The sequence below is a fragment of the Rhodoblastus acidophilus genome (genome assembly GCF_025961575.1).
Classification (GTDB): Bacteria; Pseudomonadota; Alphaproteobacteria; order Rhizobiales; family Beijerinckiaceae; genus Rhodoblastus; species Rhodoblastus acidophilus_C.
The window spans coordinates 1-53,197 of record NZ_JAOQNX010000033.1 but is presented as its reverse complement, the minus strand read 5'-3'; the positions used below and the strand labels follow the sequence as shown (position 1 = coordinate 53,197).

General features: G+C 64.3%; 56 protein-coding genes, 2 tRNA genes, 1 pseudogene and 1 riboswitch. Of the genes and pseudogenes, 41 read left to right on the top strand and 18 right to left on the bottom strand.

The window, feature by feature from the left end:
• Positions 1-251: 251 nt before the first annotated feature.
• Positions 252-491: a hypothetical protein gene (locus tag M2320_RS19525; RefSeq protein WP_264598717.1), complete on the top strand. Its 240-nt coding sequence runs from the start codon at positions 252-254 to the stop codon at positions 489-491.
• A gap of 134 nt (positions 492-625) precedes the next feature.
• Here M2320_RS19525 and M2320_RS19520 read toward each other — a convergent pair whose 3' ends face one another.
• On the bottom strand, positions 626-886 hold the full coding sequence (locus M2320_RS19520) for a GlsB/YeaQ/YmgE family stress response membrane protein (RefSeq protein WP_264598716.1): 261 nt from the start codon (positions 884-886) through the stop codon (positions 626-628).
• Positions 887-1,071: 185 nt separating this feature from the next.
• A complete protein-coding gene (locus tag M2320_RS19515) occupies positions 1,072-1,347 on the bottom strand; it encodes a cytochrome C (protein WP_264598715.1) in 276 nt (91 codons plus the stop codon).
• 295 nt (positions 1,348-1,642) lie between these two features.
• Between M2320_RS19515 and M2320_RS19510 the strand changes: the two genes are divergently transcribed.
• On the top strand, positions 1,643-2,647 hold the full coding sequence (locus tag M2320_RS19510; protein ID WP_264598714.1) for a sensor domain-containing diguanylate cyclase: 1,005 nt from the start codon (positions 1,643-1,645) through the stop codon (positions 2,645-2,647).
• Between the two features lie 116 nt (positions 2,648-2,763).
• Here M2320_RS19510 and M2320_RS19505 read toward each other — a convergent pair whose 3' ends face one another.
• The 3 genes from M2320_RS19505 to M2320_RS19495 form a co-directional block, all read right to left on the bottom strand.
• On the bottom strand, positions 2,764-3,216 hold the full coding sequence (locus tag M2320_RS19505; RefSeq protein ID WP_264598713.1) for a hypothetical protein: 453 nt from the start codon (positions 3,214-3,216) through the stop codon (positions 2,764-2,766).
• A gap of 136 nt (positions 3,217-3,352) precedes the next feature.
• Entirely contained in the window at positions 3,353-3,607 is a 255-nt protein-coding gene (locus tag M2320_RS19500; RefSeq protein ID WP_264598712.1) for a hypothetical protein, read from the bottom strand.
• 167 nt (positions 3,608-3,774) lie between these two features.
• Positions 3,775-4,230: a nuclear transport factor 2 family protein gene (locus M2320_RS19495; protein WP_264598711.1), complete on the bottom strand. Its 456-nt coding sequence runs from the start codon at positions 4,228-4,230 to the stop codon at positions 3,775-3,777.
• Positions 4,231-4,602: 372 nt separating this feature from the next.
• On the opposite strand from M2320_RS19495, the gene M2320_RS19490 reads away from it, so the two are divergent.
• From M2320_RS19490 to M2320_RS19480, 3 genes are all read left to right on the top strand, one after another.
• The gene (locus M2320_RS19490; protein WP_264598710.1) at positions 4,603-5,082 is read left to right on the top strand and encodes a MucR family transcriptional regulator; all 480 of its coding nucleotides are present in this window, start codon (positions 4,603-4,605) and stop codon (positions 5,080-5,082) included.
• Between the two features lie 95 nt (positions 5,083-5,177).
• A complete protein-coding gene (locus tag M2320_RS19485) occupies positions 5,178-5,441 on the top strand; it encodes a hypothetical protein (protein ID WP_264598709.1) in 264 nt (87 codons plus the stop codon).
• A gap of 102 nt (positions 5,442-5,543) precedes the next feature.
• Entirely contained in the window at positions 5,544-5,885 is a 342-nt protein-coding gene (locus M2320_RS19480) for a hypothetical protein (protein WP_264598708.1), read from the top strand.
• A gap of 106 nt (positions 5,886-5,991) precedes the next feature.
• On the opposite strand, the gene M2320_RS19475 is transcribed toward M2320_RS19480, so the two are convergent.
• Positions 5,992-6,639, bottom strand: a complete 648-nt coding sequence (locus tag M2320_RS19475; RefSeq protein WP_264598707.1) for a hypothetical protein — start codon at positions 6,637-6,639, stop codon at positions 5,992-5,994.
• 655 nt (positions 6,640-7,294) lie between these two features.
• Positions 7,295-7,384: transfer RNA gene (locus tag M2320_RS19470), tRNA-Leu, on the bottom strand.
• A gap of 262 nt (positions 7,385-7,646) precedes the next feature.
• Here M2320_RS19470 and M2320_RS19465 point away from each other — a divergent pair.
• Positions 7,647-8,393 (top strand): phosphorylase, encoded by a 747-nt coding sequence (locus tag M2320_RS19465; RefSeq protein ID WP_264598706.1) that lies wholly within the window; start codon positions 7,647-7,649, stop codon positions 8,391-8,393.
• A gap of 42 nt (positions 8,394-8,435) precedes the next feature.
• Here the strand turns inward: M2320_RS19465 and hpnH are convergent, their stop codons facing one another.
• Positions 8,436-9,611, bottom strand: coding sequence for an adenosyl-hopene transferase HpnH (gene hpnH / locus M2320_RS19460; RefSeq protein WP_264598705.1), 1,176 nt, complete (start codon positions 9,609-9,611; stop codon positions 8,436-8,438).
• Positions 9,612-9,855: 244 nt separating this feature from the next.
• Between hpnH and M2320_RS19455 the strand changes: the two genes are divergently transcribed.
• Positions 9,856-12,456 (top strand): MMPL family transporter, encoded by a 2,601-nt coding sequence (locus M2320_RS19455; protein ID WP_264598704.1) that lies wholly within the window; start codon positions 9,856-9,858, stop codon positions 12,454-12,456.
• 1 nt (position 12,457) lies between these two features.
• Here the strand turns inward: M2320_RS19455 and M2320_RS19450 are convergent, their stop codons facing one another.
• A complete protein-coding gene (locus tag M2320_RS19450; RefSeq protein ID WP_264598703.1) occupies positions 12,458-13,057 on the bottom strand; it encodes a Uma2 family endonuclease in 600 nt (199 codons plus the stop codon).
• 68 nt (positions 13,058-13,125) lie between these two features.
• Between M2320_RS19450 and mog the strand changes: the two genes are divergently transcribed.
• From mog to M2320_RS19425, 5 genes are all read left to right on the top strand, one after another.
• Positions 13,126-13,656, top strand: coding sequence for a molybdopterin adenylyltransferase (gene mog, locus M2320_RS19445; protein WP_264598702.1), 531 nt, complete (start codon positions 13,126-13,128; stop codon positions 13,654-13,656).
• A 190-nt stretch (positions 13,657-13,846) separates the two neighbouring features.
• Positions 13,847-16,366, top strand: a complete 2,520-nt coding sequence (locus M2320_RS19440) for a circularly permuted type 2 ATP-grasp protein (RefSeq protein WP_264598701.1) — start codon at positions 13,847-13,849, stop codon at positions 16,364-16,366.
• Positions 16,363-17,259 (top strand): transglutaminase family protein, encoded by an 897-nt coding sequence (locus M2320_RS19435; protein ID WP_184428667.1) that lies wholly within the window; start codon positions 16,363-16,365, stop codon positions 17,257-17,259. The genes M2320_RS19440 and M2320_RS19435 overlap by 4 nt, the downstream gene beginning before the upstream one ends.
• Before the next feature lie 120 nt (positions 17,260-17,379).
• Complete coding sequence (locus tag M2320_RS19430) at positions 17,380-18,297, top strand: NAD(P)/FAD-dependent oxidoreductase (protein WP_264598700.1); 918 nt, start codon at positions 17,380-17,382, stop codon at positions 18,295-18,297.
• A 218-nt stretch (positions 18,298-18,515) separates the two neighbouring features.
• Positions 18,516-21,032, top strand: coding sequence for an EAL domain-containing protein (locus M2320_RS19425; RefSeq protein ID WP_264598699.1), 2,517 nt, complete (start codon positions 18,516-18,518; stop codon positions 21,030-21,032).
• 3 nt (positions 21,033-21,035) lie between these two features.
• On the opposite strand, the gene M2320_RS19420 is transcribed toward M2320_RS19425, so the two are convergent.
• Positions 21,036-23,159, bottom strand: a complete 2,124-nt coding sequence (locus M2320_RS19420) for a 4Fe-4S binding protein (RefSeq protein WP_264598698.1) — start codon at positions 23,157-23,159, stop codon at positions 21,036-21,038.
• Between the two features lie 201 nt (positions 23,160-23,360).
• Here M2320_RS19420 and M2320_RS19415 point away from each other — a divergent pair, with 201 nt between their 5' ends.
• Both M2320_RS19415 and M2320_RS19410 read left to right on the top strand, forming a co-directional pair.
• Complete coding sequence (locus tag M2320_RS19415) at positions 23,361-24,566, top strand: FIST N-terminal domain-containing protein (RefSeq protein ID WP_184428671.1); 1,206 nt, start codon at positions 23,361-23,363, stop codon at positions 24,564-24,566.
• A gap of 2 nt (positions 24,567-24,568) precedes the next feature.
• A complete protein-coding gene (locus M2320_RS19410; RefSeq protein ID WP_319801454.1) occupies positions 24,569-25,897 on the top strand; it encodes a hybrid sensor histidine kinase/response regulator in 1,329 nt (442 codons plus the stop codon).
• Between the two features lie 104 nt (positions 25,898-26,001).
• Here the strand turns inward: M2320_RS19410 and M2320_RS19405 are convergent, their stop codons facing one another.
• The gene (locus M2320_RS19405; RefSeq protein ID WP_264598697.1) at positions 26,002-26,283 is read right to left on the bottom strand and encodes a hypothetical protein; all 282 of its coding nucleotides are present in this window, start codon (positions 26,281-26,283) and stop codon (positions 26,002-26,004) included.
• Between the two features lie 212 nt (positions 26,284-26,495).
• On the opposite strand from M2320_RS19405, the gene M2320_RS19400 reads away from it, so the two are divergent.
• The 5 genes from M2320_RS19400 (at position 26,496) to M2320_RS19380 (ending at position 30,118) form a co-directional block, all read left to right on the top strand.
• Positions 26,496-27,371 (top strand): manganese catalase family protein, encoded by an 876-nt coding sequence (locus M2320_RS19400; RefSeq protein ID WP_184428674.1) that lies wholly within the window; start codon positions 26,496-26,498, stop codon positions 27,369-27,371.
• 18 nt (positions 27,372-27,389) lie between these two features.
• Complete coding sequence (locus tag M2320_RS19395; protein WP_184428675.1) at positions 27,390-27,881, top strand: ferritin-like domain-containing protein; 492 nt, start codon at positions 27,390-27,392, stop codon at positions 27,879-27,881.
• Positions 27,882-27,938: 57 nt separating this feature from the next.
• Positions 27,939-29,171 (top strand): flavin monoamine oxidase family protein, encoded by a 1,233-nt coding sequence (locus M2320_RS19390; protein WP_264598696.1) that lies wholly within the window; start codon positions 27,939-27,941, stop codon positions 29,169-29,171.
• A gap of 63 nt (positions 29,172-29,234) precedes the next feature.
• Positions 29,235-29,456: a DUF3072 domain-containing protein gene (locus tag M2320_RS19385; RefSeq protein WP_264598695.1), complete on the top strand. Its 222-nt coding sequence runs from the start codon at positions 29,235-29,237 to the stop codon at positions 29,454-29,456.
• Positions 29,457-29,638: 182 nt separating this feature from the next.
• Positions 29,639-30,118 (top strand): c-type cytochrome, encoded by a 480-nt coding sequence (locus M2320_RS19380; RefSeq protein ID WP_264598694.1) that lies wholly within the window; start codon positions 29,639-29,641, stop codon positions 30,116-30,118.
• A gap of 7 nt (positions 30,119-30,125) precedes the next feature.
• Here M2320_RS19380 and M2320_RS19375 read toward each other — a convergent pair whose 3' ends face one another.
• Positions 30,126-31,430: a glycosyltransferase gene (locus tag M2320_RS19375; protein ID WP_264598693.1), complete on the bottom strand. Its 1,305-nt coding sequence runs from the start codon at positions 31,428-31,430 to the stop codon at positions 30,126-30,128.
• A 133-nt stretch (positions 31,431-31,563) separates the two neighbouring features.
• Between M2320_RS19375 and M2320_RS19370 the strand changes: the two genes are divergently transcribed.
• A complete protein-coding gene (locus M2320_RS19370; protein ID WP_184428680.1) occupies positions 31,564-31,962 on the top strand; it encodes a dihydroneopterin aldolase in 399 nt (132 codons plus the stop codon).
• Complete coding sequence (locus tag M2320_RS19365) at positions 31,959-32,714, top strand: SDR family NAD(P)-dependent oxidoreductase (protein WP_264598692.1); 756 nt, start codon at positions 31,959-31,961, stop codon at positions 32,712-32,714. Before M2320_RS19370 ends, M2320_RS19365 begins: the two co-directional genes overlap by 4 nt.
• Positions 32,715-32,850: 136 nt before the next feature.
• Here the strand turns inward: M2320_RS19365 and M2320_RS19360 are convergent, their stop codons facing one another.
• Positions 32,851-33,747, bottom strand: coding sequence for a LysR family transcriptional regulator (locus tag M2320_RS19360; RefSeq protein WP_184428682.1), 897 nt, complete (start codon positions 33,745-33,747; stop codon positions 32,851-32,853).
• Positions 33,748-33,778: 31 nt separating this feature from the next.
• The gene (locus tag M2320_RS19355) at positions 33,779-34,741 is read right to left on the bottom strand and encodes an L-threonylcarbamoyladenylate synthase (protein ID WP_264598691.1); all 963 of its coding nucleotides are present in this window, start codon (positions 34,739-34,741) and stop codon (positions 33,779-33,781) included.
• A 107-nt stretch (positions 34,742-34,848) separates the two neighbouring features.
• On the opposite strand from M2320_RS19355, the gene M2320_RS19350 reads away from it, so the two are divergent.
• The 7 genes from M2320_RS19350 (at position 34,849) to M2320_RS19320 (ending at position 40,117) form a co-directional block, all read left to right on the top strand.
• Positions 34,849-35,589: an enoyl-CoA hydratase gene (locus M2320_RS19350; protein WP_264598690.1), complete on the top strand. Its 741-nt coding sequence runs from the start codon at positions 34,849-34,851 to the stop codon at positions 35,587-35,589.
• Positions 35,590-35,598: 9 nt separating this feature from the next.
• Positions 35,599-36,468: an SDR family oxidoreductase gene (locus M2320_RS19345; RefSeq protein WP_264598689.1), complete on the top strand. Its 870-nt coding sequence runs from the start codon at positions 35,599-35,601 to the stop codon at positions 36,466-36,468.
• A 359-nt stretch (positions 36,469-36,827) separates the two neighbouring features.
• Positions 36,828-37,793 (top strand): homoserine kinase, encoded by a 966-nt coding sequence (gene thrB / locus M2320_RS19340; protein ID WP_264598688.1) that lies wholly within the window; start codon positions 36,828-36,830, stop codon positions 37,791-37,793.
• Positions 37,790-38,257 (top strand): ribonuclease HI, encoded by a 468-nt coding sequence (gene rnhA, locus M2320_RS19335; RefSeq protein ID WP_184428687.1) that lies wholly within the window; start codon positions 37,790-37,792, stop codon positions 38,255-38,257. The genes thrB and rnhA overlap by 4 nt, the downstream gene beginning before the upstream one ends.
• Positions 38,258-38,317: 60 nt before the next feature.
• On the top strand, positions 38,318-38,767 hold the full coding sequence (locus M2320_RS19330; protein ID WP_264598687.1) for a hypothetical protein: 450 nt from the start codon (positions 38,318-38,320) through the stop codon (positions 38,765-38,767).
• Between the two features lie 2 nt (positions 38,768-38,769).
• Positions 38,770-39,699: a 4-hydroxybenzoate octaprenyltransferase gene (gene ubiA / locus M2320_RS19325; protein ID WP_264598686.1), complete on the top strand. Its 930-nt coding sequence runs from the start codon at positions 38,770-38,772 to the stop codon at positions 39,697-39,699.
• Between the two features lie 178 nt (positions 39,700-39,877).
• A complete protein-coding gene (locus tag M2320_RS19320) occupies positions 39,878-40,117 on the top strand; it encodes a hypothetical protein (RefSeq protein WP_264598685.1) in 240 nt (79 codons plus the stop codon).
• Positions 40,118-40,140: 23 nt separating this feature from the next.
• Here the strand turns inward: M2320_RS19320 and M2320_RS19315 are convergent, their stop codons facing one another.
• The gene (locus M2320_RS19315) at positions 40,141-40,656 is read right to left on the bottom strand and encodes a DUF6101 family protein (protein WP_184428691.1); all 516 of its coding nucleotides are present in this window, start codon (positions 40,654-40,656) and stop codon (positions 40,141-40,143) included.
• Between the two features lie 226 nt (positions 40,657-40,882).
• Here M2320_RS19315 and M2320_RS19310 point away from each other — a divergent pair, with 226 nt between their 5' ends.
• The 5 genes from M2320_RS19310 (at position 40,883) to M2320_RS19290 (ending at position 44,984) form a co-directional block, all read left to right on the top strand.
• A complete protein-coding gene (locus tag M2320_RS19310; protein WP_264598684.1) occupies positions 40,883-41,695 on the top strand; it encodes a 3'(2'),5'-bisphosphate nucleotidase CysQ in 813 nt (270 codons plus the stop codon).
• A 24-nt stretch (positions 41,696-41,719) separates the two neighbouring features.
• Positions 41,720-41,956 (top strand): DUF4170 domain-containing protein, encoded by a 237-nt coding sequence (locus tag M2320_RS19305; protein ID WP_184428693.1) that lies wholly within the window; start codon positions 41,720-41,722, stop codon positions 41,954-41,956.
• Between the two features lie 172 nt (positions 41,957-42,128).
• Complete coding sequence (locus tag M2320_RS19300) at positions 42,129-43,415, top strand: 3-deoxy-D-manno-octulosonic acid transferase (protein ID WP_264598683.1); 1,287 nt, start codon at positions 42,129-42,131, stop codon at positions 43,413-43,415.
• A 98-nt stretch (positions 43,416-43,513) separates the two neighbouring features.
• Positions 43,514-44,578, top strand: coding sequence for a tetraacyldisaccharide 4'-kinase (lpxK, locus tag M2320_RS19295; protein WP_184428695.1), 1,065 nt, complete (start codon positions 43,514-43,516; stop codon positions 44,576-44,578).
• A 94-nt stretch (positions 44,579-44,672) separates the two neighbouring features.
• Positions 44,673-44,984, top strand: a complete 312-nt coding sequence (locus M2320_RS19290; protein ID WP_264598682.1) for a TraR/DksA family transcriptional regulator — start codon at positions 44,673-44,675, stop codon at positions 44,982-44,984.
• Positions 44,985-45,000: 16 nt separating this feature from the next.
• On the opposite strand, the gene M2320_RS19285 is transcribed toward M2320_RS19290, so the two are convergent.
• Together M2320_RS19285 and M2320_RS19280 are read right to left on the bottom strand one after the other, a co-directional pair.
• Positions 45,001-45,387: a hypothetical protein gene (locus M2320_RS19285; RefSeq protein ID WP_264598681.1), complete on the bottom strand. Its 387-nt coding sequence runs from the start codon at positions 45,385-45,387 to the stop codon at positions 45,001-45,003.
• An 80-nt stretch (positions 45,388-45,467) separates the two neighbouring features.
• Positions 45,468-45,923 (bottom strand): DUF3775 domain-containing protein, encoded by a 456-nt coding sequence (locus tag M2320_RS19280; protein ID WP_264598680.1) that lies wholly within the window; start codon positions 45,921-45,923, stop codon positions 45,468-45,470.
• 164 nt (positions 45,924-46,087) lie between these two features.
• Positions 46,088-46,191: riboswitch (TPP riboswitch) on the top strand.
• A 36-nt stretch (positions 46,192-46,227) separates the two neighbouring features.
• Between M2320_RS19280 and thiC the strand changes: the two genes are divergently transcribed.
• From thiC to M2320_RS19265, 3 genes and pseudogenes are all read left to right on the top strand, one after another.
• Positions 46,228-48,054, top strand: a complete 1,827-nt coding sequence (thiC, locus tag M2320_RS19275; protein ID WP_264598679.1) for a phosphomethylpyrimidine synthase ThiC — start codon at positions 46,228-46,230, stop codon at positions 48,052-48,054.
• A 99-nt stretch (positions 48,055-48,153) separates the two neighbouring features.
• Positions 48,154-48,480 (top strand): annotated as a pseudogene (locus M2320_RS19270) (GNAT family N-acetyltransferase); the annotation flags it as partial.
• Positions 48,481-48,570: 90 nt separating this feature from the next.
• Positions 48,571-48,993, top strand: a complete 423-nt coding sequence (locus M2320_RS19265; RefSeq protein ID WP_264598718.1) for an acyl-CoA thioesterase — start codon at positions 48,571-48,573, stop codon at positions 48,991-48,993.
• Between the two features lie 7 nt (positions 48,994-49,000).
• Here the strand turns inward: M2320_RS19265 and M2320_RS19260 are convergent, their stop codons facing one another.
• Positions 49,001-49,183, bottom strand: a complete 183-nt coding sequence (locus tag M2320_RS19260; protein ID WP_184428701.1) for a hypothetical protein — start codon at positions 49,181-49,183, stop codon at positions 49,001-49,003.
• A gap of 144 nt (positions 49,184-49,327) precedes the next feature.
• Here M2320_RS19260 and M2320_RS19255 point away from each other — a divergent pair.
• From M2320_RS19255 to M2320_RS19235, 5 genes are all read left to right on the top strand, one after another.
• Positions 49,328-49,403, top strand: a tRNA-Ile gene (locus tag M2320_RS19255).
• A gap of 400 nt (positions 49,404-49,803) precedes the next feature.
• Positions 49,804-50,337: a hypothetical protein gene (locus tag M2320_RS19250; protein WP_264598678.1), complete on the top strand. Its 534-nt coding sequence runs from the start codon at positions 49,804-49,806 to the stop codon at positions 50,335-50,337.
• Positions 50,338-50,342: 5 nt separating this feature from the next.
• Complete coding sequence (locus M2320_RS19245; RefSeq protein ID WP_264598677.1) at positions 50,343-50,645, top strand: hypothetical protein; 303 nt, start codon at positions 50,343-50,345, stop codon at positions 50,643-50,645.
• 14 nt (positions 50,646-50,659) lie between these two features.
• A complete protein-coding gene (locus M2320_RS19240; RefSeq protein ID WP_264598676.1) occupies positions 50,660-50,959 on the top strand; it encodes a hypothetical protein in 300 nt (99 codons plus the stop codon).
• Between the two features lie 61 nt (positions 50,960-51,020).
• A complete protein-coding gene (locus M2320_RS19235) occupies positions 51,021-53,015 on the top strand; it encodes a hypothetical protein (protein WP_264598675.1) in 1,995 nt (664 codons plus the stop codon).
• Positions 53,016-53,197: the final 182 nt, after the last annotated feature.

Here is a 53,197-nt window from a genome sequence, read left to right as displayed (position 1 = left end):
TTGGTCATGATCTCTCCTGATGCGCGGCGATCATCGCCGCTGTCAGGCACAAAAGCCACTTATCGTCCTGTCCAGATTCTCCGGGCCAGCTCTGAAATACGTCTTTTTTCGCATCAATCGTTTCAGCTATGCATACGGCGGGGCGCAAAATTCGCTTCCCCTTGATTGGTTTAGGTCGAACTGACGGTCGTTGGCTCGGAACAAGAAAACTGGGTCAGCCAAGCCATCAGATCACTGGTGACGGGGTCCCTATGCCTACCGAAGAATATCATCGCGAAGGATTACGGCTGCTCCACCGGCAGTTGCTATCATTGACTTCTGTAGAGCGGGAACTGCTCGACCGTATCGTTTCGGGGGAAACGCATGAGGCCATATGTGCAGAACTTCACGTCTCGTCCCGGTTGATCGTCAACGAAACGGTTCGGTTCATGGAATCCTTCGGCGCGGTCGATCTTGATGATCTCGCCAGCAAGGTTTCGCTCGCTCAGTGAATGAAGGCTGGGCGCACTGCGCCCGCTTCAGGAGTCTTATCAGAAGGCAAACAGGATCACGCCCAAACTCGACCCGCGCACGCGCACGACACCCGCCGGCATTCTGCTTTAGCATTCCGGGGGCGCGGACGTGTTCACGCCGCGCGGCCCCGTAGTGCGCGGACCACCCAAATCAGCAAACATGCGCCGACGAACCCAGCGATCAGGTAGCCGATCCAACCGCCTACCGCTATGCCAAAAAAGCCGAAAATGGCGCCGCCAATGGCCGCTCCGATGATGCCGAGCACGATATTCATCAGCACGCCCATATCACTCTTCATGAATTGCTCGGCCAGCCAGCCTGCAATCCCGCCGACGACGATGGCCGCGATCCAACCAACCTGTGGGTCTCCCATGGCACGTCTCCTTAGAAGGTGCGCGCAACTCCGCACCGAAATCAATTTGGCCGACCAACAAGGCAGTTAATCGTCATGGGGCGCGCTCCGTTCCGGAGGTCGCGAAACGTCTCAAGATTTTCTAGCGACGGACGCCCGAACTTCAACGTTGGATTTCATGCAAGCTGAGAATGTATGCGATGATGTCATCCCGTGAGCGTGAACATCGGCATCCCTGCATGCGGCGTCGTGAGAGCCACCAGTAGCGCGGTGCGCGTCATCCCGGGGGATGCAGCAAGGTCAGAAAATGTTGGCGCCTTCGGGTTTGGGGACCGATCCTGCCCGACGACCGTTGCATGACATTCCGAACAGACACGTTGCGCCAAATCGAGACCTGCCTTTGGGTCGCCGGGACCTTGGGCGTTGGCTTCGGCGGCGACGAGCGTCAGGGCAATTGCAGAACAAGAAATGAGCTTCGTCACGGCTTTGCTCCCATATTTCAAAAGTTATTGGATCGTCTCCGAGGTTTAACTCCGCTGGCTTCCGAACCGCGCGTGCCGATGCGTGTGAAAATGATCCAGCATTCGCCCGCGCCGGATTGTTGCGGGGCTGAGCCGCTGCGTCTTTTTCGGCTTTGACCAAGCGTTTGCAATCTTCGCGACCGTCGCCCGACTGCATCCGGTGGCCGCCAACCGCCAGCCGCCGCAATGGGTGTAAGGACACATTCATCTATTCTGCTTAGGGTTGCGCAACCCTCTCTGTCGCAACCCAAGATTTATGAACAAAATCTCAGAGGCATTGCTCGCCACGCTGGATCAGCATGTTGCGCCGACGTTCGTGCTCAACAAAGAGGGCAAGGTCATCCTCTGGAATCGAGCTTGCATGGTCTTCACCGGCGTTCCAGCGGCGAGCGTCGTGGGCACCAAGGATCATTGGAAGGCGTTTTACCCGGCCAAGCGGCCTTGCCTCGCCGATCTTGTTTTAAACGACACGGTTGAATGGGCACCGGAGTATTTTGTCGCCTACTCAGACTCGCCGGTCGCCAAGGGCGCGCTCACCGTCGAGAGTTGGTGCGACCTGCCGAACGGACGGCGGGTTTACATGGCTGGCGACGCCGGGCCGATTTACGACCCCGACGGCGAACTTATCGGTGTGATGGAGTCCATCCGAGATTTAACGGCTATGAAGGCGGCGGAGGCCCAGCTTCGCAATCTTGCAGGTCTCGACGGTTTGACCGGTCTGCCCAATCGGCGGACGTTCAACGACACGCTTGCAAGAGAATGGGGACGCGCGTCGCGAGCCGGCGAACCGCTTTCGCTTCTGATGATCGATATTGATCATTTCAAGCAATATAATGATGAATTCGGCCACGCTGGCGGCGATGAGTGCCTTGCAGCGGTCGCGAAAATCATCGCGGGGTCAGTTCGCCGCGATGCCGATTTAGCCGCCCGATACGGAGGCGAGGAATTCGCCGTCGTGCTCCCGTCAACGGACATCGACGGCGCGATGACCGTGGCCGAGAGTTTGCGCCGAAACATCGAGGAGCGCGAAATTCGCCATCCCGGCAACAGCGCAAGCCCATTTGTTACCGCGTCGATCGGCGCGGCATCCGTTGTTCATCCGCAGAACGACTGCGCGGACGGAATTATCGTTGACGCCGATCAGGGCCTATACAAAGCGAAACGGCTTGGCCGGAACCGAGTTTGCGCTTTCGAGCAGCGGGAGGCTGACGCGCGCCACCGCGATCACGAAACCCCGCTGCGTCTTCGCGATTGCGCATAACGACGTGCGCTTCGCGCTCGCCGCCACCATAAGGCGGCGTGACAACTCCCGCATGGAGCATTGTCTCAAATGCGTTGGCGTTCTGTCATCATTGCTGGGGCAAACGGTTGGTGTCGTCATGCCTCGAACCTGACGACGATGTCCTCAAGCGGAATGCCGTGAACTCGCGTCGTCCATGTTTGCCCCGCGCTGACCGGCATGGCGAGGGTCAACGTTCCGGTGGACACGATTTCGTTCGCGCTAAGCGGCGGATTCTCGGGATCGTTAGCCAGCAGTTCGACAAGATGGCGAAGAGCCAAGAGCGGACTGTCGAGCACAAGCGCGCCTCCGCCAATCTGGCTCAGGCTGTCATCGCAGTAGAGTTCGACGCCAAAGCTGGCGAGTTCGCGCCGCCAAGCTTCTTTCCTTGGCGCGAAAGCGTGGCGTTTGCCAACGAGCAACGCGCCATGGAGCGCGTTAGCCGCAATGGTGTCCGGCGCCTTGAATTTCCATCCGGGAAAAATGGATTGCACAATTTCGTGGCCGAGCGCGATCCAATCTATGCAATCGAGCAGCGCAGCCTCGTCCATGTCGCGCGATGGCGCCGTCCCAAGACCAAACATGATTTCCGGTTCGATGCGCGGCTCAGCGAAGTTCGTCGGCGAATGAACCGGCGCAGTCGCGAGTTCGTAAGTCGTCCGGTCGGTGCAATATCCCCATATTGGCTCAAGCGCCGTGCGCCGCCCACATCTGGCGGTTCGTAAAGCCGATTTTCCGGCCAGTGACGATTTCCCCCCGCGCCTCGAACGCGCGGCGGAGACGACGAAGGACGCGGTATGCTTCCGTAACGCTCAATCCCCCGGACGCAAGCGAGAAGGCTGGAATTTGACGATGGCTTTCCAGCGACGAAACCACGTTCGTCGCGATGGCATCGAGATCGCGCTCATTGGTCAGCGGCAGCATGAACGGAAGACCGATCATTATCCCAGCAGGACTCCATGCCGGTTGCGATTGAGGAAAATCTCGGATGCGGCCTTGGGGATGTTTGCCGCTCCCGGCTGAAGTTAGCAGCGATCGAAAGCACACATCCGACGCAGCGGTGAAGTTCTTCACCGCTGCGCGGTGGTCCTTTTTACAAAGGCGAGGGATCAGTGATGAAGCCGCGCCGTCTGCTCAGATGCGGCCACGGTGACTGAGTGAATATCGCCTCCGAAATACGCCTGAACGACCGCGTGGGTGTCGGTAAAGTCTCGGAATTCCACGACCTTCCCGTTCTCGATTTTGAATATGTGCGCCCACTCGTGCTCGACCAAACCTCCTGACGGCTTCATTCGAGCGGTCGTATGACCAAGAACGGTCACAGAATCGGAACCGCTGAAAAATTCTTGCGGCATGAAGGACTCAAATTCCACATGGTCCCCGAGTTCTTTAAAGAACCCTTTTGCCGCTTCAACACCATTGCGTTCGCCACCCCACGGGATGAGGGCCGGGTCCGCATTGGAAATCCATTTAATGTTGGGGTCAGACGCCGCGAAGATCGTCTCAAGATCGCCGCGCTTGAACGCATCGTATAGCGATTTCACGAGTTCAACATTGTTCATCATGATCGCCTCCCTTTGACGGCTCTCCGCATTATTGCGGAAAAGCTCGCAAGCAAAGCCTCGGTTATTCGCTCGTTGAAGAAACTGAACGGACCTCTCGTGGCTTTTTTTGCTTATCTTCATTACGCTATTATCGTTTTTGACATTTCTCAAGCTTAGGCAGCGCGCTGACAAACATCAATTTATTTTGACGATCTCAGCGGCGCGTAGACCGATATCGTTTAGCTCGGTCGCCGATTGGTGCGAGCCGAAATCAAGCCGGGCGTTGCAAACTTCCATGCATTTACAGCAATATTTCTGCCACGTAGATTGACACACATGAGACACGCGCGTTACTTGAAATTAACGTCATCAGCAAGATTCGGAGAAACGCATATGGCTGAGAACGACAACGCGTCGCTTGTGGCTCAGATATTGTCATCGTATCTGTCAAATAACACCGTCGCCCCGGCTGATCTCCCCGAAGTCATTAAGACCGTCAAGACCGCCTTCGGCATATCGAGCGGCGTTGCCGAGGCCGCTTCTGAAGAGCCGAAGAAAATGGAGCCGGCTGTTTCCTTAAAAAAGTCCATCAGCCCCGAAGCCCTGACGTGTCTTTGCTGCGGCAAGCCATTCAAGTCTCTTAAACGTCACCTCCAATCCGAGCACAATATGTCGCCAGATGAATATCGCGCGGCTTTTGGACTGAAGCCCGATTATCCGATCGTGGCTCCGAATTACAGCTTGCAACGGTCCTCTTTGGCCAAGAGCGCGGGACTCGGTCGAAAGGCGGGCGAACCGGCGCCCGTCGAGAAACCTGCCGAGAAGAAGAAGCCTGCTGCGAAAAAGACCGCGCCGAAAGCTGCGGCTGAATAACGTCGGTATAGGATGCGGGGCTTCTTTAATGTGGCCCCGCATGGCGTTTCAGCCGACGTGTGTCGAGATGACGAATCTGGGATATTGCGCCCACGATGACCGAAGCTCTGCCGATCCAGCCGCCAACGATCGCTCACATGGAAAGCCTTGGCGTGGCTGCGTTCTTTCTCATCTGCGGCGACTGCAAACGAGAAAAGCGGCTCACATTTGAGGACGTCGCTCTGGCGCGCGACACGCCGTTTCCTGAAATCCCGCGCGCTCGGCGGTTCGTTTGTTCGACTTGCGGCGGGCGAAAAATCAGCGCGTTTCCTGATTGGACCGATTATAAGTTCCGGGGCATGAGGCGTCGCGACACGTAGGCGGGCGTCGTGGCCGGGTCGGACGGCGCAGCGATTTGAGAGCGCGCAGGTGCTTGAAAGGGCGACCTCATTGCTCCATCGATGTCGAGCACTGGAGCAAAAATGGGCAAGGCTGAACTTTTCACCGAAATAACGAATCGGAATGCCCTGCGGCGTGAAGCAGGGCTACCGCTGCTGAACATCCGAGACGAGATCGAGAGTCAGCAAAACGCTTTCGACTGGAAGACGTTCATCGAAATCCGAGACCAACACAGGGCGGTTCGCGACGAGATCACGGCCCGCGTAAGACTTGCCCTTGCCGCCGAGAAGGGCTTCGATTGCCTGTCGCACGGCGGACGGTTGTTGCTCGGTGCCAAGGTTGAAGCTGAATTTCTTGGCTATTTGAGGGGGCTTGGCGTGAAAATCCCCAAGTCGAGCGGAACCCGTTACGGCTCAAGATCGTGAACGCGCGAACTGCGAACTCTGCCGCGTGTCGGCTCGGGGTCGAAAAAGCTCAAGTTCTTGCGACCGCCCGCGCCGAAATGTGTTGAGTCAACCGCTCCGGGCGGGTTTAGACACCACCAAATACAAACTTGAACTCGATAGCGGCTTGGTCCGGTTTGATCAAAAAGACCTGATCCACGGCAAGAGAACTTTTCTCCAAGCCCACGACACGTGTGAAGTCGGTCCAGTCTTTGATGGCTTTTTCTTTCAACCACTCCCTCGCAGTAGCAGCTTTTTCGATCGGCAAAGGCACCTTATTGTAATTTTTACTTCCGAATTGCGTCGTGCTATTCATTAACGCCTTATAAACAGCAAACAGTTCGTCAGTTGACTTCATCCAAACAGCTTGCGTTTCGAGGTCTACCACCACAAAACCACCACCGGAGCCGCCAATTAGGGGCTCGGAGCAAGCTTTCGACCACTCGGCACTCCACGTTCCGGAAAGACCAAGTTGACGGGCGCACTCGGCGACAAACCCAATCGCGTGAATCAAGGCGTCATGCCGCTGGCCAAGTCCAGCATGATGAAGCCAAAGCTGGCCGTTGTGTTCTTCAACGATGATGCCGAGGCCGCCTTGCCATCGGCCCTGCATCTCTCGGTAAATCCCTAACGCCTCTTCAATGCGCTTTTTCCCCGGATCAAAGAGGGACGAAATCTGCAAGTAACGTTCTGCCATTTTCTGAAAATTCCATCTTTGAAATGCGTTTTTGGCCACGATAAGGCGTCGCCACATCGCGTCTCGATGCACATAATGCCATGGCTGACGCGCGTCAATATGTAATAGCTCCGTCAAGCAAAATATAATTGTGATCGTGGGAAATATCGCTGCGATCACATCTTGTCGTTCTCTGGGCTTGGCTCTAGATGGGGCTATCCCAATGAACGAGACAACATCCGCTTGCGCTCGCATTGCAGAGAAACCTCACCGCATCCTGCAATCGGCGCGGCGGGCTTCGGCGAATCAAATTTGACGATCACAGCGCGAAGTTCTGTATCGCAGTTCGACGCCCGAGGTCCGAACACCGCCTGTTCATCAGCCTAGACGTTTCGTTGCCCGCCCGAGACAGCAAGGTCGGCGACGTGCCGGCCCGAGCACGTAAACGAGCGTGCGGACGGATGAGCGGTGACTGGGCGCCGTAGGCGCGAGTTCTTCATCGGAGATCGGCGGCCCGGAGGATGGGTGCCGAGCGATATTAATTTTTGGTTCGGCGATTCGGCTAACGACGACGCCGGAGACAAGACGGGAACAGGGTTGCGCAAGACGAGAGACGTAACGTCTCTGACTAGCCACATTTTGCCGCCGTTTTTGCCACACGGTGGCAGAGAATCATCCCATATATGCCACGACGCAAAGCACCAATGCCCGCACAAGCGGGCGATAGGCGTTAAACTATGACTCAGAACATAGCAGAAATGAGAGATTTTAAGTCTCTTGCGTCTACCGATTTCGCCACGCCCGCGCCGCTTCGCTTATAAGTTGCCGGACAAAGCCCCGCCAAGCGGAATTTTCGGCGACGCCCTCCATGACCGCCAGGCATGACCGCCGGGAGCGCGCCTGTTTTCACGACGCATAGGACAAAGGCGTCCTGCCAAAGGCTTGTGCAGGGCGCCCCGCGAGCGGGCGCCGGGACTGCGACCCCTTGTCCATTTTCGGGCCAAAACCCGACTAAGGCTTGACCGCACTACACTCTTTTGTGAAAGCTTCGGGGAACGGAGAGTTTCGTGTCCCCACGCATCGCCCTCGTCGTCGGCCTCAAGCAGGAAGCTCGAGCCGCAGCCACCCCTCTCACCGTCGTCGGCGGCGGGTGCGCCAAACGCGTGTACAAACTTCTGGAGGACGTCGGACCGGTCGACGCCGTCATGAGTTTCGGCATCGCCGGCGGCATCGCCCCCGGTCAAAAGCCTGGCGACGTCATCCTGGCGGACAAAGTGATCGCCGGCGAGGTTTTTCCCGCCGATTCCCGCTGGCTCAGCGCGCTGTCGCGCCAAATCCCCGACACGCGCGTCGGCGCCCTGATCGGCGTGGATGAAATGATCGGTAGTCGCGACCATAAGGCGCGGCTGCACCAGAAAACCGGCGGTCTCGCGGTCGACATGGAATCCCACGGCGCCGCGCGTTTCGCGCGAGAGCGCGGCATTCCCTTCGTTGCGCTGCGCGCCGTCTCCGATCCGCACCACCGGGCTTTGCCCAGCGCCGCCCTGGTCGGCATGAATCCCGACGGCTCCACCAATGTGCCGGCGGTGCTGCGCGCTTTGGCGAAGCGTCCCGGCGAGCTGCCCGGCCTGATCCAGACGGCGCGCGAGGCCGGCGCCGCCATGCGGGCGCTGGTCCGCTGCCGCCGCGTGCTCGGCGAATTCTTCGGATTCGATTATGGCGCTCAGCCGCTGGTCGCCCTGAGCGGCCTTAACGACGCGCGCCTGCCGCTGTTCGCCGAAGGCGATTTCGGCATTCCCGCCGCCGTCGAATAGTTTGGCGGCCGGGCGATCCGCCCGGCCTTACCCGATCAAGCTTTACTCCGCCGCTTCCGCCGCCTGCTTGGCCTCTTCCGCCTGCTGCTTGGCGCGTTTTTCCGCTTCCACCACGGCGTTCAGCTGCTCCTCCACCTGGGCGGCGAAGATGAATTGCGCCGGCCGCTGCTTGTCCAGCGGGATTTCGGGCTTCATCGGCCCCTCGGTGGCGACGCCGAACAGAGCCGTGCGGATCGCGTCCCAGGGATGGGTGATGGCGTGCTTGACGGCGCTCGGCTCGAAGCCGCAATGCACCATGCAATCCGCGCATTTCTCGTAATTGCCGACGCCATAGGCGTCCCAATCCGTGGTTTCCATCAGCTCTTTAAACGTGCTGGCGTAGCCCTCGTTGAGCAGATAGCAGGGGCGCTGCCAGCCGAACACGGTGCGCGCCGGATTGCCCCAGGGCGTGCATTCGAAGGTCTGGTTGCCCGCCAGGAAATCCAGGAACACCGACGACTGGAAGAAATCCCATTTCTTGCCGCCGTTCCCCCGCCTGAAAATGGCGCGGAACAGCTCCTTGGTCTTGGCGCGGTTCAAAAAATGCTGCTGGTTGGGGGCGCGCTCATAGGCGTAGCCCGGCGCGACCGTGGCGCCGCCGTTGACGCCCAAGCCCTTGAGCGTATCAAGGAAATTGGCGACGCGCTCGGGATCGGCGTCGTTGAACAGGGTGCAGTTGATGCTGACCTTAAAACCGCGGGCCCGCGCGGCGGCGATGGCTTTTACGGCGCGATCGTACACCCCGTCCTGGCACACCGACTTGTCATGCATCTCGCGGTCGCCGTCGAGATGAACCGACCAGTTGAACGCCGAGCTCGGCTCGAATTCGCCGAGGCGCTTTTCCAGCAGCAGCGCATTGGTGCAGACCGTGACGAATTTCTTGCGATCGAGCGCGCCCCGCACGATCCGCGGCAAATCCTTGTGCAGCAGCGGCTCGCCGCCGGCGATCACGACGACCGGCGCGCCGCATTCGTCGATCGCCTCCATGCAGTCTTCGTAGGGCAGGCGCTGGTTGAGAATCTTGTCGGGATAGTCGATCTTGCCGCAGCCGGAGCAGGCGAGATTGCAGCGGAACAACGGCTCCAGCATCAGCACCAGCGGATAGCGCTTGCGCCCCAGAAGATGCTGCTTAACGATATAGGCGCCAATGCGCGCGCCCTCGAGCACCGGTATACCCATAACGGTTCGTCTCTCCGGTTTCTCCTGTGACGATGCCAAATCGACACGGGTTGCTTGCCATGCGCGGCGCTTTTGAGACAGCGCCGCCTGAAGAAAGTTCAGGCCAAGCCATAGGCTCACCCCAGTTTTGCCGCAAGCAAAAACCGGCCCAATCGGGGGACAAAGGCGGGAAAACGCCGCGACATGGTTTTCTTTCCTAAAGAAATATCGCAGGTTAGGCGGGAATGACTCGAAACGCCCGTTCATGAACTCGCCTTCTTCCGCCCCCCAGCCCCCGGCTGAAGCCATCCGTCTCGTCGCGCGGCTGGTCGCCTTCTGCGCCCGGCGCAAGTGGATCACCCTGCTGGTTTCGCTGGCGCTCGCTGTTGCGGCGAGCTGGTATGCGGCTGGGCATTTCGCCATGTCCACCGATCTCAACACGCTGATCTCGCCGGATTTGCCCTGGCGCAAACGCGAGATGGCGCTGAGCAAGGCGTTTCCGCAGCGGCAGGACACTCTGCTCGCCGTGCTCGACGCGCCGAGCCCCGAACACGCCAATGCGGCGGCGCGCGGGCTGCAGGCCGCGCTGCAGGCGCAACCCGCGCATTTCTCCGACGTGCGCTCGCTGGAAACTTCCGAGTTTTTCGCCCGCCAGGGGCTGCTCTATCTGTCGACGACGGATGTCTCGGCGCGCATGGCGCAATTGATCGACGCCCAGCCGTTCCTGGGCGCTCTGGCGCGCGACCCCAGCCTGCGCGGCCTCGCCGGCGCGCTGGCGCTGATGGCGCAGCCGCCGGCTGAAACGGCGCAATCCACGGCGGAGCTGGCCAAGCCGCTCGCCTCGGTCGCCGAGGCTTTGCAGGCGTCGCGGGCCGGCAAGGCCAGCGAATTCTCCTGGTCGGCGCTGTTTTCGGGCGCGCCGCCCAGCATCCAGGACAAAAGGCGGTTCCTGCAGGTCAGCCCGAAACTCGACTATTCCGAACTGGAGCCGGGCGCCGCCGCCAGCGACGCCTTGCGCGCCACCGCGCGGAATTTGGAGCTGACGCCCGAGCATGGCTATCGCCTGCGGCTGACCGGCGATGTCGCCATGCAGGACGAGGAATTCGGCACGCTGGCCGAGGGCGCCGCACTCAACAACGGGCTGATGGTCGCCGCCGTGCTGCTGATCCTGTGGCGCGCTTTGCGCTGGGGGCGGCTGATTTTCGCCGTCATGGCCAATATGGTCGTCGGCCTGGCGCTGACCGCCGCCGCAGGCCTCGCCATGGTCGGGGTGCTCAACCCCATTTCGGTCGCCTTCGCCGTGCTGTTCGTCGGCATTGGCGTCGATTTCGGCATTCAGTTCGCCGTGCGCTACCGCGAGGAGCGCTTCCAGCATCTTGGCCTGGACAAGGCCATCGACAAGGCGGGCGCCGGCGCGAGCCTGCCGCTGTCGCTGGCCGCCGCCGCCACCGCCGCGGGCTTCTTCTCCTTCATGCCCACCGCCTATCGCGGCGTCTCCGAACTCGGCCTGATCGCCGGGGTCGGCATGATCCTGGCCTTCTGTTCCTCGGTGACGCTGTTGCCCGCCTTGCTGGCGATTTTAAAACCGCCAGCGGAAACGGCGCCCGTGGGCTACGCCTTTCTCGCCCCGATCGACCGCTTTCAGACCGGCCATCGCAAGCTGATCATTTCGGTGGCGGTCGGCCTCGCGCTTCTGGGCGCGCCGCTGTTGGCCCAGGTGCGCTTCGACAGCAACCCGCTGAACCTGCGCAGCGCCAAGGTCGAATCCGTCTCGACCCTGCTGGAACTAGCCGGCGACCCGCGCAACGCGCCCAATTCCATCGAGATCCTGACGCCCAATCTCGCGGAGGCCGAGGCGCTGGCGCAAAAGCTGCGCGCCCTGCCGGAAGTGGACACGGTGTCGACGCTGTCGAGCTTCGTCCCCGAGGACCAGCAGACCAAACTCGCGGCTATTTCGGATGCGCGCGACCTGCTGGCGTCGAGCCTGTCGATCAAACCCATTCCGGCGCCCGGCGATTCCGAGGATGTCGAGGCCTTGCGGCAGGCGGCGCAAAAACTGGCGCTGGCGCCCGGCCTGGAGACGATGGCGCGGGCGCTGGGCGATCTCGCGGCTTCGCCGCCGGAGGCGCGCGACCGGGCGCGCCGCGACGTGATCACGCCCATGCTGGCCCTGCTCGCCGATTTGAAGACATCGCTGAACGCGACGGCCATTGCCGTCGAGGATTTGCCCGACGAGTTTTCGCGCGACTGGATCGCCCGGGACGGGCGGGCCCGCGTCGAAGCCTGGGCGCGCGGCGACCGCAACGATTTCGACAATCTGCGCAAATTTTCGGCGGCGGTGCGCGCCATCGCGCCGGACTCGGCGGGCGCGGCGGTGTCGATCCTGGAGTCCGGCGACACCGTGATCAAAGCTTTCGCGCAGGCGGGGGCGCTGGCGCTGGTTTCGATCACGCTGCTGCTGTGGCTGGCGCTGCGGCGCTTCGGCGATGTGGCGCTGACGCTGGCGCCGCTGCTGCTCGCCGGCGTCTATACGATGGAAATCTGCGTCCTGATCGATTTGAAGCTGAACTTCGCCAATATCATCGCCCTGCCCTTGCTGCTGGGGCTCGGCGTCGCCTTCAAGATTTACTATGTGATGGCCTGGCGCGCCGGGGCGGCGGAATTGCTGCAAACCAGCCTGACCCGGGCGATTTTCTTCTCGGCCATGACCACGGCGACCGCCTTCGGCAGTCTGTATCTGTCGAACCATCCGGGCACGTCGAGCATGGGCGAGCTGTTGGCGCTGTCGCTGGCGACGACGCTGTGCGCCGCGGTGTTTTTTCAGCCGGCGCTGATGGGGCCGCCGCGGAAGCCGGCGGGCGGATAGGTCAAGAGGCCGCGTCGTCCGCGACGAGACGCGGCGCCGAGGGGAATTTGACCCCGTCGAAAATCGCCGCCATGGGCAGGCTGATCTGCAAAGCGGGGAGGTCGATGACGGCGTCCATGCCGCGCACGCGCTCTTCACGCCATTGCGCCGCATTTTCTCGCCGCCAGACCAGCGTGAGCGGCTCGTTGGGCTCGACCAGAACGATCGTCTCCACGCTCGCCAGCGCCTTGTATTCGTCGAGTTTTTTGAACGTGTCGAAATCGCGTGTGCTGGGCGAGAGCACTTCGACGATGAGTTTCGGCAGCGCGGCCGTGGTTGCCTCGGGATCGCGCGCGCCGCAATCGACGCCGACATCGGGCCGACGGATCTGTCCGGGCCGCGTTTCGACCGCGCCGTCGCCGGTAAAGGGCCGGCAGGGACCGCCCCTCAGGCGCGTGCGCAGTTCGGCGACCAGGTTCACGACGATGTCGTCATGAACATTCTTGGCGCCGGCCATCATCCTGAGCGGAAATCCGTCGACCAGCTCGTAGCGGTCGGCCTGCTTCTCCTGCCAGGCGAAAAATTCCTGGACGGTCCATTTGCGGTGGAGGGGCTCGGCCATCACTTGTTTCCTCGGTCCGGCGGCAGGATACTCTTCCGAAACTGACGAGTCACGAACCAGGACACAGCATGCCGCCTGCCAAAATCGGCGTTCTCACCATTTCCGACCGCGCCAGCGCCGGGGTTTACGAGGATATTTCCGGACCGGCCATCCGCGACTGGATTTCGCGCGCCTTGAGCGTGCCCTTTGAACTCGACATGCGCGTCATTCCCGACGGTTTCGAAAGCGTGCGCGACGCCCTGATCGACATGGCCGACAATGCCGGCTGCTGCCTTGTGCTGACGACCGGCGGCACCGGGCCGGCGCCGCGCGACCTCACGCCGGAAGCCACGCTCGCCGCCTGCCAGCGCGAATTGCCGGGGTTCGGCGAGCTGATGCGGGCCAAAAGCCTGGAGCAGACGCCGACCGCCATCCTGTCGCGGCAGACCGCCGCCCATCGCGGGGCCTGTCTGGTCATAAACCTGCCGGGCAGCCCGCGCTCCATCGATCTGTGCCTGTCCGCCGTGTTCCCGGCTGTGCCCTATTGCGTGGAGCTGATCGGCGGGGCGTGGCTCGACACCCATCCGGAAGTGGTCAAAACCGTGCGACCGAAGAAGTAGGGCGCGCGGCGATGGCGTAACGAATTGCGCGCCGGCGTCTCGCCTCCCGCGTCAAGCGGAGCGCGCAATGCGATCCAGTCCCCCTCCCGGCTGTTGCTGCATTGCATCACTTGCTGAAATCTGGGGTTCAAAAGGGTTTTTTTCCTTCACAACTTGCGTCAGACTGCGCGCCGTTTCTTCCGGGGTGGGAATGGCAGGCCAAGCGACCGAAAAATCCTCCAGCGCCAAAGCGCGGCGGCTGGTGGAGATGACCGCGGCCTATCGGCCGTTCGAAGGGTCGCCCGATGAGTTCATCGGCGCGGACGACCGTCCGCGCGGCCATTGGCTCGAATTCTTCGACAAAATGGCCGGGCTCGGCGCCGCCGACATCGCTCGCCGATTCGAAACCATCGAGCGCAGCATCCGCGAACAGGGCGTGTCCTACCGCGCCTATGGCGAAACCACGGAGCGCATCTGGCCGCTGAGCCATATGCCGCTCCTGATTTCGGAAAAGGACTGGGCCGTCATCGAGGCCGGCGTCACCCAGCGGGCGGAAATTTTCGACGCCCTGCTCGCCGACCTCTATGGCAAGGGCGATCTGGTCCGAAACGGGTTTTTGCCCGCCGCCGCCGTCACCGGCAGCTCCGACTTTTTGCATCCCATGGTCGGGGTGAAGCCGCGCGGCGGGCGCTGGCTCAACCTTTACGCCGCCGATCTCGGGCGCGGCCCCGATGGGCAATGGTGGGTGCTTTCGGATCGCGTCCAGGCCCCGTCCGGCCTCGGCTATGCGCTGGAAAACCGTCTCAACCTGACCCGGGCCTTCCAGGCGATCTATCGCGACATGAACGTGCGGCGGCTCGCGCCGTTCTTCCAGGCGTTTCGCGGCGGTCTGGCGGCGCTCGCCTCGCGCTCGGACCCGCGCATCTGCCTCTACACGCCCGGCCCCTATTCCGAGACCTATTACGAACAGGCCTATCTCGCGCGCTATCTGGGCTTCGTGCTGGTGGAGGGCGCCGATCTCGTCGCCCGCGACGGGCTCGCCCATGTCCGCACCATCGCCGGCCTCAAGCGCGCCGATGTGATCTGGCGGCGCATCGACGCCGATTTCGCCGATCCGCTCGAACTGAAAAGCGGCTCGCATCTCGGCGTGCCCGGCTTGGTCGAGACCATTCGCCAGGGCAATGTCGCCGTGGCCAATGCGCTGGGCTCGGGCGTTGCGGAAACCCCGGCTTTGCTCGGCTTCATCCCCGCGCTGGCCGGCCGGCTGCTCGGCGAAAAACTGCTGCTGCCCAATATCGCCACCTGGTGGTGCGGGCAGGCGCGCGAGCGCGAGCATGTGCTGTCGCGCCTGCAGGACATGGCGATCGCCCCCGCCTTCGGCGCGGAGCCGACGCGCTCCTTCCTCGGCGGCTCCGTGGTCGGCGGCGAACTCACCCCCGGGCAGCGCGAGCGGCTGGCGGAGGCGATCCGCGCGCGCGGCGCCGATTATGTCGGCCAGGAGGTGGCGAGCCTGTCGACCACGCCGACCTGGGTCGGCTCGAAACTGGAGCCGCGCCCCTTCGTGCTGCGCGTGTTCGCCGCGCTCGATTCCGATGGCAAGTACCATGTCATGCCTGGCGGCTTCTGCCGCATTTCCGACCGGCTCGACTCCCGCGCCGTCGCCATGGGCGCGGGCGTGCAGACCACCGATGTCTGGATCGTCGCCAACAAGCCGGTGGAGCAGACCACTCTGCTGCCGCAGACGGAAAATGTCTCGATCCGCCGCATCATGGGCAATCTGCCCAGCCGCGCCGCCGACAATCTGTTCTGGCTCGGCCGCTATCTCGAACGCGCCGAGGCGACGCTGCGACTGATCCGCTGCCTGGGCAAGCGCGTCATCGAGAACGAGGATTTGACCGCCGAAGGCGCCGCCACCGTGGCGCGGCTGCGCAAATTGCTCACCGATTGGGGCTCGGTTCCGGCCAAGCCGAAGATCGCGCTGACGCCGCAAGGGTTCTTGAACACGTCGATGTTCAATGTCGACGAATTCGGCTCGGCGGTGTCGCTGGCGCAGAATGCGCAGCGCACGGCGGCGGTGATCCGCGAGCGCCTGTCCGCCGACACCTGGCGGATCATCGTCGAACTGCTGCAGGGCCTGCAGAATTGCCGGCCGCCGCTCGACGAGGCCGAGCTGCTGGAGGAAGTGGATATCGCGCTCCAGGCCATCGCCAGCATTTCCGGGCTGGCGCAGGAGAACATGAACCGCGTCGCCGGCTGGCGCTTTCTGGAAATGGGCCGCCGGCTGGAGCGCGCCGTCAACACCTGCCGCTTCATCCGCATTTTCGGCATGGAACAGGCGCGCAGCGCCGATTTCGACGTGCTCCTCGACCTCATCGATTCCCAGATCACCTATCGCTCGCGCTATCTGATCGGCGTCGCCCCCTATCCGGTGCGCGACATTTCCCTGCTCGACCCCTTCAATCCCCGCTCCGTGGCCTTCCAGGTCGAGCGCCTCGCCGAGCACATCGCCACTTTGCCGCTGCTGCGCCAGGACGGCATGATGGAGGAGCCGAACCGCATCGCCGTCCATGTCGACGCGGACCTGCGCACCACCAAGGCGGCGGAAGTGACCAGCGAATTCGTGCTGTCGGTGGAGCGGCGGCTGATGGCGCTCGCCGACGCCATTGGCGCGCGCTATTTCCTGCAGGGCGCGAATGCGGCGCAGGCCGAGAAACAGGTGGGACTCGCGTGATCTACGACATCCGCCACATCACCACCTACGCCTATCAATCGCCGGTGGCCTTTTCGCTGTGCGCGCTGCGGCTGCGCCCGACCAGCCGCGCCGGGCAAAAGGTTTTGTCGGTGGCGGTGGAGCTCGATCCGCCCGCCGCACAGCGCACGTCAAGGTCCTGCTTCTTCGGCAATTCCTTCGAGATCGTCCGCATCGACGACGAGCATCGCGCTCTCAAAGTGTCGGCGACGGCGCGGATCGCCGTGGCGCGGCCGGAGCCGCCCGCGGTCACCCCGCCCTGGGAGGAGGTGCGCCAGCAGGCGTTCGGCGTCCATGATCTGGGGTCGCAATCGCCCGCCCATTTCATCTATGCCAGCCGCACCGTGTCGCTCGACGAGCCCGTGGTCGCCTATGCGCGCGACAGTTTTCCCCCCGGGTGCGAAATCCTGGCCGGCGCCCGCGACCTGATGCGGCGCATCTGGGAGGATTTTGATTACGACCCCAAGGCGACCCTGGTTTCGACCCCGCTCGGCGAAGCTTTTATGAAGAAAAAAGGGGTGTGCCAGGATTTCGCCCATATCATGATCGCCGGCCTGCGCGGCCTCGGTCTGCCCGCGCGCTATGTCAGCGGCTACTTGCGCACCGTGCCGCCGCCGGGAAAAGAACGGCTGGAGGGCGCCGACGCCACCCATGCCTGGGTTTCTGTCTGGTGCGGGCCGTTCGACGGCTGGGTCGGCCTCGACCCCACCAACAATATTCTGGTTGGCGACGACCATATCATCCTGGCGGAAGGCCGGGATTACGCGGATGTGGCGCCGATCGAGGGCGTGATCCTGTCAACCGGCGGGCAGGACGTGTCCGTGGCGGTGGACGTGATCCCGGTGGCGACGGAAAGCGCGCCGCCGACGTTCTAGCTTCAAACATGAGCCCTCATCCCGAGGAGCGCCTGCAGGGCGCGCCTCGAAGGACGAGGGCGGTCCCCGGTTCTTGGCGCCCGCAGGCCGTCGCGCGCGTTGTGCGTCCGGGAGGACGCCATGCTCGACTGTCTGGTGATCGGCGGCGGCCCGGCAGGACTGACGGCCGGGCTGTATCTCGCGCGTTTTCAGCGAAAATTTCTCGTGGTCGACGCGGGCGCGCCGCGCGCCGCGGCGATTCCGAAAACCCACAATATGCCGGCCTTTCCCGATGGCGTGACCGGGCCGGACCTGCTCCGCCTGCAGCGCGAGGCGCTGTTGCGCTATGGACCCAAGAGCCTTGTGCGGGGCCAAGTCGAGGCGCTGACGCGCTGCGAGGACGGTTTTGCTGCGAAGATCGCCGGCGCGGATCAATTCGAGACCCGGGCGAAACGGGTGCTGCTCGCCACCGGCGCACAGGATGTGGAGCTTGGCCTGCCCGACCAGAAGGATGCGGTGCGGCGCGGCCTGGTGCGCTACTGCCCGATCTGCGACGGTTTTGAAGCCAAGGACAAGAAAATCGGCGTGATCGGTTTTGGCGCGCGGGGCTTGAACGAGGCGCTGTTCATCGCCCGGACCTATGGCGCGGATGTGTCCTTGCTCACGCTGGGACGCCCGCTCGACCTCACCCAGGGCGAGCAGGAGCGCTGCCACCGGTGGGGCGTCAAAATCTTCCGCGCGCCGGTGCGTTCGCTGCGGGTCGAGGGCGACCGCGTCGCGGCGATCAACTTCGGCGCCTTCGGCGAGGTCGTCTTCGACGCGCTCTATTCGGCCCTGGGCCTGGAGCCGCGGGCCGAACTGGCGAAAACGCTCGGCGCCGCCCATGACCACTGCGGCGCGGTGAAGGTGGACGCGCGCCAGCAGACCAGCGTGCGCGGTCTCTATGCGGCGGGCGGCGTGGTCGAGGGTCTCGACCAGGTCGTGGTCGCCATGGGCCAGGCCGCCACCGCCGCAACCCACATCCACAACCATTGCGAGGAGGGGATCGACGAAGTTTGAGCGCCAGATGCGCATTCGGCGGAGTCCGCGCATGCTCCAGTTCTTTGGTTTTGGCGCATTTTCTTCGCGCGAACCGGCATCCGCTCCACGCGACAACGCTCTCGGGGAAACAACCCCATGTATTCCATCCGCAATTCTACAATCAGGGATTGTTAAACTGTTTCTGATGAATTCGAGCGCGCGGAACGCGTCATGCGCCCGGAGTCTCGTTGGGTGAAATGACTTCTGTCGATCTCTTCAAATACTGCAGCGCCGCCCGCCGCGCGCAGCCGCCCCGCCCCCCCGGCGCAGGCAAGGCGCGCGCGGCCAGTCCCGGCCTGGTGCGGCGGATGGCCCTGCCCGCGCTGGTGATCGCGATCCTGGCGCTGGTGGCGACGGCGAGCCTGCACACCCTGTCGATCCTGCGCGTCTTCATCGCCTGCGAGAGCGTCTGGTCGAAATCGCAAAAAAACGCCTTCAACGAGCTCAACCAATATCTGCATCTCGGCGACGAGGAGAATTTCCAGAGGTTTCGTGCGGCCGTTGCGGAGAATTTCGAACACAATCACGGACGCCAGGCGCTGGAACAGCCCGAGCCGGATCGCGCCGCCGCCGCCGCGCATTTCCTGAAGGTCGGCGTTCATCCCGACGACATCGCCGGGTTGATGTTCATCTACATCAACTTTCACGATTACAGCCACTTTCGCGAAGCCACGGCGATCTGGCGCGAGTCCGACGCCATGCTGGCGGAGCTGGTCGCGCTCGGCGAGACCATCCGCGCCCGCATTGCGCGCGGCGACCGGCCGGCGAGCGACAAGGCGTTGCGCGCCTATCTCCGCGACTTCGACGCCACCTTCCAGGCCAAGGCGCTGCGCTTCTCGCAGGCGCTGAGCGAGGGGACGCGCGAGGTGACGCGGCAGCTGACCATCGCCAATATCGCCCTGGCCTTCGCGCTGACGGCGCTGGTGGTCTGGCGCATGCGCGCCCTGTTCCGGCGCAGCGGCCGGTTCGAGGACGCCCTGCGCGACGAGAAGGAGCAGGCGCAGGTCACGCTGCAGGCGATCGCCGATGGCGTGATCCGCGTCGACGCCGACGCTTGCATCGAATATGTCAATCCCGCCGCCGAGCGTCTGCTGGGCCTGCGGGCCGCCGACGTCCTGGGCCGGACCATCGCGTCGGTGGTCACCATCGTCGATCAGCTCACCAACGAGACCTGCGAGCGCTCCCTCGAGGCCCTGCTCAGGGGGGAGCCGCAGGACGATTCCACCCGCGAACTCGCGCTGGTGACGGCGGCGGGGACCACACCGATTTCGGTTCACGGCGAACCCCTGATCACCGGCGGCGGCGTTTTCGGCGCGGTGCTCGTGCTGCGCGATATGCGGCGCGAGCGCGACCTGATCGCCCGCCTCAAATGGCAGGCGAGCCACGACGAACTGACCGGGCTCGCCAACCGGCGGGAGCTCGACCGCAGGCTCCGCCAGACGGCGGCGGATGGCGGCGACGGCGAGGATGCGCTCGCCCTGCTCGATCTCGACCAGTTCAAGCTGGTCAACGACACCTGCGGCCACGCCGCCGGCGACCAGCTGCTGCGCGAGGTCGCGACGCTGCTGAAACTGGAGCTGGGCGAGGCCGGCCTGCCCGTGCGCCTCGGCGGCGACGAATTCGCCGCCCATCTCACCGGCTGCGACGTCGTGCGCGCCATGGCGATCGCGGAGAAATTGCGCGAGGCGATCCAGGACTTCACCTTCGTCTGGGAGGGACGCCCGTTCAAGATCACCGCCAGCATCGGCCTCGTCGCCCATATCGGCGCGACCTCCAATGCGGCCGAGGTTTTTCGCGCCGCCGACGTGGCCTGCTACATGGCCAAGGACAAGGGCCGCAACCGCGTGGAGCTGCACGAGGCCAGCGGCGCCGAAATTCTGCGCCGGGTCAGCGAAATGGGCTGGGTGCACAAGATCCGCGACGCCCTCGACAAGGGACGGCTGCGTCTCTACGCCCAGCCGATCGCCGCGCTGCAAGCCGATGCGGCGGACGGACATTGCGAATTGCTGGTGCGCATGCGCGACGAGCAGGGCAAGCTGGTGCCGCCCGGCAGCTTCATTCCGGCCGCCGAACGCTATGGCCTGATGCCGGCGATCGATCGCTGGGTGGTCAACGCCGCCTTCAGCAATCTCGCCGAAATCGCTTCGCCCGGCGCGCCGATCCGCTGCGCCATCAATCTGTCGGGGCAGAGTCTCGACGATCCCACCTTCATCGACTTCGTCGGGTCCCAGTTCCTGGCCTATCCGATATCCCCCTCGGCGATCACCTTCGAGATCACCGAAACCACCGCCATCGCCAGTCTCGAGGAGGCGACCCGCTTCATCGAAACGGTTCGGGCGATCGGCTGCAAGTTTTCGCTCGACGATTTCGGCGCGGGCATGAGCTCGTTCGGCTATTTGAAGCGCCTGCCCGTCGATTATCTCAAGATCGACGGCGGTTTCGTGAAGGATATTTTGGTCGATCCCATCGACCACGCCATGGTCGACATGATCGCGCGCATGGCCAAGAAACTCGGCAAGAAGACCATCGCCGAATTTGCCGAGAGCGACGCGATCATCGGCGCGCTGCGCGACCTGGGCATCGATTACGCGCAGGGCTATGCGGTCGGCGCGCCCAAGCCGGTCTGCAAGCGGCTCGGGCGAGACCATCTGATCTGCCGCGCGACCAGCTGTGCGGCGCTCAACGGCGACAAGGCGTTCGCTCGTTGCGCGTAAAGCTCATTGCGCGGGCTCCAGTTGTTTTCGCCTGGCGTCGCGCGCCTTTTTCGCCGCCAGCACCTCCGGCACGCATTGCTTGGGATCGTCATGGATGACGACGCAATCCATGCACTGGAAACATTCGGAATAGACCACCTCGCCGCCGCGTTCGATGGCGCCATAGCGGCATTTGACCCGGCACATCTGGCAGGGCGAGCCGCATTCCTTGCGGCGCGGAATCCAGTTCCAGCGCCTGACAAAACTCAGCGCGGAAAAGCTGGCGCCCAGCGGGCACAGGTAGCGGCAGAAGAATTTGTAATGGAACATGCCGAGGAGCAGCAGCGCGACGGCATAGAGCACGAAGGGCGCGGAGCGCATGAAGATCAGCGTGATCGAGGTTTTGAAGGGCTCGATTTCCGCGACCTTTTCCGCTTGCGAGGAGAAGAAGACGGCGGTGACCAGAATGACGGCCAGCACCAGGAATTTCGGCAGACGCGCCAGCCGTTCATAGCGCTGCGGCAATGAAAACTGCCGCAGTTTTGTCACGCGCGCGATTTCGCCGAAAAACTCCTGCAAGGCGCCGAACGGACACAACCAGCCGCAAAAGGTTCCGCGCCCCCAGATGAACAGGCCGACCAGACCGAACAAGGTCACCATCAGCGTCGGCGGGTCCCACAGGAAGAACTGGAACGTCCCCTCCCCCCGGATCGCCTTGATCAGGCCGAACAGCCAAACGATGGAGAGCTGCGCCTGGGCGATCCAGCCAATGAAAATCAAGGTGAAAGCCAGGAACGACAGCCGGAAGATTTTGAACGCGCGCGGCGAACGGACCAGCAGTTTTTGCCGCGCCAGCGCGAAGGCCAAAACCACGAGGCCGCCGGCCAGAATGGAAATGTCGCGCGCCCGGCTGGCCCAGATCGAGCCGAGGCCCAGGCCCTTGTCCTCCGGCGGCAGGTCGAACAGGTTTTGCGGCAGGCTATAAGCCAGGTTGAAATCCCGCGAAAACTTTTCGGGATAGACGATGCCTTTTTCGCGGATGACCCGGATCGAAAATTGCGAGGGCGTCGCCGGATCAAACGCCGCTTCCGGCGCGATGCGCATCACTGCGGCGTCTGCGTTTGAAAATTGCGGAAGGTCGAGCCGGTCGCGCCAGACGAAATCGCGCCAGGCGACGGGCGCGCCGCCCTGGGCGAGCCCGATCAGGTCGGGGGTGGCGCCGGGCACGAAATTCTCCGGCATAAAAGTCCAGCGGCCCGCCGAAATCACCATCATGGCCGGGGCGCCGTCGAGCTGGTCCATCAGCTTGCGCCAATTGGCCTCGCCGAGCAGATTGCGTCCGATGATGGGGACGTCCACCTCGGCGATGTAAAGGTCGGCAAAGGCCTCGTCAGGCGCTTTCAACGCCTCTTCGTCGAGCCTTTCGCCCTCGGTTCCCTGAAAGGCGGCCTCGACCTGGGCATTGCTGAGGCTGAGGCGCCGGATATAGCCGCGCGCCAGCAATTGCTCAAACGTCAGCGGCGCGAAAATCTCGTCCTTGATCCGGGCGACGCGGTTGGGATCGCGTCCTTTGGAAAAGCCGAGCTTTTCGCGCGCCACCTGCAAGGCCGAATTGACGATGGTCTCGTTGATGATGCGCACGGAGGCCGTGGCCTTGGACACGCCGTCGATTTCCGCCGCCACGCCGTCACGGTTCCTCGCGGCGACCCGCCCGGGCGGGACGATCTTGATCGACTGATTGAGGGACAGGCCCTCGTATTGCTTGACGAAATCGTTCAGCGGCTCCGGTCCGAGCCCATCGACGAACACCGGCTCGTGCTGCGACAGGACACGTACGCTGAGCAGAGCGCCATTGGGCCGCAGGGCGATGGCGAGGTTCACCGGCGTCCCGGAAAAGCCCGGGATCGGCTGGAAATCCTCGGATTCGAACAAATAGGCGACGAGCACGTCGTCGTTGTAGCTCTGCTTGTAGATCGGCCAGACCGGCAGGACGGGATCGCGATCCTGGACAATGAAGGGTTTGGGAAACAGGGCTTCGACGCCGGCGCGGTCGAGGGTTCCCGCCAAGGCCGCGCTTGCCCAGCCCAGCAGAAGCAGCACGACAAAGCCCAGATGCGCGGACAGCCAGCGCCCGCGCCTTTTCCTCATTGGCATTCCCACCCTCGCCCGCGCATTTTGCGCTGTTGTTTGCCCGCCCCGCGACCACGAAGTTCAGGCCGGCGAAGGTTGTGCGAGGCGGAAAACATCGCCTATAGTACTTTCTCACAATTGCGCGCGGACCCGCCCGCAACGGCGGAAAAAAGGGTCCGAAGACGCAAAAAATCCGCCTTCGGGCGGGGGGAGCGTCGGTTGGGAGTGAGGGAAGTGGTGGATCGCGCCGAAGGCGTGGTGATCGCCTCGAGCAGCGCGGTCGGCGCCGAACAGGCGGCCCGCGAGATCGCCGCGCAGATCGTCGCGCAATTGCGGCCCGGGGAGACGCCGCCCGAGGCGCTCGCCGGCCTGGTCTGCTTCGTCTGCGCGCGTTACGACGCCGCTGAATTCGCCGCCGCGATCGATCGCGCGCTGCCCGGCGTCGAAATCTACGGCTGCACCACCGCGGGCGAACTCGCGCCCGAGGGCTGGACCTCCAACACCATTGTGGCGCTGGGCTTTTTGCGCCGCGATTTTACGCTCGCCGCCCAGCTGGTCGAGGACCTGTCGCATTTCTCCGTCGAGGCCGGCCGCGCCGCCTTCACCGAGACGCGCGACGCCCTGATCGCCAGCGACCCGCGCATCGAGCCGGAAAACTGTTTTGGCCTGCTGCTGATCGACGGCCTGTGCCGGCGCGAGGAAGCGGTGATTTCGGCGCTTTATTCCGCGCTCGACGACATTCCCGTGGTCGGCGGCTCCGCCGGCGACTCCTTGAGTTTTGATAAGACCTTCATGATCGCCGGCGGGAAGGTGCACAGCGACGCGGCGCTGTTGCTGCTGTTCCACACCGACCTGCCGTTCGCGCCGTTCAAATGCGATTATTTCGAGCCGACGCAGAACAAGATGGTGGTGACGGACGCCGACACCGAGGCCCGGATCGTGCGCGAACTCAACGCCGAGCCGGCCGCAACCGAATATGCCCGGGCCGTCGGGGTGATGGAGAGCAAGCTCGAACCCTCCTCCTTCGCCTCGCATCCGGTGCTGGTGGGCGTGGGCGGCCAGTATTACGCCCGCTCCATCCAAAAGGTGAATCCGGACGGCTCCTTGTCGTTCTTCTGCGCCATCGACGAGGGGCTGGTGCTGACGGTCGCCCGGCCGCGCGACCCCTATGAGAGCACGCTGGCGACGTTTGAGAGCATGGAGGAGCAGATCGGCCCGGTGTCGCTCTATATCGGGTTCGACTGTGTGCTGCGCCGGCTCGACGCCGAGCGCCGCCAGATTTCGCGCCGCCTCTCCGAACTCTACCGCGCCAGAAAAGTGATTGGCTTCAACACCTATGGAGAACAGTTCCGCTCCATGCACGTCAATCAGACTTTTACGGGAATCGCCCTCGGCCATCGGGGCCGGGAGGACGTGGCGGAATGAACATGAACCTGCACGGTCGCGAAAGTGTCGAGGAGCTGCAAAGGCGCATCGCCAAGCTGGAGAAGATCAACAGCGCCCTGATGTCGCGGGTCGAGCGCTCCGTCGACAGCCAGTTCAACGCTTTCTCCCTGTTTGAAACCGCCATTTCGCTCGACCATCAGGTGCGCCGCCGCACCGCGGAACTATCGCAGGCGATGCGCTCCCTGGAAAAGGCCAAGCGTCAGGCCGAAGCCGCCTCCTCGCTGAAAACCACTTTTGTTACCTCGGTCGGCCACGATCTGTTGCAGCCGTTGAACGCGGCGCGGCTCGCCTTGTCGGCGCTGGGCGAACTCCCGGCCGCGCCCGAAGCCAGCGTGCTGGTCGAGCAGGTCGACCGCAGCCTTGTCGCTCTGGAAGATTTGATCCGCACCCTGCTCGATCTGTCGAAACTCGACGCCGGCGTGATGAAGCCCGAGCTGCGCGATTTCGAGCTGAACGAGGTGCTGGAGCCCCTTGCGCGCGATTTCGCCTATTTCGCGCAGAAGCGCGGGCTGAAGCTGAAAATATTCCCCTCCAAACTCTATGTGCGCTCCGATCCGTCGATGCTGCGGCGCATCCTGCAAAACCTGCTCGCCAACGCTCTGCGCTATACCGCCCATGGCGGCGTGCTGGTGGGCGCGCGGCGGCGCGGCGACCGGGTGATGGTGCAGGTCTCCGACACCGGCCCCGGCATTCCCGAGGCCAAGCGCGAGGCGATTTTCCAGGAATTCAAGCGCGCCCACAGCGACATTCCCGGCGAAACCGGGTTTGGCCTGGGGCTCGCCATCGTCCGCCGCTTCGCCCAGGCGCTCGACCATCCGATCCGGCTCGCCTCGAACATCGGCCGCGGCTCCACTTTTTGCGTGCGATTGCCGAGCGCGGCGCCGGTTCCCAAAAATCTGCCGGCCCCGCCGCCGTTGATGCGGCTGTTCCACTCTCCCGTGGCCGGCGCAAAAATCCTGTTGATCGAGAACGAACCCTCGGTGAGCGAGGCCATGGTGGCGCTTTTGGAGCGCTGGGGCTGCGACATTGCGGTGGCGACCTCCGGCGACGAGGCGCTGGAGCGGCTGCGCGCCCTGCCGACGGCGCCGCATATCGTCATCGCCGACCTGCATCTCAACAATGACGAGCGCGGCACCCAAGCGATCGCCCGGGTCCGCGCCGCGCTGGGCTCTGACGTTCCGGCGCTGATCGTCACCGCCGACCATTCCACCAAATCGGAGGACGAGGTGCGCGCGGCGGGGCTGGAAATGCTGCGCAAGCCGGTGCGTCCCGCGGAAATGCGCTCGCTTCTCTCGTTTCTGCTGACGTAAGTTAGAGCATTTTCGAGCGAAGTGGATGCCGGTTCGCGTGAAGAAAATGCGGTCAAACAAGAATCTAGAGCCCGTTCGGTGAACGAGAGTTCACCGAACGGGCTCTAGGGCAGCGGGGTCAAGGGCGCGCCGAATTCGGCGATGCCCGCCTTGATCCGCGCCAGCCAATTCCCCGACGCGGCGTCGGGAGCGCTGGGGCGGTCCTCGCCGGCCAGGCGCTGCGCCGCGAGCCTGAAAATCTTGCTGTTGCGGCGCGAACCGATGCGCCGGCCGACCTCGGCCAGGCGGAGCGCCTCTTCGCGCGCGCCGGCGCCGTGCCGCGCCACCAGGTCTTGCGCGACATTGTCGATTTCGGCGGGAGAGATGCTGGGAAACCACGAGTTCATGACAAGCCCAATCCTGGCAGGCGCGATTCGGCTGAAGACATAGCATCGACGCGCCCGGCTCATAACCCATCATCTCTGCGAGACATCGAAACGAGGGGAAGCCGCGCCGCGCAAGGCACAAGCTAAATCCCTGTACAAATTTACGTTTTTCCGGAACAGGGCGCAGCCGCGACGGTTCTTCCGCAAGCTGTCCTATGCGGGAGACGACACAGATGTTCATCCATAACAAGAAGCTGCAATACACGGTTCGGGTGGCCCGCCCGAATCCGGTGCTCGCCAGCTTCATGCTCGAACAATTCGGCGGCCCGCAGGGCGAGTTGGCCGCCGCCATGCGCTATTTCACCCAAGCCCTCGGCGAGGTCGATCCCGGGCGCAAAGACATGCTGATGGACATCGCCACGGAGGAGCTGAGCCATCTCGAAATCATCGGCAGCATCGTCGCCATGCTCAACAAGGGCTCGAAGGGCAAGCTCGCCGAAGGCGCTGAGGAGCAGGCCGACCTCTACCGCTCGCTGTCGCAAGGATGTTCGGTGCAGACCGAGGCCCTGCTCTATGGCGGCGGCCCCTCGCTGACCAATTCGGCGGGCGTCCCGTGGAGCGCGGCTTACATCGATTCCATCGGCGACCCCACCGCCGACCTGCGCTCCAACATCGCCGCGGAAAGCCGGGCGAAGATCGTCTATGAGCGGCTGATCAACGTCACCGACGACGCCGACGTCAAGGACGCGCTCGGCTTCCTGATGACCCGCGAGATCGCCCACCAGAAAAGTTTTGAAAAGGCGCTCTACGCCATCCACGACAATTTCCCGCCGGGAAAACTGCAGGGCAAGCCGGAATTCGCCAATCTCTATGTCCACGCCTCCCACGGCAATGGCGAGACGCGCGGCCCCTGGAACAGCGGCGAGGACTGGCGCCGCCTGGACGATGTCGAAAGCGCTTTGCCCCTCGACGGCGGCAATGGCGAGGCGGAAGTCCAGCTCAGCTCGGAAGAGGACCGCTTCATCACAGCGTTTTCCGAGCGCACCCGCTCCGATCCGGATTCGCAGCCGACCACCGGCGCGAACCTCGGCTCAAATGGCCGTCACTGAAAGAGAAGGAGTTTTTCCATGCCACATGAAGCCTTACGCAATCTGTTCATCGCCGGACTGAGCAACGCCCACGCCATGGAGGCGCAGGCCGAGCAATTGCTCAAGCGCCAGATCGAGCGCCTCGACGATTTCCCGGACATCAAGATGCGCCTTCAAGAGCATCTCGACGAAACCTACACGCAACAGCGGCGCATCGACGCGATCCTGGAAAATTATGGCGAGTCCTCTTCCACGCTGAAGGACACGGCCATGTCGCTGTTCGGCAATATGGCGGCGGTGGCGCACATGCCGGCGGAAGACGAAGTCCTCAAAAATTCCTTCGCCAGCTTCGCCTTCGAAAACTACGAGACGGCGGCTTACAAATCTCTGATCTCCATCGCGGAGGCCCTGGGCGAAACCGGCGCCATCGGACCGCTGCGGCAATCCTGCGAGGAGGAGGAGGCCATGGCGGGCTGGCTGTCGAGCCAACTCGATTCCGTGACGCGGCGGTTCATCCAGAAAGCTGCGTAATCCCCGACTTCCAACGGCCTCCCGGCGGCGCTATCCTGCGCCGCCGGGAGTTTTTGCGTGAGCGCTGATTTCGATCTCGTCATTATTGGAGCCGGCGCGGCGGGGGGTGGCGCCGCGCGGCGTCTGGCCGGCGAAAAACTTTCGGTGCTGGCGCTGGAAGCCGCGCCGCGCGTGGGCGGGCGCATGTTCACCACGCGGATCGGCGGCTTGAACCTCGATTTCGGCGCGGAATGGCTGCACTCCGCCCAGCGCAATCCCTGGACGGAGCTCGCCGGGCGCCTCGGCTTCGCGCTCGACCGGCGCCGCGCCAACTGGTGGATGCAATATAAAAACCTCGGCTTTTCCGTTGAAGACCAAGAGGCGGCGGGCGCCGCTTATGCCGCCTGGAGCGAGGCGCTCGCCGGGGCGCCGGAGGATTGCGCGGCGAAAGCCCTGAGCGAAACCGAATGGAGCGCCTATATCCGCGCCGTCGCCAGCTATGTCAGCGGCGCCGAACTCGAAAACATGTCGGCGCGCGATTATGCCGCCTATGACGAGGCCTCGACGTCAGACAATTGGCGGGTCTTCGAAGGGTTTGGCGCGCTGGCCGCCGCCGCCTGGCCGGAAAAAATTCCGCTGCGGCTCGCGACGCCCATCACGTCGGTGACGCTTCCCCCGGGCGGCGTGGCGCTCTCCACCCGCGCCGGCAAAATTTTCGCGCGCGCCGTCATCTGCACCGTCTCGACCGACGTGCTGGCCGGCGAGTCGATCCGCTGGCCGCGTGAACTCAGGCCCTGGCGCGAGGCTGCCGCCGATCTGCCGCTCGGGCGCAACGAAAAGCTGTTTTTCGAAATCCGCGACGACCGCTTTTTCGAGCCCGACACCCATCTGATCGGCGATCCCCGCGACCCCGCGACCGCCGCTTTCGACATCAGACCGTTCGGCCAGCCGGTGATCGAATGTTTTCTCGGCGGCGCCGGCGCCTTGGCGATGGAGCGCGACGGCTCCGCCAGCGCTTTTTCTACCGCGCTGGACGCGCTCGCGCGCCTGTTCGGCGCGGAGGTCCGCCGCGCCCTGCGGCCGCTCGCCGCCACCCATTGGGGCCGCGACCCGCGCATCGGCGGCGCCTACAGCTATGCGCTGCCCGGCCACGCCGCCGCTCGACACTGCCTCGCGCGACCTTTTGAAGACCGGGTGTTCTTTGCCGGCGAAGCGACAGATCCCCAGGATTTCACCGCCGCCCACGGCGCCTACGCCAGCGGCGGACGCGCGGCGGAGGAAGCGATTGCGGCGCTGGCGCGCCGGCGTTGAACCGCCGGCGCTGAACCGCTTGTCCCATCGGGCGTTGACTGGCGAGCGCAGGATGGAGCCGCCATGGCCGACAAAAATCCCAAGATCACGCCCAACGACAATGCCGAAAAAGCCCCGGATGACTGGGTGTCCGGCGACGACCCGATGACCGGCGCGCAGGCGTCCTATCTGAAGACCTTGTCGGAGGAATGCCACGCGCCCGACGCCTTCGATGCAAAACTCAGCAAGGCGGAGGCGTCCAAGCGCATCGACGCCCTAAAGGCGAAGCGCGACAAGCGGACTTGACCCCAAAATCGCCGAACAAAAGGGAATAGGACTTATTGAGAGTGGGAAAAGCCGCGCTCGCGGTGGTTTAATTGTTCCGTGTCATTTCCCGTCGCTCGGTCTTGCCCAATATTCGGGGACGATGGGATCACCAAGAGCTTGACGCCAGTCAGGCCGCAAGATTCTAGCGGAGCAAACAGGCCATGAACGGCAAAATTCTCACCCTTTCCGCGGCTCTTATCCTCGGCGGCGGCGCCGGGGCGCTGGCGCAGACCGGCGCCGCGCCGCCCGCTCCCGCCGCGTCCGCTCCCGCCGCGTCCGCTCCGGCTGCGGCCGCGCCCATCGTGGGCGATCCCGCCGCTGGCGAAAAGGTTTTCCGCGTTTGCCGTCAATGCCACCACATCGGCCGCGGCGCGACCAATTTTTATGGACCGGTGCTCAACGGCCTGATCGGCCGGCCCGCGGGTTCGGTGCCCGGCTATAATTATTCCGAAGCCAACAAGACCTCGGGAAAGGTCTGGGACGTGCCGACGCTGACCTCCTATCTGCGCCAGCCCCAGCATGACGTGCCGAAGACCTACATGACCTTCGCCGGCATCAAGAGCGACAAGGAAATCGCCGACGTCATCGCCTATATCGGCCAGTACGATCGCTCCGGCGCCAAGAAGGGCGACCCGCAATAATCCGGCTTCAGTTCCGCGAAGAGGGCGCCGCCGCTTCCGGCGGCGTTTTCTTTTGCCGGACCAGCCGCGCAATGACCTCGGCCGCAGCGCCGGCGCCGTCCTCCGCGCCGATCCGCGCCGCCATCTCGCCAGCCCGCAGCGCGTAATCCGGCTTTTCCAGCAGATGCCGCAACGCCGCGACCGCGCGCTGCGTCGAAAATTTGGCCCGCGGCAGAACCCGCGCCACGCCCAGCCGCGCGACCCGCGCGGCATTGTCGGGCTGGTCGGCGAAAAACGGCGCGATCAATTGCGGTTTTCCCGCGCGCAGGGCCTGGACCGAGGTGCCGGCGCCGCCATGATGCAGGATCGCCGCGGCGCGGGCGAAAACCTGGGAATGCGGCGCATAACCCCAGATCAGCAAGTCGTCGCCCTCAGGCGCGCCGATGGCGCGGGCGTCGTCGCGCCCGGCGATCACCAGCGCCCGCCGCCCCAGCGCCCGCGCCGCCGCGACGCCGTCGCGCAGGATGTCGGCGCCGCCAAGCGCGGCGAAACTGCCGAGCGTCAGTACGACCGGAGGCGACCCGCCGTCGAGAAAAGCTTCGACCTCCGGCGCCAGTTTTTGTGCCGCGCCGCCATCGTGGAACGTGGCGCCCAGCCCCAGCGAATTTTTGGGGGCCGTCATCAGCAGCGGCGAGAACAACCCGAGCACGTCGAGGGCGTCGCCCGGATCGAGGAAGGGCAGATCGCGCGCCGGCGGCAGGCCCATGGCGGCGCGCAGGCGGCGGGCGCGCCGGGTGAACGGACGGAAGGCGAGGCGCAGCGAGGACGCCAGCGAGCGGTTCCACATCTGGCCGAGCTTTCCAGGCGCGCGCACAAAAGGCGCGGTTCCCAGAACGGGCGGATCCTCCGGCTGCAACAGCAGGGTCGGCGACAGCAGCACGTGGACGTAAGGGATTCCAAAACTTTCGGCCGCGAGTTGCGCCGCATAGGCGATATGGTGGCAAACCACCAGATCGGCGCCGGCGACCACCGGCATGAGATCGCGCACGCTTTCGGCGAGAAAATCCTGGGAAAACCGGACGACGGCGAGATCGTCGGTGAGCAGCTCCTTGACGAAGGCGTCGGCGCTCACGCCCATCACGCGCAGCGCGTCGCCCTCGTCGGGGCCGATCGCCGAAAAACGCAGTCCCTCGCGCTCGAACAGCGGGCGATAATGGCCGCTGGTCGCGGCGACAACCTCGAACCCACGATTTTGCAGCGCCTTCCCGAGTGCGATGAAGGGATGAATGTCTCCGTGTGAACCGAGGGTCGCCAGAACAATTTTTGCGGTCATGGCCCCTATGAACCATCGGGCGCCGCTAGGGGCAAGTCCAATTGCTTGCGCCCGTTCACGCGAACCAGCGAGCACTTCGCTTGAAAACGCGGGGGTCCACGGCTTAAGAAGGCGCGCGAAGGATAGGGACATCATGAAGGATTTTTTCAACGGCGAAGACCATATCGTTCTGGCGCTCGACGATGTCAGCGTGAACGTGTCCTGCGGCCTGCATCCCTGGGAGCGCCATCCCGAGCGCCCGACGCGGCTGATCATCTCCGTGCGTCTGTTCGCGCCGCTCACCACCGCGCGCGCCGAGCAGATGAAGATCATCGACTATGACAAGGTGCGCAACCGCATCCTGGCGCTGGAGAAGGACGGCCACATTGACCTCTTGGAAACCGTGGCCGACCGGGTGGTCGACGCCTGTTTCGGCGACAAGCGCGTCGTCGCCTGCCAGGTCTGCGTGCGCAAGCCCGACATCTACAACGAGACGCGCGCGGCGGGCATCAACCTGTTCCGCACCCGCGAACGCTGGAGCCCGCCGGCTTGACGGCCGCGAGGGCCGCCCTCATCACCGGCGCCTCCAGTCGGCTGGCGGCGCCGCTGGCGCGGTTTTTCGCCGGGCGCGGCTACGCCCTGCTGCTGCACCAGCGCCGCCCGCGCAAAAATGTTGCGGCGCTCGCCGAGGAATTGCGCGGCCAGGGCTCGACCGTCGAGGTCATGACCTTTGACTTCGCCGAGCGCGCCAATATCGACGCTTTTTGCGCGGGCATGACAAAACCGTTCGGCGTCCCCGAGGCGATCGTCAACAACGCCTCGAATTTTGTTCATGATTTTCCCGGCGCCGGCAACGCCGACCTTTTGGCCGAAAGTTTTCTCGTCCACATGCTCGCGCCGTTCATGATTATGGAGACGGCCTGCAAGGACAAGCGCGCGGAACAAAAACTCAGCGTCTTCAACATCCTCGACCAAAAACTGCTCAATCTCAATCCGGACTATTATTCTTACACGCTGGGCAAATCCGGCCTGATGACGATGACGGAAATCTGGGCGCGCGCCGGACGTGACGACGTGCGCGCCTTCGGCCTTCTGCCCGGCCTGATGTTCCCCTCGGGGCCGCAGAGCGACGAGCGATTTGTTGCGGATTCCGCCAAAATCCCCACGGGCCGCGCCCTGCCGCCGGAAAACCTTTGCGCGCTCATCGGCTTTTTGCTGGACCATCCCGACATGCCCGGGGCGCTGTTCCCGCTCGACGGCGGCGAACACCTTTTGGGACGGCGCCGGGACGTGGCCTTCGAGTAGCGAGACGGCTGCTTCGCTGCCTCCTCACCATGGGGGATTTTCTCTATATAGAATAAATGATGAGCCCTCACCCTGAGGAGCCCGCCATGGCGGGCGTCTCGAAGGGCGGGGGCGGCCCACGGGTTTTTCAGCGGTGCTATTCGCCCTTGTCGCCGTTGAGCAGGTTCTTGCGTTTGCTCAGCGCCGCGCCGGCATGGTCCATGAAGGCGCGCACGCGCGCGGCATGGCGCAGGTCGGGATGGGTCAGCAGCCACAGGTCGGCGCCGCGCCCGTTCATCGGTTCATCGATGCAGACGATTTCGGGATGCTGGTCGCCGACGAAGCGCGGCAGGAAACCGACGCCCAGGCCCTCGCCAATGCAGCGGGCGAGGCCGACCACCGTGTTGACGCGCATGGCGATGCGATGCCGCGGGATGCTCTTCTCGATCCAGTCCAAAACCTCGACGCCGCCGAAATGCTCGTTGAAGCTGATATAGGCGAGATCCTCGGAATTGGGATCGAAACCCGGCTTGTGCAAAGATTTCGCAATGTAGCGTCCCCACACCGAGGCGCCGATGCGCCGGCCGACCAGCGTTTCCGGAGGCGCATAGGTCGACCGCACGGCAATGTCGGCGTCCCGCCGCGACAGATTCAACGGCTGGTTCATCACCAGCACATCCAGATGAATGTCGGGGTAGGACTTGCGAAAACTGGTGAGAACCGGCGCGAGCAGATAGCTGAACAGCGCATCATTGGTGGTGACGCGCAGCAGACCCGACGGCTTTTCGTCGCGGCCGGCGATGCGGCGCTCGAAATCGGTGACGTCGCGACCCATGCGCTCGGCGAGCGCGATCATTTCCTGCCCGGCGGCGGTGGCGGCATAGCCGTTGCGCGAGCGTTCGAACAATTTCGCGCCGATCGCCGCCTCGAGCGCGCCAAGGCGGCGGAACACAGTGGAATGGTTGAGGTTCAGGGCAGCCGCCGCCCCGACGAGGGAGCCGGACTCGGCTATCCCCCGCACAAGGCGGAAGTCATCCCAAGAAATCTGGTTCATTGCCGCGAGCGTAAGGAATTTTGGGCGGTTTTCAAGGGCGCGGCGCCGCAGCGCGGGCGAGACGGTCGTTGATCGCCTCGCCGAGCCCCTGGGCGGGAATGGGGGCCACCGCAATGCGGGTCGCGCCGGCGGCGTCGAGCCTTCGTAAGGCGCTGAAGAGATTGGCCGCGGCCTCCTCGAGATCGCCCGAAGGCGAGAGGTCGAGGGCGCCGGAGAGCTGCCCGGCGAAGTCGAGGCCGGTCTCGCCGGGCTCCAGCGCGCGGGCGTTGAGGCGCACGCTGGCGCCCGGCGCATAGTGCGAAGCGAGCAGGCCGGGCGCCAGCGGCTGCGAATCACTGGGGTCGGCGCCGGCGAGCGCGCTCCCCAACACCGCCTCGATTTCGGCGCGGGCGACGCCGCCGGGACGCAGCAGGCGCGGCCTGTCGTCGAGCAGCGCGACAATGGTCGATTCGACGCCGACCGCGCAGGCGCCGCCGTCCAGCACCGCATCGATGCGGGCGTCGAGATCGGCGAGCACATGGTCCGCATTGGCCGGGCTGACATGGCCGGAGCGATTCGCCGATGGCGCGGCGATGGGGCGCCCGGCCGCAGCGATCAGGTCGCGCGCGATTTTAGGGGCCGGCATGCGCAGACCGATGCTTGGCAGGCCCGCGCGGGCGAGATCGCAAACGCTCGCGGTTTCGGCCAGCGGCACAACGAGCGTCAGCGGCCCCGGCCAAAATTTTTGCGCCAGCTTTTCCGCCAGCGGCGAAAAAACACCTTCGCGCCGCGCCTGCTCAATACTGGCGACATGGGCGATCAGCGGGTTGAAGCGCGGGCGTCCCTTGGCCTCGTAAATGCCGGCGACGGCGCGGGAATTGGTGGCGTCGGCGCCGAGGCCATAGACGGTTTCGGTGGGGAAGGCGACGAGCCCGCCCTCCCGCAGAATGCGGGCCGCCTGCGCTTCGCCCGCCGCATCGGCTGGAAGGCGCAGCGTCGTTCGCGCGTGTGTCATGCGTGATCCATTGACTGATCGGCGAGCTTGGTTCATATCTAAACCAAAATCCGGCGACAAGACGTGCATAAACACTCTGCCGGGCTGCTGGCAAGCGGGGGAGGCCCATGGATATTGAAACGACCGTCGCCGACGGCGTGATGGAATTCACATTGAACCGGCCGGCGAAGAAGAACGCGCTGACCGAGGCCATGTATCTGGCCATGCTCGAGGGTTTTGCGAAGGCCGAGGCGGACGACGGCATCGGCGCCGTCCTGATCCGGGCGAAAGGCGATGTGTTTTCCGCCGGCAATGACATCGGCGATTTCGTCGCCGCCGTGCAAAAAGGCCAGGGGCTGGCGGCGGCGGATTTCGTCCGCAAACTCGCGAGCTTTCCCAAGCCGCTGGTGGCCGCGGTCAATGGTCTGGCGGTGGGCGTGGGCTGCACGCTGCTGCTGCATTGCGACCTTGTCTTCGCCAGCGACGCCGCGCGCTTTTCCCTGCCCTTCGTCGATCTCGGCCTGCCGCCGGAAGCGGGCTCGTCGCTGCTGCTGCCGCGTCGCATCGGCCTGGCGCGGGCCAGCGCCATGCTGCTGCTCGCCGAACCCATGGACGCGCGCGAGGCGAAGGAGGCCGGCCTGGTCAATGGCGTCGTCGCCGACGACGAACTGGCGGGCGTCGCCCGCGAAAAGGCGCGCCGGCTGGCGTCGAAGCCCCGGGCGGCGCTGATGGACTCGCGACGGCTGCTGCGCGGCGACTCCTCCGAGATTTCCGCGCGCATGGAGGAGGAATTCAAAGCCTTCCTCGCCGCGCTGCATTCGCCCCAGACCCAGGCCGTGTTCGCCGCCTTCCTCGGCAAAAACAAATAGGATTTGCGCATGACTTCGCTGGCGAACAAAACCCTTTTTATTACCGGCGCCTCGCGCGGCATCGGCCTCGCCATCGCGCTGCGCGCCGCGCGCGACGGCGCCAATGTCGCCATTGCGGCGAAAACCACGGAGCCTCATCCCAAACTGCCCGGCACGATTTTTACGGCTGCGGAAGAGATCGAGGCGGCGGGCGGCAAGGCGCTGCCGCTGTCGGTGGACGTGCGCGACGAAGCGCAAGTCGCCGCCGCCCTGGCGCAAACAGCGGAAAAATTTGGCGGCCTGGACATTGTCGTCAACAATGCGTCCGCCATTGCGCTGGGCGACAGCCAGACCATCGACATGAAGCGTTTTGACCTGATGCACCAGATCAACGCGCGCGGCTCCTACATGACGGCGAAACTCGCCGTTCCCTACCTCGCCAAGGCGGAAAATCCGCATATTCTGATGCTGTCGCCGCCGCTCGACATGAAGGAAAAATGGTTTGCGGCGCACACCGCCTATTCCATGGCCAAGTTCGGCATGAGCCTCGCGGTTCTGGGGCTTGCCGGCGAGCTGCGCGGAAAAGGGATCGCCGTCAACGCGCTGTGGCCGCGCACCACCATCGCCACCGCCGCCGTCAACAATCTTCTGGGCGGGGCGCAATTGATGCGCGCCTCGCGCAAGCCGGAGATCATGGGCGACGCGGCGCATGCGATTTTCGTTTCGCCCGCGCGCGAAACCACCGGTCAGTTCTTCATCGACGACGTGCTGCTGGCGAGCCGCGGCGTGACCGATTTCGATGTCTATCGCGCAGACCCGACCTCGCCGCTCGCGCCCGACTTTTTCGTGCCGGAGGACACGCCGGTCCCCGAAGGCGTGAGCCTCAAGCCTCTCGCATAGCGTTTCGCTCGCGGTCGCCGCACGTCCCCTCGCCCCGCTTCAGAGCGCACGGCTGTCCTGGGAAATTGTCGGTTCCACAGACACGAGAATATCCGCATTGCGATGCAACTTTATGTCGTCATGGCCGGGCGTCGTCCCGGCCATCCACGCGGCGCCGCAATGCGAACTGCCGGAGGTTTTCCCCGGCGGGCCGGCGTGGATGCCCGGGACGACGCCCGGGCATGACGTTCTTGGGTTGAAATCGCGCTGGGAAACCAACCAATTTCTGTACGGCGCTCGCAGCCGAAAAAGCCAGCCGTTTGACGCGCCGCGCTTGCGGATTTAACAGGGGGCCACACGCACAAAAAAGAGTCGGGGCCATGGCCGTTTACACCGATGTCACGGACGAGGCCCTTTACGCCTTTCTCTCAGATTACACGCTCGGGCCGGCCCTGTCGTTCAAGGGCATTGCCGAGGGCGTCGAAAACTCCAACTATCTCCTGCATTGCCAGGCCGGCTATTTCATCCTCACCCTCTACGAAAAGCGGGTGAACCCGGCGGACCTGCCGTTTTTCCTCGGCCTGATGGAGCATCTTTCCGCCCGCGGGCTCACCTGCCCCGTTCCCGTAAAACGCCGCGACGGCGGCGCGCTCGGTGAACTGGCCGGGCGGCCGGCGGCGCTGGTCACGTTTCTCGACGGCGTCTCGACCCGCAAACCCGACGCGAATCACTGCCTCGAAACCGGCCGGGCCCTGGCGCAGCTTCATCTCGACGGCGAAGGTTTTGAGCTTCACCGCGACAATGCGCTCAGCCTGCCCCACTGGCGCCCGCTGTTCGAAACCTCGCGCGAACAAGCCGATTCCGTCGCGCCCGGCCTGGCCTCGGAGATCGCCCGCGAACTCGACGCGCTGGAGGCGGACTGGCCGCGGGACCTGCCGAAAGGCGTCATCCACGCCGATCTGTTCCCGGACAATGTGTTCTTCATCGGCAAAAAGCTGTCGGGGCTGATCGACTTCTATTTCGCCTGCGACGATTCCTTCGCCTATGATCTGGCGATCTGTCTGAACGCCTGGTGTTTCGAGCCCGGCGGCGCCTTCAACGCCACCAAGGGCCGGGCGCTGCTGCAAGGCTATGAGAGCGTGCGCCGGCTGGACGCCGCGGAGCGCGCCGCTTTGCCGATTCTTTCGCGCGGCGCCGCGATGCGCTTCCTGCTGACACGGCTCTACGACTGGCTCAACGTGCCGCCCGGCGCGCTGGTCAAGCCCAAGAATCCCCTGGATTATCTCACCCGCCTGCGCTTCCACCAGTGGATCGTCTCGTCCTCCGAATACGGTCTGGCCTCGTGACCAAGCGCGTCGCGATCTGGACCGACGGCGCCTGTTCCGGCAATCCCGGACCCGGCGGCTGGGGCGCCATCCTCACCTTCAACGGGGCGGAAAAGGAATTTTCCGGCGGCGAGCCGCAGACCACCAACAACCGCATGGAGCTGCTCGCCGCCATATCGGCGCTCGAGGCGCTCACCCGCCCCTGCGCGGTCGATCTGCACACGGATTCGCAATATGTGCGCCAGGGCGTGACCGGCTGGGTGCACAATTGGAAGCGCAACGGCTGGCGCACCGCCGACAAGAAACCGGTGAAGAACGACGACCTGTGGAAGCGGCTCGACGAGGCCGCCAACCGCCACGAAGTCGACTGGCATTGGGTGAAGGGCCATGCCGGCGATCCCATGAACGAACGCGCCGACGCCCTGGCGCGGGCGGGCATGGCGCCCTTCCTTAAAAGACCCGCCCCGGAAAAGCCCAAATTTTAGGGTCCTTGCCTGCTTGCGCCCGCTTGAGCTAAGTGTATGCGGCGAAACAACGGATCACTGATGTCCAGGCTCGATTTCGCCGCTGTGCGGCTGTTTGCCCTCTCCCTCATCGCCCTCGCCGGGCTGGCGGCGCTCGCCCCGTCCGCGCAGGCGCAGAGCTGCAACGAGGACATCGCCGCCTTCGGCCAGAAGCGCAACGCCGCCATCCAGGCGCTCAACGCCATTTCCAAAGCGCATGGCGGCAAGCTCGATCCGGTCGCGGCCTGCCCCGCCCTGAAAAACCTGAGCGCGGTCGAGGCGCAGATGGGCGCCTATCTCGCCAAGAACAAGGAATGGTGCAACATACCCGACGACTTCTTGAACAATTTCAAGGAGGGTACCGGGCGCACCAGCGGCATGGCCAAACAGGCCTGCGATCTCGCCGCCAAGGTCAAACAGATGCAGCAAAACGGCGGCATGGGCGCCGCCGCCGCGCCGCCGCCCGTCAAACTGCCCGCGGGACCGCTGTAACCATGTCCGGGACTGCCCTTCTTCCCGATTCCAGCGCCCATGGCGTCTGGAGCCGGCTGCCCGCGTCCTGGCTGCCCTATGTGCAGCTCGCCCGGCTCGACCGTCCCGTGGGCTGGCAATTGCTGCTCGCCCCCTGCCTGTCCGCGACCTGCCTCGCCGCCATCGCCCATGCGGAAAAGCCGCATTTCGACCTGCTGATCCTGTTCACGCTCGGCTCCATCGCCATGCGCGGCGCGGGCTCGACCTTCAACGATTTCGTCGACCGCAACATCGACGCCAAGGTCGAGCGCACAAAACAGCGCCCGCTGGCCTCGGGCCAGGTCACGCCGCTCGCCGCCGCGATCTTCCTGCTGGCGCAATGCCTGGTCGGGCTTTACGTGCTGCTGTCGCTGAACGTGTTTTCGATCTTCGTCGGCTTCGCTTCGCTGATTCCGGTGGCGATCTACCCGTTCATGAAGCGGATCACCTCCTGGCCGCAGGCGGTTCTGGGGCTCGCCTTCTCCTGGGGCGCGCTGATCGGCTGGTCGGCGGTCACAGGCGAAATCGCCGCGCCGGCGCTCTGGCTCTATGGCTCGTGCATCCTGTGGACCATCGGCTATGACACGATCTATGCCGTCCAGGATCGCCGCGACGACATCGAGGCGGGAGTCAAATCCACCGCTTTGCTGTTCGGCGAGCACCTCGTCCCCGTGGTCGCCCTGATCTATTTCGGTTCGGTGGCCCTGGCGGAAGTGGCGCTGCTCAAGGCGGGCGCCGGACTTTTGGCGCATGTGGGGCTGGTCGCCTTCGCCGTGCATCTCGCCCGCCAGCTGCGCCGTCTCGTCGGCGCCGACGAGGCGGAAGCGCTCAAACTGTTCCGCTCCAACGGAACCGCCGGCTTCCTGCTGTTCGGCGGGCTGCTGGCGGAAAACCTGATGTTCTATTTCGTCTGAGAACAATGAATGAGCCCCTCACCCTGAGGAGCCTGCGTCAGCAGTGCTGAGCTTGTCGAAAGCATCGAAGGGCGAGGGCGGTCCACGGGCTTTTCAGGGCATCCTCCTGCTCCGCTGACGCCTCATTTTGAACACGGCCTTCAGCAATTCCTTCTTAGGCAAAAACGAAGGAATCGGCATGATCAGAATGACTTATCTCGCCGCTGCGGCGCTGGCGCTGTCGCTCGTCGCCTTTGAAGCCCACGCCGACAGCCGCGCCGTCGACGGCATTCTCGGCGCCGGCGCGGGCGCGCTGGTCGGCGGTCCCGTCGGCCTGGTGGCGGGGGGCGTCATCGGCTATTCGGCCGGCCCACACATTTCCTGCGCCATGCGCAGCGACTGCCGCCGCCATCGTCATCACCGCCACCGCCGCCACTGACGACGGGCGCCAAAAACCTTCTCTCACTCGTAACAGATGATCTCGCGTTCCTCGCGATGGACGGCCAGCGCGCCAGTGCGCACCGGCTTGCGGAACGCGGACATGCGCGAGCGCCGGCGCTTGAGCGGCCAGCCGCGCTTGCGCGGCTGCGCGGCGCCAAGCACCAGCGCGCCCAGGCGCCCGTCGAGCGCCACCCGGCAGTCGTCCGTCCCCTGGGCGAGGCGCGGCAGCCCAAAAAATTTGGCCCAGCCGCGCCATTCCGCGACCAGCGCCTCGGGATCGCGGTTTTCCGCGAGCGTCACGCGCAGGTCGGGGTCGGAATGGTCGAGTTCGACGCGATACCAGGTCTCCCGGGCGCCCTCGACGACCGACAGGGTGACGCCGCGAAAGGCGCGCACCGGCAAAGCGAGCTTCATGCGCACGCCGGCGAGGCTGCGGTCGATGCCGATCGTGTCGGCGCCCAGCGTGACCCGACGCTGCCCGCCATCGGCGCGCGGATCCGTGGTCACGATGCTGGCGAGGGGGGCGTGAAACGACATGGCGGGCTCCCAAATCTCTGGTCTGCCTCATCTTCGCGACGCCCCGCCTCCGCCGGCCTAAGAATTTGCCGCAAATTTTATGCAATCCCCACGGCCGCCCGGCGCGGCGAACAACACGCCAAGAGATTGCGAAAAATTGTCTGCATTGGCGCAGCAAAGCCGAAAACTCTTGCGCTCGCGCCAGGGCGCCTTTACATCGGCTCGACCTCAACGACGATTTTGCGACTTGCCCCAGACTTTCGATCCCGCCGCACTGGCGCCGAGCGTCGAAGCGATCCTCCGCGACGCCGGCCGCATCGCGCTCGACTATTTCCGTCCCGGCCGGACGGCGGCGGCGGAAGTGACGCAAAAAGCGTGCGGCAGCCCGGTCAGCGAAGCGGATCTGCGCATCGACGCCTTCTTGCGGGACAGCCTCCCGGCCTTGGCGCCCGGCTGCGGCTGGCTGTCCGAAGAGACTGTCGACAATCCGGAGCGGCTGGACCGCGACCCCGTCTTCATCGTCGATCCCATCGACGGCACGCGCGGCTTCGTCTCCGGCGATCCCTGTTTCGCCATCTGCATCGCCCTGGTCAGCCAGGGGCGCCCAGTCCTGGGCCTGGTTCACGCGCCCGCGCTCGACCAGTTTTTCCTGGCGGTTCGCGGCGGCGGCGCCACCTGCAACGGCGCGAAAATCTCGGTTTCGACACGCGAAACCGTTTCGGGCGCGCAACTGGCCGCGCCCGAAGGCCTGATCGCCGATCTCACGCGCTCCGGACTCTCCTTCACCGCAAGACCGCGGCTGCCCTCGCTCGCCATGCGCCTGCTGCGCGTCGCCGACGGCGACCTCGACGGCGCGCTGGCGCGGCATAACGCCTGCGACTGGGACATAGCGGCGGCCGACCTCATCCTGCATGAAGCGGGCGGCGTCCTCACCGATTTCGAGGGCCGCACGCCGATCTACAATCGCGCGGATACAAAACATCCGGCGCTGGCGGCGGGCCCTCCCGACCTCCAGCGTGAACTGATCGCCGCCGCGCGAAGAGGGAAACGTCCGGTCTGAACGTCTCGCAACGGAAGGAATGCCATGTCTCACGAAGTTGAACCCAAGCAGCTGCTGCATCTGGTCTTTGGCGGCGAACTCAAGGACCTGGCCACCACGGAGTTCAAGGATCTGAGCCAGATCGACCTCGTCGGCATGTTCCCGGATTTCGCCAGCGCCAAGGCCGCCTGGAAGGCCAAGGCGCAATCCACCGTGGACAATGCGCAGATGCGCTATTTCATCGTCCACCTGCATCGCGTGCTCGACCCCTCGGACGCGTGATCGACGCCCGCTTTTCGCCACAACTGGCGGATAGGAGCGACGGGCGCCGGGCGCCGGCCTGAGGCGCAAGCTTTACCGTCGCGCGCCCTTTGTCTAAAAATGGGCGCTTCGACACGATCAAACCCAGGCCGTTGCGGCGGCGCGACAACCGGCGGCAAGCCGGAGGGGAGCGATGAAAACGCAGATGTTTCTCCCCGTCTACCGCGTCGCCGCCCAATCGCTCGCGCCGTTCAGCGGCCTGTTCCTGCGCCGGCGGGCGCAGCGCGGCAAGGAAGACGTGTCGCGGCTCGGCGAACGGCGCGGCAAGCCCGGCCTCGAACGCCCGCAGGGACGTCTGGCCTGGCTGCACGGCGCCAGCGTCGGCGAGGGCCTCGCGCTGCTGCCGCTGGTCGATCGCCTGATCGACAAGGGCCTGCATGTGCTGGTGACCACGGGCACGGTCACCTCCGCGCGGATTCTGGCGCAGCGCCTGCCCTCCGGCGCCTTCCATCAATATGCGCCGCTCGACGCCCCCGGCTTCATCGCCACTTTTCTTGACCATTGGCGGCCCGACCTGTTCCTGCTGGCGGAATCCGAACTCTGGCCGAACATGATCTGCGCCGTCCATGCGCGCGGCATTCCCATCGCCTCGGTCAATGCGCGCCTGTCGCCGCGCTCGTTCAGCCGCTGGCAAATGGCGCCCGGCTTCATCGGCGCGCTGCTCGGCCGCATCGACATCTGCCTCGCCCAGAGCGACGACGACGCCGCCCGCCTGCTCCAGCTCGGCGCGCCGCGCGTCCACGCCGCCGGCAACCTCAAATATGACGTCGAGGCGCCGCCGGCCGACCCGAAGCGCCTGGAAGCGCTCGCCCAGGCGATCGGGCCGCGCCCGATCTGGGTCGCAGCCTCCACCCATGCGGGCGAAGAGGCCCTGGCGCTGCTGGCGCACAAGACGCTGGCGCGCCAATTCCCGCATCTGCTCACCGTGCTCGCGCCCCGCCATGTCGTTCGCGGCGACGAGATCACCGCTCTGGCGCGCGAGGCCGGCCTCGAGACCGCGCAACGCTCGCGCGGCGAGGTTCCAACCCGCACGACCGAGGTCTATGTCGCCGACACAATGGGCGAACTCGGGCTGTTCTACCGGCTGGCCAGCGTGATTTTCGTCGGCAAATCGCTGGCGGGACGCGGCGGCCAGAACCCGATCGAGCCGGCCAAACTCGGCTCCGCCATTCTCCACGGCCCGCATGTCGGCAATTTCGTCGATGTCTATGCGGCGCTGGACCAGGGCGGCGGCGCCTTCGTCGTCAATGACGCCGACGAACTGGCGCGCCGTCTCGCCTTCCTTTTCGGCAATCCCGCCCTGCTGCGCCAGGCCGCGGATTTTTCGCGCGCTTCGGTCGACGCGCTCGGCGGCGCCTCGGACCGGGTGATGCGCGCCATCGAGCCCTATATCGCCGCGATGATCGTCTCGGGACAGTAATCTCCCGGATGGCCGGGCCGCATTATTTTTTGTCCCCCGCATTCCCTTTGCCCTTCGCGCGGGTTTAAGTTGAAAAGCTTTGGCCAGATGGGGAAACGATGCGCGCGCCGGAGTTCTGGTGGTCCGTTGAGCCCGGTCCTTTTCAACGCCTCCTCCGGACGGCGCTGACGCCGTTCGCCGCGCTCTACGGCCGTCTGGCCGTGCGCCGCATGAACCAGGAGGGCGCGCGGGTCAACGCGCCGGTGATCTGTATCGGGAATTTCGTCGCCGGCGGCGCCGGAAAGACCCCAACCGCCTTGGCCGTCGCCAAATGGCTCAAGCGCAACGGCGAAACCCCGGCCTTCCTCACCCGCGGCTATGGCGGCGCGTTGTCGGCCGACGGCGGCGCGCATCTGGTCGACCGCCGCCGTCATGGCGCGGCGGAGACCGGCGACGAGCCGCTGCTGCTCGCCCGCGTCGCCTCGACCGTGGTGGCGCGCGACCGGCCGAGCGGCGCGCTGCTGGCGCTGGCGGGCGGGGCCAGCATGATCGTCATGGACGACGGCCTGCAAAATCCCAGCCTCGCCCGCGATTTTACGCTGGCCGTGGTCGATGGCGGCGTCGGCTTCGGCAATGGCCGGTTGATTCCCGCCGGTCCCTTGCGCGCGCCGCTCGACGTGCAACTGGCCCGCACCGACGCCGGCCTGATCATCGGCGAGGGCGAGCCGGGCCATGCCGCCGCAAAGATCCTGCGCCACGCCGGCAAGCCGGTGTTCCACGGCCGGCTCGCCCCCGACGCCCATGCGGCGCTGCGCGTGCTCGGGGCGCGGGTGGTCGCCTTCGCCGGGATCGGACGCCCGTCAAAATTCTTCGAATCGCTGGAAGCCTGCGGCGCGCGGATCGTCGCCCGCCACGCCCTGCCCGACCATCACCTCTACCGTCCCTCGGAGATCGCCGCCCTGCAAAGGCAGGCGGCGGCGATGGACGCGCTGCTGATGACCACCGAGAAGGACATGGTCAAGATCGCGCCGCTGCTGCCCGGGGTCTGGCAGGACCTGCCGCAACCCGAAGCGCTGCCGGTGGCGGTGGTGGTTGAGGAGGCCGACGCCCTGCGAACCCTGATGCTCGACGCTTTGGCGCGCGCGCGGCGCGGGCGCCTGGAAGACCGTCCGCCCTGCGCCTGAGGCCCTGACCAAAAGCGGACTTGCAAGCGGCTCGTTCAGTCCTAATCTATTGAGAAGGCGCAGCCCCGCGACCGAACACCAGGCGACAACGACAATGTTTGAAGACATCGCCAAAACGCTCGAACACAGGCTCGCGCAGCTGTCGGGCGAGGTCGCCGAGATCGACCAGGAAATGCGCAGCGCCCTGCCCGCCGACTGGGAGGAGCAGGCCACCCAGCTTGAGGGCCAGGACGCGCTGGAAGGCATCGAGAAGCAGAAGCTGAAGGAGATTCAGCAGATTCGCGCGGCCTTGCAGCGCATCGCCGATGGCCAGTACGGGATTTGCGCCAAATGCGGCGACGACATCGATCCCAAGCGGCTAACCGCCCTGCCCACGGCGATTTTCTGCGTGTCCTGCGTCAAGTGATTTTTGCGTCCGCCGCTCACCAGCGGCCGTAGCCCCATCCCGCGCCGTAATAAAAGCCCGTCCCCCAATAGGGGCCCGGTCCCCAATAGGGTCCCCAGGGTCCGGGGCCATAATAAGGACCATAATAGGCCATGCGGCGGCGCAATTCCTCCACGGCATAGCCCTTGTCGAGCATGCAGTCGGCGTAGAGCCGGTCGAAATCGTTCTGAACGTCGAGCTGTCCGTTCGCGGCTTCCTGATCGGTCACGGCGCGGGTCTTGGCCTTGCAGGCGGCGTCGTCTTTGGCGAATTTGGCGTCGCTGACCTTTTCGCTGGCGACCGCCGTCACGCGGTAAGGTTCGGTGGGGGCGGCGCAGGCGCCGAGCAGCGCGCACAAAGCGAGGGCGGACAGAATTTTGTTCATCGTCAGGCCGAATCTCCAGCCTGATATGTCGCACGGCAGCCCTTTCAAAACTATCGCCGGCGCGCAACAGCCCAAAAAATTCAGGCCTCACGATCCTCGTCGGGCGTGAAATCGCTGTGGGAATAGCCGAAAGCCTCGAGCGCCTCTTCGAGATATTCCGGCAACAAGGGTTCGCCGAGCAGATAGCTCGCGGTCGGGCTCTCGCGGCGCGCGCGGGCCTGCGCCAGCGCATTCGCCCATTCCTCGCGCTCAAAATCGCCGCGCCCGATCCACAGCAGGGCGACCAGGGCGGCCGCCTCCTCCTCGTCGAGGGCGTCGATATATTGCTTGAGCTCGGCGCGGATGGGACCGTAGGCGCTGTCGGTCAGAATCGCCTGTCCGCCATCGTCGGCGGCGTTTGAGGCGTCGGGAGACAGGCCCTCGTCCTCCGAAAGCAGTTCGCGCGCCTTGACGATGACAAAGCCAACCTTTTCCGGGTTGATTTCGTTCAGTCCGCGGGGACCGTCCTCGATGGTGCGCATGTTGTCTCTCGCCATTCCGCCCCACATCCATCCTGCCGCTTTCCGCAGAAAAACGCATTGACCGGCCGCAACGTTCCGCAAGGCCCAAGAAGCGCCGACAGAAGCGCCGACCGGTCTGAGGCGTTGTTCGGCTCGGCGCTCAAGCTTGCACCCCCGGGACAAGGCTGCTAGCGTAATCGGTTCAAGCCAAGGGGTGCTGCGAGAAAAATTTTCTCGCGGCTGAGATCATACCCGTTGACCTGACCTGGATAATGCCAGCGCAGGGAAGGCACACGACGCCTGTTCCCGTGCACGGCTCAAAAACGCATGGGAGCCCGCGATGAACGTCCATCCTCCAAAAATCCGGCAGCCGGAAAGCGTCACCACCGGCCCCCTGCCCGGCTCCCGAAAAGTCTATCTCACCCCCGGCTGCGCCGACATGCGCGTGCCCGTGCGCGAAATCCTGCTCGATCCCGCCTCCGGCGAGCCGCCGCTGCGGGTCTATGACCCCTCCGGCCCCTATACGGAATCGCAGCCGCCGATCGACCTCGCCGCCGGCCTGCCGCAGGTGCGCGAAGCCTGGCTGGTCAAGCGCGACGGGCTCGAAACTTATGAGGGCCGCGCGGTCAAGGCCGAGGACAATGGCAATGTGACCGACGAGGCGCTCGCCGAGCCCTGCCCCGCCCGGCGCATCCTGCGTCGCGGACGCGAGGGCGCGCTGGTCACCCAGCTGGAGTTCGCCCGCGCTGGCGTCATCACCGAAGAAATGGTCTATGTCGCGCATCGCGAAAATCTGGGGCGCGAAGCCGCGCTGGCCGGCGCCGCCGAGCGCCGCGCCGACGGCGAATCGTTTGGCGCGCAAATCCCCGATTTCGTCACGCCGGAATTCGTCCGCGCGGAAGTGGCCGCCGGCCGCGCCATCATTCCCGCCAACATCAACCACACCGAACTCGAGCCGATGATCATCGGCCGCAATTTTCTGGTGAAGATCAATTCCAATATCGGCAACAGCGCCGTCACCTCCTCGGTCGCCGAGGAAGTGGAGAAAATGGTGTGGTCGATCCGCTGGGGCGCCGACACGGTCATGGACCTCTCCACCGGCCGCAACATCCACAACATCCGCGACTGGATTCTGCGCAACGCCCCCGTGCCGATCGGCACCGTGCCGATCTACCAGGCGCTGGAAAAAGTCGGCGGCGACGCGCTGAAACTCGATTGGGAGGTGTTCAAGGACACCCTTATTGAGCAAGCCGAACAGGGCGTGGATTATTTCACCATTCACGCCGGCGTGCGCCTCGCCTATGTGCCGCTGACCGCAACCCGCACCACTGGCATCGTGTCGCGCGGCGGCTCGATCATGGCGCGCTGGTGCCTGTCGAAACACAAGGAGAGTTTTCTTTACGAGAAATTCGACGAGATTTGCGACATCATGCGCAAATATGACGTCTCGTTCTCGCTGGGCGACGGCCTGCGCCCCGGCTCCATCGCCGACGCCAATGACGCCGCACAATTCGCGGAGCTGGAAACGCTGGGCGAACTGACAAAGATCGCCTGGGACAAGGGTTGTCAGGTGATGATCGAAGGCCCCGGCCATGTGCCGATGCACAAGATCAAGGAGAATATGGACAAGCAGTTGCGCGAATGCGGCGAGGCCCCGTTCTACACTTTGGGACCGCTGACCACCGACATCGCGCCCGGCTACGACCACATCACCTCGGCGATCGGGGCGGCGATGATCGGCTGGTTCGGCACCGCCATGCTGTGTTACGTCACGCCCAAGGAGCATCTTGGCCTGCCCGACCGCGACGACGTGAAAACCGGTGTGGTCACCTATCGCATCGCCGCCCACGCCGCCGATCTGGCCAAGGGCCATCCCGGCGCCCGCCTGCGCGACGACGCCATGAGCCGCGCCCGTTTCGACTTCCGCTGGCAGGACCAGTTCCACATCGGCCTCGACCCGGACACAGCAAAACAGTTCCACGACGAGACCCTGCCGAAGGAAGCGCACAAGGTCGCGCATTTCTGCTCGATGTGCGGCCCAAAATTCTGCTCGATGAAGATCACGCAGGATTTGCGGCAGGAGGCGGCGTTGCTGGCTGACCAGGGCATGGCGCAAAAAAGCGCGGAATTCTTGCAGAAGGGCGGCAAGCTCTATCTGGAGACCTGAGCCCGCGTGGACGTGGAGATCAGGCGCCTCGCGGCCGAGGATTATGACGCCGCGAGCGCCTTCGTCTGGCGTGAATTTTTGCAGGAGACGTCGGCGCGGATGACGCAAGCCGGCGTCTCCGTGTTCCGGGACTATGTGCAACCGGACGCGCTTCGCGCGCGCGACGCGGCGGGCGCTGAAACGCTCGTCGCAGTGGAGGGCGACGACATCATCGGCCTGCTCCATGTCAGGCAAAGCCATATTTCATTGTTCTTTGTCGCGGCCGCCTGCCGGTGGCGCGGCGTCGGCCGGCGGCTTTTTGAGACGCTCGACGGCGCTCATCGCTTGCGTAGCGTCCACTCCAGCATCGAGGCGGTCGAGGTCTACGAAAAACTCGGGTTTCGCCGCGCCGGCCCGGAGCAGGTCCGCGACGGCCTGCGCTTCATTCCGATGGAGCGATCAAGCGGCGCGCAAAATGGTCGCATGGACACGCCCTCGCCTTCCCGCTCTGCTAAATGCATCCAGCGGAGGAGAGCAATGGATTCGGCTTTGCAGGAACAGCCTCGCGGCGACCTGACCATAAAAATCATCGCCATGCCGGCGGACACCAATGCGAACGGCGACATTTTCGGCGGCTGGGTGCTGTCGCAAATGGACGCGGCCGGCGGCATTGCGGGCGTGGATCGCGCCGGCGGCCGCGTGGTGACGATCAAGGTGGACACGATGACCTTCATCCGGCCGATTCGGGTGGGCGACGTGCTCAACGTCTTCACGGAAGTGGAATCGGTGGGCCGCACGTCGATGAAGATTCACATCGAGGCCTGGGTGAACCGTTTCATCACCAACAAGCTGGAAAAGGTGACCGACGCCACCTTCACCTTTGTCGCCATCGACGACCAGGGGCGCCCGCGCCCGATCCCCAGGGAAGAAGGCGCGCGGGCGGAAACGCTGTCGACGTGAAGGCCGGTCAGCGGCAGATGCGAACGCCGGCGCGCCAATAGCAACGGACCGGGCGGCGCACGACGACGGCGCCGCGAGGACCGACGCAACCGGCGCGATAGACGCCGCGCGCGCAGACCGCGGCCTCGGCCGAGGCGATGTCGCCGGCGATCACACCCAGACCGAGCAAGAGCGCGTAAACAAATTTCATGGTTGGACCTCCGTTGGAATCGCGAGCGGAGGTTAGCCCAACTTCACTGCGGCGTCATGACCTGCGTCGCCTGACGCGGGAGATCACGCAAGAGCTGCCGATTGCCAAGACGACGAAAAACGTTTTAAAACCCGATCCTGCGTGGGGCCGGTAGCTCAATGGTTAGAGCCGGCCGCTCATAACGGTCTGGTTGCAGGTTCGAGTCCTGCCCGGCCCACCAGCAAAATCAAAGAGTTAAGGCGATTTTTTTACGACGCAAGTAGCCGGCGCAATTATTGGCGCAACGATTAGGTTCCTGCGCGCAACGCCACCCCAAGCTCAAATCGCCCAAAGAAGCCCATTGGGCGGCGGCAGAGGCCGCGCTGATCTATCTGCCTACGGTTTCCAGCGCCGCCTGAAAGACTCTTGAAGCGCGCGACCAACCTGCCACCCACTCGGTGACAAGAGTAGGAGCACCCCGCCCGTTTGCCACGCTGCAAGCGAATCAGAAATACTTGGCCGTCATTCACGCCGGCAATTCCAAAATTTCTGTCAATCACCATGTTAATTGGAGATGAAAATCATCCCTATGATCCCCAAATCGCGAGAGCAGCTTTACAACGCTTCTTGTTAGACCGGTAATGCGTTACATCTACGAGCCAACGTCGCGTCAATACATGCCAATAAACGCCATAGATGCCTTTTTGATTGACACACGGGGTCAAGGTGGGTATAAGGATCATGCTCGATACTTGCGTCTTGGGGAGCTACCTCTCCCGAGCTTTGGTCGAGTGTCGCCCGCCGGCATCATGCCCGGCGACCATGCGGCAAACATCCGAATGACACTGACGAGCAACCAGCGCCGAGGCAGCCCTCGGCGCCTTTCTGTATTGGAACACGCACAAATGTCTGCTCGATCCGCCCCGCCAGCGGGGCGCTACAAAATTCTGGAACCGGATTTTCTGCCTTTCACGGCGCATCTCAAGGCTAACGGGATTTCTCTCCGAACGGGCCAGCGACTTGTGAAAGCCGGCAAGCTCAAGGTGACGAAAATCGGCCGGCTTTCTTACATCCAACGCGCAGATTGGCAGAAGTTCAGACGTTCGCTGAACGCGACACTCGTCACCGACCCGGTGGACGACGCCCTCGCCACCCTCTCCAGCCTTAAGGTCTAACACCCGTGTCCTTCGACAAAACCAAAACCCTGTTCGGCCATAAGGCCGTGTTCACCGGCCCCGGTCACCGTGATCCGGTTTGCTCGCAGTTCAACTGGCCCGGCCGCGTCCAGTCGCTCGTCCTGCCGCCCCGCCCCAGCCGTGACGCGCTGCTGAAGCTGATGCGCAACAACATTTGCGACCAGCGCGACATTCCGCCCGCCATCGCCGACGACCTGCGCGCCAATGGGGCTGAACTCGCTGAGGGTCATGGGCGCATCGGCCTCGTCTCCAAGGTCACGCATGAAGGAGATTGGATCAAGGATTAGCTGAGAGGAACGCAATGACCGTCGAGAAAATGCCGCTGCCCGAGCAATGCCATGTGGTTGTCGTGCAAGACGGCGAGCCGCCCCGGCATCTGTGGGGGCGGCTCGCGCAAAATTTCAAGACCGCCGCCAGCTACCGCACCTTCGGGATGCGATGGTTATGGGACAGCGCGGTCTTGGATCGGGATTTCGGTCCCGACTTCCTCGGAAACGTCGAGGCGGCGGGCGTCAAGATCGAGCGGGTTGGTGCCGGCCTGATCGACGTGCGCCCGCGACCGAGGATCACCGCCACCGGCTACGCGGACTCCGCTGCGTAGCTAAAAGAAAAGGGCCGTCCACGAGGTTCAGTCGTGGCAGCCCCGTTTGGGAACACCTTAGATGAGCAACTTTACTTCAACTTACCCGTCCGAGCAACGCGAAATCACGTTCCTCTGCTACGACGTGCACGAAGACGGCGAAAACAACCCACCTGTGCCGGTGAAATTTTTCTGCAACATCTCGACCGAGGGAAATCCCCCGCTTAAAGCTGCCTTCGACCTCATCGACAAGAATCTCGCCGTCACCTGCATTTTTCCATCTGGCGCGCACAGCGACCCTGTCCGCGACTGGGAAATCGTCGAAGATTACTGGTCGCTCGACTACGACGGACAGCCAAAAAATTCGCACGCCATTGGCCTCGACCTGCTGGAGAACGACCTTTTCGGCATCAAAGTCACCGGCGGCGACTGGCGCGAGAGGCTCGAAACCCTGTCCTGCTCCTACCCGTTGGGAAAGTCGGTCAAGGTCATCGAGAACGAGAAGGGCGCGGTCGCGCTCTTCCGGGCCGGCGATACCGTCGTTGAAGACCAGCAGGGTGGTTTCGGCCTGTTGCACGACCCACAAGTCGAAGTCCTTGGCGCGTTCGCGGTTCTGGAAATTCCCCTCGACGCCGTGGCCTCCTTCCCTTCGCGCAACGACATCGACCGCAGCCCTGTTCCGCCGGCCAAACTGTTCGATCTGATGGCTATGAGGGTCACCCGCAAGGAGGCGAAGACCCGGCAGCGTGAACAGGAGAGCGCGCCGGCCTCTCAGGTCGCCGTCATTGGTGACGCGGACGAGTCGTCTTCCAACGAACTGCCTGCTCACCTGACCCGCCCCGCCGGCCTGCTGAGCGAGATGATGGATTGGATCACCGCCTCCGCGCTGATACCGAACCGCGTTCTGGCGTTTGGAGCCGCGATCACGACGCTCGGCACGATCATCGGCCGCCGCGTGGCTGGCCCGACGCGCGCCGGCACTCATCTTTATATCGCCATGCTCGCCCCATCGGCGTCGGGAAAGGATCACCCGATGCGATGCGCAGCCAAAATGCTGCGCGCCGCCAGTTCGACCACGCAACTCGTTGGCCCCGGCGAGTTTGCCAGCCAGACGGCTCTCACGATGCACATGGAAAATCGTCCGCTTAGCCTGTGCTGCTTGGACGAGTTCGGTGCGTTTCTCTCGCGCATCTGTTCGCAGAAGGCGAGCCCTTGGGAACGCGCCCTCACCAAGACCTTCCGAGAATGTTGGGGTGCAAGTTTCGAGACGGTCGAACCGATGGCGTTCGCAGGAAAGTCTTCCGCGCCGATCCAGTGGCCGGCGATTTCGGTTCTGGGCGCATCGGTGCATTGCGAATTCTACGGCGCGCTCGGCAGCAAGGACGCGACGAATGGTTTTCTGAATCGTTTCCTGTTGCTCTCGTCCACAAGCCCGATTGCCTTCGGCGATCCGGATGGCGACAGCCGCGAGGTTCCGCAACCGATCATCGACCGCCTGCGCGAGCTTTACGACCATTGTGACGGGGCCGGAGCGCCTCACGGAATAGCCCTTGCGGACCCGTCTTTGCTCGACCAAAGCGGAAAGATTCTGATTGCATGGGAAAGCGACGCTGTGCGCGCGGAGTTCCGCGACCTTCAACGGCTAGCCATCGAAAAGGGCGCGCGTGCCGACACCGCCGAACTCTATGGGCGAACTGCGGAAATCGCCGTTCGCCTAGCCACGATCCATGCGGTCAGCCGAGTGGGTTTGCGCGCCAAGCTGACCGGTGAGGATTTGGCTTGGGGCCGCGAACTGGCCTTTTGGTCGGCTGACACGATGGCGCGCGAGGCGTCGTTGCGGATTGCCGATACGGCTGCTCAAGCAACAGCGAAACACGTTCTCCGGACGATCCACGAGAACCGCAAGCGGATCACGCACCGCGATCTGAACCGGAAGCTCCAGCACCGCTACAAGAACGCGGAACTGAAGGACGCGCTCGCGTCCCTCAGGGAGAGCGGCTCGATTGAGGCGGTCACCGTGATTCCGGCAAGGGGAGGAACGGCAACGACCTACTACAGCGTTTTGCGCCAACCGTAGCGGCCCGGTCGTCATCGCTCGTCATGCGGTTGTCGGGGTATTCCTTGACAACCGCGAACGAGTGAAACCATTGAAAAATATAGCATTATACTAACGGCCCTCATGTCTGACCCACATGCGCCCAGTCGCGCATTCCGATTGAGGTGATGACGTCTGGCAGATCGGTGAGCTTGTTCCAGGCG

Excerpts from the sequence above, each read along its gene's own strand:
- M2320_RS19525 (WP_264598717.1), top strand. The coding sequence starts at position 252 with ATGCCTACCGAAGAATATCATCGCGAAGGATTACGGCTGCTCCACCGG.
- M2320_RS19520 (WP_264598716.1), bottom strand. The coding sequence starts at position 886 with ATGGGAGACCCACAGGTTGGTTGGATCGCGGCCATCGTCGTCGGCGGG.
- M2320_RS19510 (WP_264598714.1), top strand. The coding sequence starts at position 1,643 with ATGAACAAAATCTCAGAGGCATTGCTCGCCACGCTGGATCAGCATGTT.
- M2320_RS19505 (WP_264598713.1), bottom strand. The coding sequence starts at position 3,216 with ATGGACGAGGCTGCGCTGCTCGATTGCATAGATTGGATCGCGCTCGGC.
- M2320_RS19500 (WP_264598712.1), bottom strand. The coding sequence starts at position 3,607 with ATGATCGGTCTTCCGTTCATGCTGCCGCTGACCAATGAGCGCGATCTC.
- M2320_RS19495 (WP_264598711.1), bottom strand. The coding sequence starts at position 4,230 with ATGATGAACAATGTTGAACTCGTGAAATCGCTATACGATGCGTTCAAG.
- M2320_RS19490 (WP_264598710.1), top strand. The coding sequence starts at position 4,603 with ATGGCTGAGAACGACAACGCGTCGCTTGTGGCTCAGATATTGTCATCG.
- M2320_RS19485 (WP_264598709.1), top strand. The coding sequence starts at position 5,178 with ATGACCGAAGCTCTGCCGATCCAGCCGCCAACGATCGCTCACATGGAA.
- M2320_RS19480 (WP_264598708.1), top strand. The coding sequence starts at position 5,544 with ATGGGCAAGGCTGAACTTTTCACCGAAATAACGAATCGGAATGCCCTG.
- hpnH (WP_264598705.1), bottom strand. The coding sequence starts at position 9,611 with ATGGGTATACCGGTGCTCGAGGGCGCGCGCATTGGCGCCTATATCGTT.
- M2320_RS19455 (WP_264598704.1), top strand. The coding sequence starts at position 9,856 with ATGAACTCGCCTTCTTCCGCCCCCCAGCCCCCGGCTGAAGCCATCCGT.
- M2320_RS19450 (WP_264598703.1), bottom strand. The coding sequence starts at position 13,057 with ATGGCCGAGCCCCTCCACCGCAAATGGACCGTCCAGGAATTTTTCGCC.
- mog (WP_264598702.1), top strand. The coding sequence starts at position 13,126 with ATGCCGCCTGCCAAAATCGGCGTTCTCACCATTTCCGACCGCGCCAGC.
- M2320_RS19440 (WP_264598701.1), top strand. The coding sequence starts at position 13,847 with ATGGCAGGCCAAGCGACCGAAAAATCCTCCAGCGCCAAAGCGCGGCGG.
- M2320_RS19430 (WP_264598700.1), top strand. The coding sequence starts at position 17,380 with ATGCTCGACTGTCTGGTGATCGGCGGCGGCCCGGCAGGACTGACGGCC.
- M2320_RS19425 (WP_264598699.1), top strand. The coding sequence starts at position 18,516 with ATGACTTCTGTCGATCTCTTCAAATACTGCAGCGCCGCCCGCCGCGCG.
- M2320_RS19420 (WP_264598698.1), bottom strand. The coding sequence starts at position 23,159 with ATGAGGAAAAGGCGCGGGCGCTGGCTGTCCGCGCATCTGGGCTTTGTC.
- M2320_RS19410 (WP_319801454.1), top strand. The coding sequence starts at position 24,569 with ATGAACCTGCACGGTCGCGAAAGTGTCGAGGAGCTGCAAAGGCGCATC.
- M2320_RS19405 (WP_264598697.1), bottom strand. The coding sequence starts at position 26,283 with ATGAACTCGTGGTTTCCCAGCATCTCTCCCGCCGAAATCGACAATGTC.
- M2320_RS19400 (WP_184428674.1), top strand. The coding sequence starts at position 26,496 with ATGTTCATCCATAACAAGAAGCTGCAATACACGGTTCGGGTGGCCCGC.
- M2320_RS19395 (WP_184428675.1), top strand. The coding sequence starts at position 27,390 with ATGCCACATGAAGCCTTACGCAATCTGTTCATCGCCGGACTGAGCAAC.
- M2320_RS19385 (WP_264598695.1), top strand. The coding sequence starts at position 29,235 with ATGGCCGACAAAAATCCCAAGATCACGCCCAACGACAATGCCGAAAAA.
- M2320_RS19380 (WP_264598694.1), top strand. The coding sequence starts at position 29,639 with ATGAACGGCAAAATTCTCACCCTTTCCGCGGCTCTTATCCTCGGCGGC.
- M2320_RS19375 (WP_264598693.1), bottom strand. The coding sequence starts at position 31,430 with ATGACCGCAAAAATTGTTCTGGCGACCCTCGGTTCACACGGAGACATT.
- M2320_RS19370 (WP_184428680.1), top strand. The coding sequence starts at position 31,564 with ATGAAGGATTTTTTCAACGGCGAAGACCATATCGTTCTGGCGCTCGAC.
- M2320_RS19360 (WP_184428682.1), bottom strand. The coding sequence starts at position 33,747 with ATGAACCAGATTTCTTGGGATGACTTCCGCCTTGTGCGGGGGATAGCC.
- M2320_RS19355 (WP_264598691.1), bottom strand. The coding sequence starts at position 34,741 with ATGACACACGCGCGAACGACGCTGCGCCTTCCAGCCGATGCGGCGGGC.
- M2320_RS19350 (WP_264598690.1), top strand. The coding sequence starts at position 34,849 with ATGGATATTGAAACGACCGTCGCCGACGGCGTGATGGAATTCACATTG.
- M2320_RS19345 (WP_264598689.1), top strand. The coding sequence starts at position 35,599 with ATGACTTCGCTGGCGAACAAAACCCTTTTTATTACCGGCGCCTCGCGC.
- thrB (WP_264598688.1), top strand. The coding sequence starts at position 36,828 with ATGGCCGTTTACACCGATGTCACGGACGAGGCCCTTTACGCCTTTCTC.
- M2320_RS19330 (WP_264598687.1), top strand. The coding sequence starts at position 38,318 with ATGTCCAGGCTCGATTTCGCCGCTGTGCGGCTGTTTGCCCTCTCCCTC.
- ubiA (WP_264598686.1), top strand. The coding sequence starts at position 38,770 with ATGTCCGGGACTGCCCTTCTTCCCGATTCCAGCGCCCATGGCGTCTGG.
- M2320_RS19320 (WP_264598685.1), top strand. The coding sequence starts at position 39,878 with ATGATCAGAATGACTTATCTCGCCGCTGCGGCGCTGGCGCTGTCGCTC.
- M2320_RS19315 (WP_184428691.1), bottom strand. The coding sequence starts at position 40,656 with ATGTCGTTTCACGCCCCCCTCGCCAGCATCGTGACCACGGATCCGCGC.
- M2320_RS19305 (WP_184428693.1), top strand. The coding sequence starts at position 41,720 with ATGTCTCACGAAGTTGAACCCAAGCAGCTGCTGCATCTGGTCTTTGGC.
- M2320_RS19300 (WP_264598683.1), top strand. The coding sequence starts at position 42,129 with ATGAAAACGCAGATGTTTCTCCCCGTCTACCGCGTCGCCGCCCAATCG.
- lpxK (WP_184428695.1), top strand. The coding sequence starts at position 43,514 with ATGCGCGCGCCGGAGTTCTGGTGGTCCGTTGAGCCCGGTCCTTTTCAA.
- M2320_RS19290 (WP_264598682.1), top strand. The coding sequence starts at position 44,673 with ATGTTTGAAGACATCGCCAAAACGCTCGAACACAGGCTCGCGCAGCTG.
- M2320_RS19285 (WP_264598681.1), bottom strand. The coding sequence starts at position 45,387 with ATGAACAAAATTCTGTCCGCCCTCGCTTTGTGCGCGCTGCTCGGCGCC.
- M2320_RS19280 (WP_264598680.1), bottom strand. The coding sequence starts at position 45,923 with ATGGCGAGAGACAACATGCGCACCATCGAGGACGGTCCCCGCGGACTG.
- thiC (WP_264598679.1), top strand. The coding sequence starts at position 46,228 with ATGAACGTCCATCCTCCAAAAATCCGGCAGCCGGAAAGCGTCACCACC.
- M2320_RS19265 (WP_264598718.1), top strand. The coding sequence starts at position 48,571 with ATGGATTCGGCTTTGCAGGAACAGCCTCGCGGCGACCTGACCATAAAA.
- M2320_RS19260 (WP_184428701.1), bottom strand. The coding sequence starts at position 49,183 with ATGAAATTTGTTTACGCGCTCTTGCTCGGTCTGGGTGTGATCGCCGGC.
- M2320_RS19250 (WP_264598678.1), top strand. The coding sequence starts at position 49,804 with ATGCGTTACATCTACGAGCCAACGTCGCGTCAATACATGCCAATAAAC.
- M2320_RS19240 (WP_264598676.1), top strand. The coding sequence starts at position 50,660 with ATGACCGTCGAGAAAATGCCGCTGCCCGAGCAATGCCATGTGGTTGTC.
- M2320_RS19235 (WP_264598675.1), top strand. The coding sequence starts at position 51,021 with ATGAGCAACTTTACTTCAACTTACCCGTCCGAGCAACGCGAAATCACG.